Origin of the sequence: Burkholderia sp. HAN2018 (genome assembly GCF_024704855.1) — a bacterium.
Classification (GTDB): domain Bacteria; phylum Pseudomonadota; class Gammaproteobacteria; order Burkholderiales; family Burkholderiaceae; genus Burkholderia; species Burkholderia cepacia.
In genome coordinates this window covers 1-57,671 of sequence record NZ_QOBB01000034.1, presented here as the reverse complement: position 1 = coordinate 57,671, position 57,671 = coordinate 1, and the positions used below count along the sequence as shown (strand labels likewise).

Below are 57,671 nucleotides of genomic sequence, written 5' to 3'. Positions count from 1 at the left end.
GTCTCGATCAGGCCGGCGGGCCGTTGCGGGAACGGAAACAGGTAAGGCCACGCGAACGAGCCCGAAAAGGTGCCCATGTCGGTCAGCCCCAGGCGGCGTGAAGCCCGTGCCGCCAGCTCGAGCCGATCCAGCGCCCATGCGGTGCGCGCGGCCGGGTTGCCGCGCACGGCCTCGGGCGCGAAGTTGTCGCACATGGCGTCGTACGCCGGATGCACGGCAACCAGCTGCCCGAAGATATGCGTGGTCAGTTCGCTGATCTCCAGCCCATGTTCGGCCAGCATGCCCTTCATGTCATCGCAATAGGCCTGACTGTCCGCGGCGGTCTCCACGTCGAACAGCCGACCGTCCCACGCGGGAATCTGCAGCGCCTTGAAGCCGACGCCGGCCGCCCATCGCGCGATATTCGGCAGGCTGTCGAACGGCGCCGCATCGTCGGCGAACTGCGCGAGATGAAGACTGGGGCCCTTGAGAGTACGCATGATCGATTCCAATTGTTTGTCGATTGACAAAGAATAGAGTGCTGGAACGGCGCGTGTCAACACGGCGCGCGATAAAATCCGTGCACGATGTGACGACGGGCGAAAGGGATATGGCGGGACGACCGAGAGAATTTGATCGCGACATGGCGCTGAAACGCGCGATGCTTGCGTTCTGGCGGCGCGGCTACGAAGGCACGTCGATGTCCGACCTGGTCGAAGCGATGGGCATCGCGTCAGCGCGCATCTATGCCGCGTTCGGCAGCAAGGAAGCCCTGTTCCACGAGGCCGTGGCACTCTACGAGCAAGGCGAAGGCGGCTTCGCCGATCGTGCGCTCGGCGAGGAAACCGATGTCCGCGCGGCCGTCGAACGGATGCTGCGCGATGCCGTCGCCGCTTATACCAGGCGCGGCCAGCCGCACGGCTGCATGGTGGTGTCCGCCGCGACCAACTACTCGGCCGAAAACGAAGGTGTCATGGAATGGCTGGCCGCCCACCGGCGCGCACGCACGCAATCGATCGCCGAACGCTTGCAGCTCGCGGCCGAGCAGGGGCAGCTCGCGCGGGGCACCGACATCAAGGCGCTGGCCGATTTCTATGCGACTCAGTTGCACGGCATTTCCGTTCAATCCCGCGACGGGGTATCGAAAGAGCGCCTGCTCGCGTCCATCGGGCCGGCGATGATGCCGCTCGTGACGGCTGTGCGTGACGGCGCGTAACCCGGCCCGGTCAACCGACAGGACGGCTGTTCCAAGCTCGGGCAACGAACCACGAGCTCGTCGTCTTCAGGACAGATCTCCCCGACGATGCACTCCCTGTCGGCAAAGGACAGGTGATGGAGCACACCCTGAAAAACAATCGGGGAAGCGGAAGATATCGCGCCCGGCAAGCGCAAGCGCATGTCATTCAAGCTCACGCCTGGCCACGACGCGCTGATCTGCAACAAGCCGGGCCGCTATGAAGCGGGGATGCATACGGCACTTGTCGTGACGCCGTAGATCGTTCCGCCGGACCGAAATCCGGCCCGAAGCACCCGGGCGTCGTCCACCTCGTTCCGCATTACGCGATAACCCATCCCACGCTCACCCGAGCGAGGCGCAGCGCTTTCCTGGCGCGCCTCGTGCGAGCGGCTACCTGTCACACCCTGGCTACCCGCCGGGAGGGCGTGCGGGACTACACGCGATCGTTCAAATAAATTTTGTAGAAACAGCAACTGAGACGTAGACTTCGCTACATGAAATCTATTTCTACATGGTCGCTGCTTGTTCTGACCCTTCCGACGGAAAACGCGACGGCCCGCATGCGGTTCTGGCGCGCGCTCAAGGCGAAAGGCTGTGCGGTGCTGCGCGACGGCGTTTACCTGCTGCCCCACACCGAAGCGCATGAAGAGACGCTGCGTGAACTCGCGGGCGCGATTGCCGAGAGCGGCGGCGCAGCTCACCTGTTGCGCGCACCGAGTCTCGACCGGTCCCAGGAACAGGAATTCCGGGCGCTGTTCGACCGGGCCGACGATTACGCCACCTTCACGCGCGCGCTCGCCGACGTGCGCAAGACGCTTGACGGGCAATCAGCCGCCGAGCTCACTCGCCTGTTGCGTCGCGCGCGCAAGGATCTCGACGCCATCCGGGCGATCGACTATTTCCCGGGCGATTCGGCCACCCGCGCCGAAGTCGCCCTGCAGGATTTCGGTGCGCTGGTCGACACGGTGCTGTCGCCGGGCGAGCCGCATGCCGCGGACCGCGTCATTCGTCCGCTCGCGATCGGCGAGTACCAGGGCCGCGCCTGGGCGACGCGGCAGCGGATGTGGGTCGATCGCGTCGCCAGTGCGTGGCTGATCCGCCGGTTCATCGACGCGCAAGCGCGCTTCATCTGGCTCGCGTCGCCGGCGGATTGCCCGGCTGACGCGCTGGGCTTCGATTTCGACGGCGCGACTTTTACGCACGTGGGCGAGCGCGTGACATTCGAAGTTCTGCTGGCCAGCTTCGGACTCGACAAGGACCCGGCCCTGATGCGTCTCGGCGAGATCGTGCACGCGCTCGACGTGGGCGGTCCCGCCGCGCCTGAAGCAGCGGGCTTCGAGGCCGTGATGGCCGGCACGCGCCAACGGACGGAGAACGACGATCAGTTGCTCGAGCAGATGGGCGCCGTACTCGACTCCCTGTATGCGCACTTCACATCGGACGGCAAGAGCGAAACCCCGGCCAAATCATGACGACGACCATCGCCACGACCGAACCGACCTACTCGCTTGGCGAGCTGGTCGCCTACATGCTGCGTCTCGGTACGTTCGGTTTCGGCGGACCGGTCGCGCTCGCTGGCTATATGCGTCGCGACCTGGTCGAGCGACGCGGCTGGATAACCGAGGCCGACTACAAGGAAGGGCTCACGCTGGCCCAGCTCGCACCGGGACCGATGGCGGCCCAGCTCGCGATCTATCTCGGGTTCGTCCACTACCGCCTTCTCGGGGCGACACTCGTCGGGATCGCGTTCGTGCTGCCGTCGTTCCTGATGGTGCTCGCGCTCGGGTTCGCGTACGCGCATTTTGGCGGGCTGTCGTGGATGCAGGCCGTCTTCTACGGCGTCGGTGCCGCGGTGGTCGGCATCATCGCGATGAGCGCTTACAAGCTCACGACCAAGACCGTCGGCAACGACAAGCTCCTCTGGGCGATCTTCCTGACGCTGGCTGCCGTGACCTTCGTCACGGAATCGGAAATCGCATGGCTTTTCGTTGCCGCAGGCCTGATCGGCTGGCTGTGGCGCGCGCCGCCCAAGTGGCTGCAGCGGGGCGGGCTGAATGCGGTTGCCGCCGCCAACTTGCCGGCAGCCAGCGGACTATTGAGTGGCATCGACCTGCCGCAGCTCGTCCAGATCGGTGCGTTCTTCATGAAGGCCGGCGCGTTCGTGTTCGGCTCCGGACTCGCGATCGTGCCGTTCCTCTATGGCGGCGTCGTTACCGAACATCACTGGCTGAACGACAAGCAGTTCGTGGATGCCGTTGCAGTCGCGATGATCACGCCCGGTCCGGTCGTGATCACCGTCGGCTTCATCGGGTACCTCGTGGCGGGCCTGCCTGGCGCATGCGTCGCCGCGCTCGGCACATTCCTGCCGTGTTACCTGTTCACGGTCATTCCCGCGCCCTATGTGAAGAAGTATGGGCACCGTCCAGGCGTCAAGGCATTCGTCGATGGCATTACGGCTGCGGCAGTCGGCGCGATCACGGGCTCCGTCCTCGTCATCGCGAAGCGATCGATCGTCGACGTCCCGACCGCCCTGCTCGCCGTCACGACCGTGCTGCTGCTGTGGCGCTTCAAGAAGCTCCAGGAACCGGTGATCGTGACGGCGGCCGCCGTCATCGGACTCGTGGTTTTCCCGCTTCTCCGCCACTGACTCGCGTCACCGGGAAACGAACATGACGTACCAGGCCAGGACGTTGCCGTGCGATCGTCGTTCTCATGTTCGAGAAGACGACGCGAGCGACCGGGCAAGGAGCAGGCGATGCGAACGTGTTGCGTGATTGCGCTGGCGATCGCGCTGTCCGTCGCGCTGCCCGGTTGCGACAAGACTGCGCCCGCTCAGGGGGCCGGCGAGATCGTGACGCTCGAGCACGCGCCGGAAGCGGTGAGAGCAATGATCGAGCGTCAACGGCAAGGCGGCAATGTCGGCGTGATTCAACGGCGTGTGAAGAACGGCAAGGCACGTTATGTCGTCACCATCGTGCAGGGTGGCCAGGAGCAACGCCTGAGCCTGACCGAGGACGGGCGGCTCATCAGCAGCCGCCCCGCTGGCGACGACGAAGAGGACGACGACTGACCTCGACGCGGCCAAGCACCGTACCTTGTTCGCGCATCATGCCCACGATGCTGCGGCTGCCGGCCGGCTTCGGCCTTCAATGAACCACGCGTGCACGCGACCGCGTAGTGCCATCCGCTCACGGTCGACATGCGGTGCATTTCATCGGCGCCCTGCTCACCTTGCGTCGAAGTGAGCGTGCGGGTCAGCGGAAATGGCCTTGTCCGATTCCTCCAACGCCAGTTCGGCCGCAACGGCATTCGCCCCGGCCTTGATGAACACGTCGAGATCGGCCGTGGGCAGGAAGCGCTTCATGATCGCCTCCAGTTCGTCCTTTCCGGCATCGTCCAGACTGCGATTGCCGTTGGCGAGGCGGGCCACCGCCTCGCGATAGCACCCGATATAAGCACGCTGTGCGGCAATCATGTCGAGCGGCTTGCCCGCCTGACCGTGGCCCGTATGGAACAGTGCGATGTCGCCGGACCGACGTTCGAGCGCATCGAGGCTGCGCAGCCAGTCCGCCGTATGGCCGTCGTTCATGAAGGAATGGACGCCGTTGAACACCATGTCACCGACGAAGGCGACACGCTGGTGGTTTCCCACGGCCCAGACCAGATCCCAGTTCGATTCGCCAGGGCCGAACTCTCTTGCCTCGAACGGCACGCCATCGAAATGCAGCACGTCGCCGTCATGCACGAGGCGATTCGGGAAGGTGCGCCGCGCCGGCCAATCGTCGCCGAACACCGACTGCCACTGAACTGCCTTGGCATCGTCGATACGGCGCATCGCCTCGTCGACGCCCCGCGTCGTGATGACCGGCACATCATCAAGATCGCGGATCAGCTCGCCGATGCCGTTGTAGTGATCGGGATGCCCGTGCGTGATCAGCACCGCGAGCAAGGGTTTGCGCAATGCATCCAGCCGGTGACGCACCTCGCGCGCATCCGATACGGTCATCATGGCGTCGATGGCCACGACCCCGTTCGGCAATTCGACCAGAAAGGCGTTGGTGAGAAAGGTGCGTGCACCGGACGTGCACGTCACCACATTGATTTCAGGCCCGTTGAAATCGATCATTTGAAAGTGCTCTCGTCAAGAAGCTGTTGCTTTATATTGGTCGGACGCTCCGGCCCATACCGCGTATGCGGTTCCCAAAGGCAGGATCTTCAATGTGACGCTCATTCGCCACACGCTCGGCACGGCCGCCGCGATGGATATCGCGCCAGACAGTATCTTTGTGTCGCGCCCGGAACACAACTCCCGGTAATCCGGAAGCAAGAGCGATCGATCACGCCGCAAGCGGACTGGAGATGGCAAGCATGCGCGTTGCCTTCATTGGAAGCAGGCTGCAACGCTTAAGCTTCGGTCGATTCGTGAGGATTGGAGCGCATATTCCAGGGTAGTAGCCTGGTGTAACCGTCGACCGTCTGCGCGAGCGGGGGACATTGAAGCAACCGGATCAGATGGTTGCACGGGCCGATCCCGTTCGCCTTGCAGGTCTCGACGAGCGAGCAGAGGTTGGCGCTGGTGTGCCGATGCTGCGCCTGGTCAGAAAGTGGATGCGTGACACACGCGACCGGAGCGGGTCGGGCGTAACGCCGGTCGACCGCGGTGAAGCGCGGAATCCGGATACGCCGTCGTCTCGGCATCGAGCGACGTCGCATCAATTGCCGGAATCCTCGATCGCCTCTTCGAATACTGCCTTGAACCAATCGATGAAAGTACGCAGCTTGTTCGGCATATGGCGACTCGGGTAATACACGATGCTCACCGGCTTCGCTTCCGCAACGCTACCTCGCATGATCTCCGTGAGCGACCCGTCGTCAAGATACGAACGGAGCGCAAAGCGGTAGCCCGAGATGATGCCCAGCCCCGCTAACGCGCATGAAATGACCGCATCCGCGTCGTTCGCCATGACCCGGCTCCTCATCGCGACCGGCGCGGCCTTGCCGCCGACATGGATCTCCCAGGGTTTCAGTCCGGTCCCGTCATCCCATGCGGCTGCCACGGTCACATGGCCTTTCAGTTCTGCGAGCGTATGGGGTTCGCCGTAGCGTGCCAGATAGGCGGGCGACGCAACCATGATTCGATCGATCCATCCCACGCCCTTTGCGATCACGCTGTTCTCCCGCACGGTACCGATGTGGATCGTGCAATCAACCGCGTCCTTTGCGAAATCGAACGGGTTGTTGGAGATCGCCATCTCCACATCGAGTTTCGGGAATGCATCAAGCAACGACGGCAGCGCGGGAATCAGCACGCTCCTCGCAATCGCGGAGGACAGTCCGACCTTGATCCGCCCCTCCGGCGCGCGCCCGGCGCTTGCTGCCTCCGCGTTCATGTTGTCGATCTGTTCCAGCACGCGAACGCAGGCATCGTAGTAGGCACGGCCCTCTTCAGTCGGACTGACGGTGCGTGTGCTTCGATTCAGCAGGCGCACGTTGGCCTGCTTCTCGAGATACTGAACGAGGCGCGACACGGTGGCGGGCGCGAGATGCAGATGCCTGGCCGCTGCGGTGAAGCTCAAACAGTCGACCACGCGAACAAAGGCTTTCATCGCCACCAGGCGGTCCATAACGTCTTCCTTTTACGATTGCATCGCCCGGTGGATGGACGGTACCTTCATCACGTCATGGTCCCGTGCCACGCCTGCTTGTCGTCGATAGCCTGGGCAGACTGTGCGACGTCGGCCCGATAGCCGCGTTCATCGCGGCAAATTGAGGCAAGGCACAGTCGAAGCCAGTGACACGTTCGCTGCCCTGGATTGTCCCGATGCAGTCGCCTTCGTGAATCGAATACGCGATGCCTCCATCGCCTCGACACCTCCCGTGATCTGGCTCGCCAGTTCAGCAAGTGCACGCCGGTGACCGACCACGAGCGCGTCGTAGCCGTCGGCGACCGGTTCGGCGACGCTCGTGCGGCAGGTCATCAGTGCCTGCGTGCCGAGCGCGCGCACGCTCCACACGGCATCGACCGCCGCGCGTTTGCCCGGCCACGACTCGAAGCGCTGCACGTTCACGCTGATGCGATACACGGGCACGCCGGGCGGATAGGCGGAATTCGCGACGTCGATCGTGCCGAGGCGCGCGGCGAGATCGTCGGACAGCGCACGACGGATCTCGTCGGCGGGCGGCGACGCCCAGCGTTCCTGCTCGAGCACGTCGACCTGCGCGGCGTTCTTCTGCACGACGAGCTGGTTCCTCGCGACCTGTTCGGGCACGCCGACGGACGGCACCTCGATCAGGAACGCGGGGTTGGCCGGCGCGGTGCGCAGCGGCGCCGCGGCGTCGGCCGGGCTGAGCGTATAGAACCGCGCGGGCGGCGAGCTGCACGCGGCGAGCGCGAGCGCGGCGAGGGCAGCCGCAGCACCGCTCGCGAAACCGTTCACGCGTGTCGTCATGGTTGATCTCCTGGCTTGCCCTTGAGCAGTGATTCGGGGTGACGCTCGAGATAGTCGGCGAGCATGTTGAGCGACTGCAGCGTGTGCGTCAGCTCCTTCAGCGCGCCGCGCACGTCGGACTGCAGCGGCGAATCCTGCTGCAGCGTCGCCTCGGCGGCGGTGAAGGTCTGCTTCGCCGCCGACAATGTGTCGCGCGCCTGTGGCGCGACCTGCGTGTCGAGCTGCTTGAACAGCTTGTCGGCATTCGACAGCGCGCTGTTCAGGTTCGCGCCGATCTGGTCGAACGGCACCTTGTCGAGCTTCTTCGCGATGTCGGCCACCTGAGACTGCAGCTCGTCGAGCGTGTTCGCCACGGTCGGCAGTTCGACAGTCTCGTGACTGACATCGAGCTTCACGGCCGGCGCCGTCGGGAAGAAATCGAGTGCGACGTAGAGCTGACTCGTCAGCAGGTTTCCGGTGCGCAACTGGCCGCGCAGCCCGTGCTCGACGAGTCGCTGCAGGATCTGTCGACGTTCCGGTTCGCCCTTGCTGCGAATCGCGTCCCGGAAACTCTTGCCGAGCCGTTCCGGATACAGATTCATCGTCACCGGCATCTTGAAGTTCTTCGCCTTCGCGTCGTAGTCGATGCCGATGTTCGTCACTTCGCCGAGCACGATGCCGCGGAAGTCGACCGGCGCACCCACCGCGAGTCCGCGCAGCGACTGATTGAAGTTCATCACGACCGGCACGCGTTCGCCGTCGGGGTCGCGCATCGCCTGCCCCTCGTCCGATGCGAGCTGGAATACCGTGTCGTGCGCAGCCACTTCCCCGGGCGGTTGATCGGCCGGAGACTGGAACGCGATGCCGCCGAGAATCACCGTGGCAAGCGATTGCGTATTGAGCTTGAGCCCGCTCGAATCCAAGCGCAGATCGACGCCGCTCGCCTGCCACCAGCGCGAGTTCTCGTGAACGTACTGGTCGTACGGCGCGTTGACGAACACCGTGAACGTCACGCCCGTGCCGAGCTTGTCCAGCGAGAAGCCGACCACCTGCCCGACCTGCACGCGCCGGTAGTAGACGGGCGAGCCGATATCGACCGAGCCAAGCGAATCGCCGCGCAGCGTGTACTGCGTACCGCGCTGGTCGCCCGTCACGGCAGGCGGCGTATCGAGGCCCGTGAACGCGCGCTCGCGATCCTTCGAACGGCCCGCGTCGACGCCAATGTATGCGCCCGACAGCAGCGTGCCGAGGCCCGATACGCCGGTCGCGCCAATGCGCGGGCGCACGACCCAGAAGCGCGACCCCTTCACTGCGAAGTCTTCCGCTTCCTTCTTGAGCCTGACGTCGACCAGCACATGCGACAGATCCTTCGCAAGACGGATCGCGTCGACCGTGCCGACCTCGACATCCTTGTATTTCACCTGCGTCTTGCCGGGCTCGAGCCCTTCCGCATTGGCAAAGCGAATCGTGATTTCCGGGCCTCGTTCGCGCACCGACTTGACGACGAGACCGATGCCGATCAGCGCCGCAATCAGCGGCACGAGCCACACGAGCGACGGCAGCCAACCGGCGCGCTTCGCGACCGCCGGCTCGGCAATGGTCGGTGGTTGGCCGGCACCTGCATCGGAATCGCGGTGCGGGCCTTGCGGACTATTCATGGTGATTTCCAGAGATTTCAACGGGATCCCAGATCAGACGGGGATCGAACTGCAACGACGCAAGCATCGTCAGGATCACGACCGAGCCGAACGCCAGCGCGCCGGGACCGGCGGTGATGACGGCGAGCGACCGGAAGTGGACGAGCGCGACGGTGAGCGTCACGACGAAGATGTCAAGCATCGACCAGCGGCCGATGTGCTCGACGACCCGATAGAGCGTGGTGCGCTGCATCGGCCGCCAGGTGGAACGACACTGGGCGGTGATGACCAGGATCAGCAGTACGCAGAGCTTGAGCATCGGCACGAGAATGCTGGCGACGAACACGACCACCGCGAGCGGCCAGTCACCCGACACCCAGAAATAGACCACGCCGCTCATGATCGTGTCCGACTGCGAGCCGACGATCGACGACGTACGCATCATCGGGAGCAGATTGGCCGGGATGTACAGGATCACCGCCGCGAGCAGAAACGCCCAGGTGCGAGCGAGACTGTTCGGGAAGCGCGAGTGCAGCGTGCTGCCGCAGCGCGCACAATGGGCCGGCACCTCATGCCGATCGACGGCAAGCGCCTGAACCCGGCCGCAGACGTGGCAGCTCGCCATGCCTTCACGGGCAGCGGTAGTCGTCTTCATTGGATCGTCGCCTCGTCGCTAGCGTGGTTGTCGCCGCGCAGTTCGTCAGCCAGATCCCACAGTGCACGCGGATCGAACATCACGACGACGGTCAACATCAGCGTGAGCGCCGCGAACGCGAACAGCGCCGCTTCGGGCACCACCTGCGCAAGGCTCACCATCTTGACGATCGTGACGAGGATGCCGAGCATGAATACCTCGATCATCCCCCAAGGGCGCACCAACCCGATCGCGCGCAGCACCGTGCCGAAACCACGCGGAATGCGGCCGGCGCGCAGCGGCAGCATCACGTACAGCAGCGCTGCCATCTCGGTGAGCGGAAACAGCAGCGTCGCGCAGAACACCATCACGGCGACGATGCCCATGCCTTGATCCCACAGCGCCCGCACCGCGCCCAACAGCGTCGTCTGCACATGCATGCCGTTCACGTTCATCTCGAGGATCGGAAAACCCTGCGCGATCACGAACGTGATCAGCGCGGCCAGCGTGAGCGCGCACACGCGGTCGAGTCGCGACACGCCGCCTCGATAAAGCAGTTCATTGCAATGCGGGCAGCGCGCCTGCATGTTTCCGGCGAGCGGCCGCTTGTGCAGCAACGTGTCGCAGGTATGGCAAGCGATCAATGCAGTGCGGGACATGCGGCGGCACTCTCTCTACAGGTTGCGGGCCATGGGCCACGGATCGACGACGCGCGCATCGACGTCCGTCGGCATGGCGCAGTCGCGGCGTAACCGTTCATGCGTCGATCTCGCAAATGATTCGCCGGAGAAATCGTCTGAGAAACATCCGTTCCTCCTCCGACAACCGCCCCAGCACGATCCGCTCGGCCTCCTCGACGACGGGCGGAACCCGCTCCGCGATCTCTCGCCCCTTCGACGTAAGCGACAGATTCAGCGTGCGGCGGTCCCGGCCATCCCGACGCCGCACGATCAGCCCGCGACGTTCCAGATCCTGGGCAAGTCGTGTGAGGCGGCTTGTTCCGCAGCCGAGCGACTTCGCAAGCTCCTGGCATGACGTCGCTTCGCTGCGGGCGAGATGGGCAAGCGCGTTGCCCTGCGAGAACTGAACCCCGAGCGCCCTCAGCATCCTCTCGTTCAGCACGTTCCGAATCGAGATCTGAACGGCCATCATCGTGCGAAAGCCGTCGACCTCACGCGGCACGTCACGAACGGGCGATCGTAGTGACTGTTCGAACATGAGCGGCATTACCTCGGGTTGAGGACGACCGGTGCATCCGACCGGTAGCCGCCGCCGAGCGCCTTGGTCAGCGCGATGTCCTGACCGATCCGACGGCCGTCGAGATCGAGCAGCGCGACCCGCTCGAGAAGCACGGCCTGCTTCGCTTCCTCCGCCGTCAGGCGACTGCCCAGCCCACTGCGGTAGTGCGCGTCGGCGCTGTCCTGCGCAAACGTCACGGCCTGGATCTTCTGCGTCTGCAGCTTGGCTTCGGCGTCGAGGTCCTGCAGTTGGCTGCCCGTCGTGGCGACGTCCCGCACGGCGTTCAGGACCGACTGGTTGTATTGCAGGATCAGCAGGTCGCTCGCGTGACGCGCGTTCCCAAGGTTCGCATTGAGCCGGCCCCCGTCGAACACGGGCAGGTACAGCCCGGGCACGAGATTGATCTGCTGGCTCGCATGTGTGAACAGGTCGCCCAGATGCAGCGCGTTGACGCCGAAAAACGCCTTGATGTCGAAACTCGGATAGAACGCGGCCTTCGCCGCGTCGATCTTGTCGAACGACGCTTCGACGTACCAGCGCATCGCCTGCAAATCCGGGCGCCGCGCCAGCAGTTCATACGACAGCGTCGACGGCAGTGCCGACGGCGGCTGCGGCAACGGCACGGGCGAGATCTCCGGCAGATCCGTCGGCCCGGCGCCGAGCAGCGCGCGCAGCGCTTCACGCAACTGCACGATGCGCCCGCGAGCAGCCACCAGCTGCCGCTCCGTCGCCAGCTTCTGCGCGCGGGCGAGCTCCGCCTGCGTCTGCGGCTCGAGCCCGCGTGCGGCGCGCGCGGCGTGCGCCTCCATCGAGAACGCGGCCACGTCGCGCAATTGCTCCAGCAGGCCGACGAGGCGATAGGTCGTCTGAATGCCGTAGTAGAGCTGCGCGACGTCGGCGGAGACCTCCAGCTCGATCGCCGACGTCTCGACCACGCGCGCGTTGTGCATCCCCAGCGCGGCCTCGACCTGCGCACGCTGCTGGCCCCAGATATCGATATCGAGGCTTGCACTCAGGCCGACGATGCCTTCCGTGTACCACGGCCCGGTCGCACCCAGCAGCGGCTGATTGCCGGAATACGCGCCCAGGAAGCCGTTGCCCGACACGCGCTCCCGATCGACCGACCCGAGCGCACTCACCTGCAGGTTGGTCCCCGCCTTCACCAGATCGACGTCGGATTTGGCCTGCGATACGCGGGTGCGCGCGATCGCCATCGTCGGCGAATCGGCCAGCGCCCGACCGACCAGCGCGTCGAGCTGCGGATCGCCGTAGCGCGTCCACCAGCGCGCCGACGGCCAGCCGTCCCGCGCCAGGTGGATGTCGTCGGCGATGCGGATCCGATCCGGATCGAGTGTCGTCGTGGGCTTGGTGTCGTGACGAATCAGCGCACATGCGGACAGCCCGCACAGCAGCACCGCGGCGGTTATGCGGCGCAACGACGAACAGGAAGGTCGAATCAACGAATCGGTCATGCTTGGGAAGCTCGGGAAGTCAATACTGAAGCGACGGGTTCTGGCGCCCAGGCGGGCAGCCCTGCTATCTGGCCGGCGAGATCGCCGGCGCGGGTCAGCAGCCGGTCGTACGCCGTCTGCGACGCGTCGCCCCGTCGGGCGGACAGATCCTCCGTGCAGCGCTCCGACAGCGTTGCGATCGATGCACGTGGTGGCGCGTCGATCGTCAACGGGTGCTCGACCAGCGCGTCGGCATAACTGTCCAGCGCACCGGCCAGCTCGGCCTGGAACGCCGCCGTCGCGACGGCAACCTCGGCCGGCAGGTGCTGTGCGTCCCGCTCCGCGCCGAACGCATCGGTCGCCAACAGGATTTCCCGCGTATGCGCAAGCAGCGTCTGCACGCGCAAGGTCAGGCCTTCGTGCTCGCCGTCCGCCATCTGCCAGCCCGGCTCGAGCGCGACACGCGCCGACATCGCCTCGCTGTCGCCCAGTTCGGCCCACAGCCCGACCGGCACCGGCCCGGTCGTGTCCGGGCGAAGTTGCATGCCGATCCGGCGCAGCAGCTTCGCTGCGCGCTGACGCAGCGCCTCGCCCTCGGCCTCCGGCCATAGAAACGCATGAGCGACCGCGGACACGACGACGCCGAGCACGATGCCGATCATCCGGTCGCGGATTTCAGTGAGATTGGTGGTCGGGCCAAAGTGCTCGAGCACGGCCAGCGAGAACGTAAACATGATTTGCGTACCCGCGTAACTGATACGCTCCGAGCCCGCCGATACCCACGCGGCCAGCGCGATCACCGGCAGCGTCATCATCAGCAAGCCGACGATGCCGTCCAGATGCGGCATGACCCAGACGACCATCGCGAGCGCCAGCATGCTGCCGACCGCCGCGCCGCCGATCCGCAGCACGGCACGCTGCGCGGATGCGCCGAGGCTCGGTTGCGCGACGATCAGGCAGGTCAGCATCATCGTATGGATGCCTTGCCAGTCGGTCGCGACGTAGAAAACGTAGCTGCACATGGCCGCCATAAGCGTCTTCAGTGCGAACTGCGCGTAGACCGGGTTGGTGACGGCATCCGGCACCAGCATGCGCTCCTTCTCGGCCCTGGACTGAGCGTCGGGCGGGGCGGCCGACCGGTCCGAGAACGTCAGCAAGGCGTCGCGCATTTCCGCCAGCGCGCCCGGCAACCCTTCCGCCGCCAGTCCGGCCAGCGCGTCCGGCGCGACAAAACGGGCGTCCGTGCCGGCCGCGTCGGCCAGGCGCCGGACGGCGTCGCGCAGCACCGGAAGCGCATCGGCCGTCGACCCCGTGGCGGAGCCCGGCAGATGGCCCGCCGCCGCGTACAGGCGCGACACCGTCGCCACGCGGGCGAGATGCAATGCCTGGCTCGCGCGATACGCGGGGTCGCGCATCGTCGCAAAGCGGAGCAGTTTCTGCAGCGTCAGCGCACCGGCCTGGATGTCGCGTGCCGTCGGGCCACCCTCCGTCGGTGCGCGCTGCTCGAGCGCGGCCAGGCGTGCGTCGACGGCATTGAGTTGCCCGCACAGGGCCGCATGGAGCTGACGCACCGGTTCCGCCGGCAGGAACAGCGTATTGATCAGGAGCGTAACCGCGATCGCATAGTTGACCGCGACCCATACCCAAAGCACGGCGCGCACCAGCAGTTCGGCCTGGTCGGTCTGGTCGACGAAGGTCTGCGAGTAAATGACCACGATGGCGACGATGAAGAACACCACGCCGATCTTCGCGACCCGCATCATGTAGACGCTGAAGAAAAACAGCGCACCTGCCAGCAGTATCCGCAACAGCGGATAGTCGTAGGTGAACTTGAACACCAGGATCGAACTGCCGACGGCGAGTGTCGAACCGACGACGAACAGGACGCCGATCAGGCGCGTCACCACGACGTTCGCCTGCGTCACGAAGAACACCACGATCAGCGACACCGCCAGCAACGGCACCTCCAGCGCCATCGACGCAACGATGACGATTGCGCTGGCGAGCACGCAGCGCAGCATCACGTTCATGCGCCCCGGGTACGAACGAATCTCTCCGCCGATGAAGCCCGCGAAGCGCTGCAGACGGCTCGGCGAGAATTGCGCGGTGCTCATGCCGCGCTCACCGTGCCGTGTCGTGCGCAGCAGCGTCGCGCCTGAGCGTCGCGACCGCCGAGGTGCCGACCCGGAACAGGTTCGGATCCGGGTCGCGCACCGCGATCTTGACCGGGAAACGCTGCGACACATGCACCCAGTTGATGCTGCGCGCCACGCGCGGCAGCCCGTCCAGCACCACGCCGCCGTCGTCGGGCAGCACGCCGTAGCTGATCGAATCGATCGTGCCGCCGAAGCGCTTGCCGGTGTCGCTGGTCAGATAGACCGTGGCCGGCATTCCTGCGCGCACGCCTTTCAGATCAGTTTCGCGAAAATTCGCCACCACGTACCAATGACGCGTGTCGATCAGCGTAAAGACCGGCTTGAGCGCGGAAGCGAACTGGCCGACCGTCGTGCGCAAAGAAGCCACCCGTCCGTCGAACGGTGCACGAACTTCGGTGTACTCGAGATTCAGTTCGGCGATCGCGATCTGCGCCTCGACTTCCGCACGCTGCGCGACCAGCGCGTCCACGCCGCTCACCGCCGCGGATGCCTGCTGCGCCTGAAGCATCGCCGCGTTCAGTTCCGCCTGCGCCGCGCGCTGCGCGGTTCGCGCCCGGTCGACGTCCTCCGCCGACGTGTAGCCCGGCGCGAGCAGCGGCTCCATCCGGTGCAGCGTGTCGGCTGCCTGCGCAGCCTGCGCGCGCGAGCGTTCGACCGCCGCCTTGACGGAATCCGCGTTGTACTGCTGCGCATTGACCGTGCGTTGCGTCAGCCCGATCTGCTTGTCGAGCGTCACCAGCCGTGCGCGCGCCTGGTTCAGCGCGTCCTGGTACGGCCGGGGATCGATCCGGAACAGCAGGTCGCCCTGCTTCACCGTCTGGTTGTCGCGCACCGGCATCTCGACGATCTTGCCGTTGACTTCCGGCACGACGTTGATCGTGTCCGCGTAGACGTATGCGTCGTCGGTCGTCGGCGACTGGTCGAGACGCCACACGACAACGCCGAGCAGCACCAGCGCGGCAATCACGATGAGCCATGCAGGCAGGGACTTTTTGCGCGATGCGCCGGAAGCGTCGGACATAACGGTACGCGAGATCAGTGGGGAAAGAAAAGCAGCCAGAACGCCATCGCGAGCGCTGCGGCGAGCGCGGGATAGCTGATCGCCAGCGGCGCGAGCAGCGCGCGCTTGCCGCGCTTGCCCAGCACGACGTGAACGACCGTCGTCCCGAGCACGCCGCCGACGATGCAGAACAGCCAGTCCGGAAACGCTGCGCCGAATACGGCGACCGACGGCGCGGCTGCACATCCTTCGAGCAGCAGGCTGGCCGCGATCGAAGCAAAACTCAGGGCGATAGACAGACGCATCGGCAAATGACTCAAGGCAACGGGCGAAAGCGGCATGACGACATGACGCAAGATTGATTCGACGATCGAACGAACGCGGCGGACGGAAGCCCGGACGGACGCGCAATGACCGGAGCCGGATGCCTTTCGTCTGTTTGAGCGGGAGTCCTTACCGGGCCCGGCACGCGCAGTGTGCGATTCGGCTGTTGATGGTAATCGCGGTAATCGGCCGATGAAATGGTGAAACATCATATTGCGATTGTGGTCTTTCACAATACTGTGATTTCACACAAATCCCTTTGTGGATAATCACAACGCCTCGACCATCTCTCATCTGCAAAACTCGCGGCACGCCCTTCACACAAGGATCGACGGGCCTTCACTCGCCCGCCGCGCCGTAGCATATAAATTTTGCAATCCAGATATTTACGTTGACTTTGCGTACCGCTCTTGATTATAAGAACGTCAATTCGAAATTGAGACAACGTGGTGATGGAGATATTCGACGCACTTCATCTCGCGCTGCCGCAGTTCGCGTTCACGGTCTCCATCCACGTCACCTTCCCGGCCAACTGCATCGGCATGGCCGGCTTCACGGCGCACAAACACACTTGCCCTGTTCCCACCCTGTTTCGTAATCCTTTGTTTAGTTGGTTCAGCAGCACGATCGCCCCGCACGTACCGCTCACGCATATCGGAGCACTGCCCGATTGCTCGGGGCCTTCGCCAGGAGTCAAATCGTATGACAATTTCCATCCCCGACATTTCCCCGGCCTTGCGCCGGTGGACCGCCAACGTCGCCGAAAATAACGCCGCATTCGTTGAACGTGTGTACAAGGCGTTGATGAACATCAAGCCCTATGCCGACCTCGATTCGACGACAAAGCTCGATATCCGGGACTCGATCGTCCTGTCGTCGAAACTCTGGCTCGACAGCCTCATGTCGGGCAAGATGCCGTCCGAGGATGCGCTTGAAGGGTTCCGGGCATACGGACGCCGACGCGTCTATCAGGGTGTTCCGCTCGAAGCACTGCTCCGCGCATTCCGGCTCGGATCCCGCGAACTGTGGTGCTTCTATATCGGAGTGGCCGAGAACGACGGCGCGCTTCGCAACGAACTCCTGCTTCGAATCTCCCCTTATCTGCTGGAGTTCTTCGACAACATGTCGCAGGAAATCGCGCAGACCTTTCTGGAGGAGCAGTACAGGCAGGCGCGCTGGCGCGAATCGCTGCGCTATCAGCTGCACGGCATCATCTTCAATTTCCCCGACGATACCGATGCGTTCAATAAAACGGCGGCGGCGCTACGCCTCGACGTGACAATCCCGAGAGTGGCTTTGGCCATCGACGTCGAATCGATCGACAGCAATTCGGCCACCTTCAAGACCGAGATCGACCGCATCGTTGCGGCTGCCGCCCGGCGCCTCAGAGTCCCTGTCGACGATATTTTCGACATCTGGTTTCGCGGGCAGTTGCTCATGTGGATACCGGAGCGCTTCGGAGAGACGACCGGTGCGAACGATAGTCAGATGGCCAGGCAAATCGCATCGATCGCGGACACGTTGCCCGAAGTCAGGGCGATCGGCGTCGGTCTGCCGGGCGAAGGTGCATCGGGCTGGGCCATGTCGGCCGACGAAGCGAGCCGGGCGCTCAGCTTCGGCCGAAGCCATCTCGACGAGGCGCGCGTGCGCCTCTATTCCGAGATCGCGGTCGAGGAGAGCATACGTGGCACGAAACGCACGCTGACTTACCTCACGTCCCTGGTCGAACAACTGGCGGGCGAACCCGATCTGCTCGAAACCCTTCGAACTTACTTCGACCAGCTGCAGCGACGAAAGGCAACCGCGAGCGTGTTGGGCATCCATCCGAACACGCTCAACTATCGCCTCGAACGCATCGAGAACATCGTCGGGGCACGCCTCGACGACGCCGGCTGGATCTCGAAGCTCGATATCGCGATCAAGCTGCGCGGCGCGGCCAGGTGACGAAAGCATCAAGCGATGCGCGACACCATTTTTTCATTCTCCCCCTCCGTACTCGAATATCTCCATGGAAAGCTGGACGATCGGCATTCTTCTCGGCATGGCCAACATTCTGCTTCACGCAGCGGCGATGGTATGGCTCGCTGTCGTCGCGCGTCGACTTCGCGGCGTGCTCGACATGCAGCGCGATACCATTCATGTGCAACTGCGCAAACTCGTCGTCATCGTTGCCTTCATCTGCATCGCGCTCGGCCTGCTTCATACGCTGGAGTCGGCTCTGTGGGCCGTCGTGTTCGTTCAACTCAAGGCACTGAACTCGTTCGGCGACGCACTGTTCTTCTCGATCGACACCATGGCGACACGCGGCGCGTCGGGCCTTTCCTTGACGGAAAACTGGCGGATGCTCGGTGCGATCGAATCGTCTGACGGCGTACTCCTGTTCGGCATGTCCACCGCCTTCATATTCGCCGTGATTCAGGCCGATTTCACAGCGATAGCGCACGCGCTGCATCGCTCCCCCTCTTCCCGATAGTCCCCGCACACCGGATACCGGCCCGCGAGTCGGTATCGACCCTTACGGAGCGCCGTGCGCCGCACGGCCATCCGCCATCTGCGCCACGCTTCGCGCAGTCGCGACATTCTCCTGATTATTCATGCCTGGCGAGCGACCGGCCCTCCGCGGCCGGCATTCGTTCGTCGATCGCATGTGAATTGGAAAAAGAGCTAACTCCGTTGTGAGATCCCACATATGCATCGGATCAGCGTCACCTTAAGATCGATCTTAGTCAGCACCACTTACTTGAATGAACCGCGGTAAGAGGAGTCGCATGGATGGATAGTGGCGTACCCGGTAACGCGATCTGGACACACACGGTTGGCATGCTCGACGGCGGTAACCGGCGTAGCGACCACTCGTCGTCTTCCGCCGCCGTCGGCGGGCGAAGTCGTCATCCGGATGAAGCGACGTCTGCCCCCACCGTCCGCATATTGGGCCGCAAAAGCGACTCGACCATCTACGTATCCTGGCGCGATCCAACCGCGTGCCACTACGGTGACCAGATGTGGAAGCTCCGTATCGCCAAAGTGCCCGGCACTTGTGCGCTGTCGCACTGCACCATCCACGTCGGTGACCTCGTCTATCGGCCGATTCACGCGCGGTTGCAATCGAAACCCGTCAACCGACATTTCATGATCCTGGCCTCCGCGGTCGAGCACACCCGGATCCAGGACCTCTGACCCTCTTCTTCCACCCGTTTCTCGGCGCCGCAAGACGCCACCACGAGACGATTCGTTCGCCTCTTCCGATTACCGCAGGCCAGGAATCATCGCGTGCCTTCTTCTGGAGAAATCCGTTCCATGCCCAATAGCCTGTCACTTCCAATTTTCAGCACACTGCTCTACGAAAAGAAGGCGTCGGTCGCCTATGTGACATTGAACCGTCCCGACGTGATGAACGCGTTGAACCAACGGGCGATCGAGGAACTGCATGCGGCATTCACGGATGCGCGTAACGATGCATCGATTCGCGGCGTCATCCTCACCGGTGCAGGCAACCGTGCCTTCATCGCCGGCGCCGATATCGGCGAACTGGCCAATGCCACGCCTGTCGAGGCCGAGCAGCGCACACGTGCCGGGCAGGCGCTGCTCGACTTCATCGAACGTCTCGGCAAGCCCGTCATCGCCGCGGTGAACGGCCTCGCGCTCGGCGGCGGATGCGAGACCGCGCTGGCTTGCACGATCCGGCTCGCGAGTCCCGGCGCGAAGTTCGGCCAACCCGAGGTCCGGCTCGGGCTCATTCCCGGTTTCGGCGGTACCCAGCGACTGCCGCGCCTCGTCGGCAAGGGTATCGCGCTGCAACTCATCCTCACCGGAGAAATGGTGTCGGCAGAAGAGGCATATCGGATCGGCTTGGTGAATGAAGTCGTGGCAGCCGACCAGCTGATTGCCCGCGCAGAGACGATCCTGGCGCAAATCGCCGCCAATGGGCCACTGGCCGTCGCGTATGCGATGGACGCCGCCCACCTCGGTTTGAATGCGGCGATGCCGGAAGGACTGGCGCTGGAAGGAAAACTGTTTGCGCTGTGCGCCGCGACCGACGACAAAAAAGAGGGCACCACGGCCTTTCTCGAGAAGCGCGCGCCTGTATTTCACGGGCGCTGACCCGCACCGGCACCTTCGCCCGGAGCGGCAATCGGGGCACGCCCCATCGACGCCGCTCCTCTCTCTCAACCTCGAATTCGGAACACTTCCATGTCAGACGGAAAACACGTGTTTTCAGGCCTCAAGGTACTCGACCTCGCGAGCTACATTGCCGGCCCCGCGGCCACGACGATCCTCGCCGACTTCGGCGCGGATGTCATCAAGATCGAACCGCCCGGCACCGGGGACGTCTATCGCTTCTTTTCGATCATTCCCCCGAACCCCGTCGCCGATACGAACTACGCGTGGCAGTTGACGAACCGCAACAAGCGCAGCATCGCGCTCGATCTCAAGTCGGAAGGGGCGCGCGAAGTGCTGACGCGCCTCGTTCGCTGGGCCGACGTCCTGGTCGTCAATTTCCCGCCGCGCGTGCGGGCCGCGCTGGGCGTCACCTACGAAGATCTCGCGCCGCTCAACCCGAAGTTGATCTACGCCGACATTACCGGCTACGGCGCGCAGGGTCCGGAAGCCGATACCCCGGGCTTCGACGTCACCGCGTACTGGGCACGTTCCGGCCTCATGGAAGTCACCCACGACGCCGGTAGCCCGCCGACGCTTCCCATTCCCGGCATCGGCGATCACGCGACAGCGACGACCCTCTACGCCGCGATCGTCACTGCACTTTACGAGCGCACCAAGACCGGCAAGGGCGGCCACGTCACGACTTCCCTGATCGCCAATGGCATCTGGGCCGCGGCGGCATGGGTCGAAGGCGGACTCAACGGCGGCAAGTTCTTCCCGCAGCATGATCGCAAAAGCCCGCCGAATGCGCTGCTCAATCCGTACCAGACGAGTGACGGGCGCTGGATCCTGCTGGTCGCTGCGCAACGCAAGGAGTGGGCGCCCTTCGTCCGTGCAATCAACAGGCCCGAACTTCTGGACGATCCCCGCTTCGCCGACGAGCAATTGCGCGTGAAAAACGCGGCCGCGCTGGTCGACATCCTCGATCCGTTGTTCGCCGGTCAAACGCTGACCGTCTGGAAACAGGCGCTCACCGCCGAGCGCGTGATTTTCGGTGTCGTTCAGATCGCCGAGGAAATCATCAACGATCCGCAACTCGAGATCAACGGGATCGTCGTGCCGCTCGAGGTGCCGGGACAACCTGCCACGAAGACGGTCAGCAATCCGATCCATATCGCGAGTCAGCAGAAGGTCAAGCCCGTCGCGGCGCCGCATCTCGGCGAACACGGCACGGAGATCCTGGCCGAAATGGGCTTCGACGATGCCGAGATCGCCCGTCTGCAGGATGCAGGCGTGGTCGCCCGCTTCGGCGACCAGACCTGACACATCGCGCGGCCACATGGCTTGAATGCCTCCCCTGGCAACCCCCACCGGCTGGCCGATGCCAGCCGCACACACGGAGCCTTTCATGACTGAAGACGAAATCCGCGCTCACGCGTATGCCATGCCGATCGGCAGCCCGGCTTATCCGAAGCCGCCGTTCCGGTTCATCGATCGCGAATTCATCATCATCACCTATCGCACCGATCCCGAAGCGCTGGCTCGTGTGGTACCCGCTCCGCTGCTTCCGACCGAACCGATCGTCAAATACGAGTTCATCAAGATGCCGGACTCGAGCGGCCTCGGTTCCTACACCGAATCGGGCCAGGTCGTCCCCGTATCGTTCAACGGCGCACCCGGTGGCTTCACGCATGCGATGTACCTCGACAGCGAAGCCGGCATCGCTTCCGGCCGCGAATTGCTCGGCTTTCCGAAGGTACTGGCCCAGCCGAAGCTCGAAATCCGCAACGACGCGCTGGTGGGCACGCTCGACTACAACGGCGTGCGGGTCGCGACCGCGACCATGGGATACAAGTACGAGCCGCTGGATCTTGCCGCTGTCAAGAAGACGCTCGAAGCGCCCGGCTTCCTGCTGAAGATCCTGCCGCACGTCGACGGCTCGGCCCGCGTCTGCGAGCTGGTCAAGTATTACGTGAGCGACATCACCGTGAAGGGTGCGTGGACCGGGCCCGCCTCCCTGGAACTGCATCCGCATTGTTTCGCGCCGGTCGCCAAGCTGCCGGTGCTCGAGGTGCTGTCCGCCGTCCACATCCTCACCGATCTGACGATCGCGGGCGCGGAAGTCGTCCACGACTATCTGCAAGCACCCGCGAACGCATCCTGAAACCGTATCAAGGACATCATCATGACCGCCCCCTCGAAGCCCAACCACCCGCTTCCGGCCCCCGATAGCGATTTCTACCTGATTCGCGAGTTCCTGAGCGAGGACGAACGCGCACTGCTGAAGCGCGTGCGCACGTTCATGGAAGAACGCGTTGCGCCGGTAATCAACAAGTTCTGGGCCGCGGATGCGTTCCCGTTCGAGTTGATTCCCGAAATCAGGGACCTCAACATCGTCGGCGTCGGATTCGAAGGCTACGGCTGCGCCGGCGGCAGCACGCTTCTCGACGGCTTCATCGCGATGGAACTCGCGCGTGTCGACTCGTCCATCTCGACTTTCTACGGCGTCCATAGCGGCCTGGCCATGGGGTCGATCTATCTCGGCGGATCGGAGGAGCAGAAACAGAAATGGCTGCCCCCGATGGCACGGCTGGAGAAGATCGGGTGCTTCGGGTTGACCGAGCCGCTGGTCGGATCGGGTGCCGGCGGCGGCCTGCTGACCACGGCCAAGCGCGAAGGCGATACGTGGGTGCTCAACGGCCAGAAGCGGTGGATCGGCAACTCGCCGTGGTGCGACATCTCGATCATCTGGGCACGCGATGTCGACGACAATCAGGTCAAGGGATTCATCGTCGAGAACAAGACGACCCCCGGCTTCTCCGTCGAAAAAATCGAGAACAAGATCGCACTTCGCGTCGTACAGAACGGCGTGATCACGCTCGACAACTGCCGGGTTCCCGAAGAGAACCGCCTCCAGGGCGACGTGTCGTTTCGCGACACCGCACGCGTGCTGCGTCTCACCCGTCAATACGTTGCGTGGGAAGCCGTCGGTTGCAGCATGGGCGCCTATGAGCACGCGCTGCGTTACGCGCAGACCCGCGAGCAGTTCGGCCGCCCGATCGCGTCGTTCCAGATGATCCAGGACCACCTCGCCAAGATGCTCGGCAATATCACTGCGTCGCAATGCATGGTCGTCCGGCTCGCCGAGTTGCAGGACGAAGGCAAGCTGCTCGACCAGCAGTCGTCGCTGGCCAAGGCGTTCTGCACGAGCCGCATGCGCGAAACCGTTGCGTGGGCGCGCGAGATCTTCGGCGGCAACGGCATCGTTCTCGACTACAACGTCGCACGTTTCTTCGCCGACGCGGAAGCACTCTACTCGTACGAAGGCACGCGCGAAATGAATCACCTGATCGTCGGCAAGGCCGTTACCGGCTTCAGCGCGTTCGTCTGAACCCACTCCATTCGAAGGATCAAAATCCATGAGCAAGGAAATCAAACGCGTGGCCATCATCGGCACCGGTGTCATCGGCGCCAGCTGGGCCGCGCTGTTTCTGGCCAAGGGCCTGGATGTCGTGGCGACCGACATCGCCCCGGATGCCGAGCCGAAACTCCGCGCATTCATCGATGCGGCCTGGCCCGCTCTCGAGCAGTTCGGGCTCGCGCCGAATGCATCCCGGGAGCGGCTGCAGTTCACCGCCAATCTCGACGAAGCGGTTACCGGCAGTGATTTCGTGCAGGAAAACGGCCCCGAGCGGATCGACTTCAAGAAGGATCTCTACAAGCATCTCGACGCCATTCTGGCGCCGGACGCAATCATCGCGTCGAGCTCTTCGGGCCTGACGATGAGCGAGATCCAGTCGGCCTGCGAGCGCCATCCCGAGCGCTGCGTGATCGGCCATCCGTTCAATCCGCCGCACCTGATTCCGCTCGTCGAAATCGTCGGCGGCGCGAAGACGTCACGGGAAACGATCGAACGGGCAACCGCGTTCTATACGAGCCTGGGAAAAAAAACCATCCAGCTCAACAAGGAAGTGCCCGGCCACGTCGCCAACCGTCTTCAGGCCGCGCTCTGGCGCGAGATCGTGCATCTGATCTCGGAAGACGTCGTGAGCGTCGAGGACGCGGATACCGCAGTGTGCTGGGGGCCGGGCCTGCGTTGGGGCATCATGGGCCCGAACATGCTGTTCCATCTCGGCGGCGGCCAGGGCGGCATCGAACACTTCTTCGACCAGTTCACCGGCCCGATGACCGCGTGGTGGAACGTGCTCGGTTCGCCGAAGATCACGCCCGAACTTCGTCAGAAGGTGATTGCCGGCGTTCATGAGGAGGTCGCCGGCCAGTCGATCGATCAGCTCGCGGCGCGACGCGACGAAGTGCTGCTCGGTCTCCTTGCCCTGCGGCGAGACGCAAACTAAGGCCGCCGTTGCCGTGACTGCCGGGCCGACCGGCCCGGCAGTCCCTATCCTTTGCCATTCCGACGTATCGAGCGCGGCTGACCACAGGCGTGCTCGCCTCTCCGGACATCGGCACAACAGGTCAATTGCCGCTACGCATTCGCAACGTGTTTCACTTCGACGGCAATCCCGCTCGGAAAACGTCGCGCGTTACCCGTGCCATACGTCGCTTGCGTACGCTGGAACATGAAGTGTTTCGAATCGGCGGAGCCCTCGGTGACTACGCTCGCTTGCCGCGAAACGGACGCAAATGGCTGTGCTAGCGAACCGCCGTGCGCTCACCAAGGTGTGACGTTTCCGCGAGCTTGGATCGCATCGAATCCTGAACGACGGCCGATGTCGTCTGCTCCAGGGTCGCGATGAAGTACCTGGGTGCCACACCCAGCCCGAGGACGATGACGGCCAGCGGAACGAGCAGTGCACGCTCCCTCCGGCCAAGATCCGTGAGTCGCGCAACTCGCTCGTTCTTCACGGCGCCGAATATGACCCGCCTGACACCACGCAGCGTGTAGGCCGCACCGAGAACGAGCGTCAGTGCAGCAGCGCCCCCGATCCAGAAGTTCGCCTTGATCGCGCCCATGATCACAAGAAACTCGCCAACGAATCCCGAGGTGCCCGGCAGCCCGAGATTGGCCATCGAAAACAGCACTGCCAGGGTCGCATAGCGGGGCATGACGTTCGCGACGCCACCGAGCGCATCGAGCGAACGTGTCTGCGTCCGTTCGTACAACATCCCGGGGCAGATCAGCAGCGCTCCCGAAACGAGGCCGTATGAAATCATCTGGACGATCGCACCTTCGACGGCAAGCTGGTTGAACAGGAACAAGCCGAGCGTGACGAGCCCCATGTGCGCAATCGTCGAGTACGCCAGCAAGGCGCTCAGTTCCGTCTGGACCAATGCGATGAGACTCGCATAGATGACGGTAAACAACGATAGCGCGATCATTGCCGGCGCGAGCACGCGGCTCGCGTCCGGGGCAATCGGCAGCATGAACCTCAGGAACCCGTATCCGCCGATCTTGACCATCCCCAGCATGATTGCCGCGCCGATCGGCCCCTCCGCGTAGGCGTCTTTCAGCCAGCCGTGGACCGACCACATCGGCAGCTTCACCGCGAAGGCGGCGAGAAACCCGCAGAAAATCAGCAACTGCGGCACGAGATCGAGCTTCATCTCATGCCAGACGTGCATGTCGAAAGTATGGGAGAGGCTGAATAGATACAGCATCGAGGCCAGCAGCAGGAGCGAGCCTGCGAAGGACATGAAGAAGAACTTCACGGCCGCATACGAACGGCGCTTGCCGCCCCACGCCCCGATCAGGAGATACAGCGGAATCAGCGTCGATTCGAAAAACACGAAGAACAGCATCCCGTCGAGCGACACGAACACGCCGACCATCAATCCGGAGAGGATCAGCACAGCGCCGAAATACTGGGCGACGCGTGTCGTAACGGCCTGCCATGATGCGCCCACGATCAACAGCGTCGTGAGCGCGGTCAATACGACCATCCAGAGCGACACACCATCCACGCCCACTCGCCAGCTTATTCCGAGCGTTGCCAGCCAGGGCCGGTTCTCCACGAACTGCATCGCCGGCGCTTGCGTATCGAATTCAAACAGCAGCGGCATCGTGGCCACAAGCCCGGCCAGTGCGCCCACGAGCGCCAGCATGCGCGTCAGCGTCGGGCGGCCATCCGATCCCGCGCAGCGAACGGCGACGCCGAATAACACTGGCGTCCATACGGATAAAGTAACAAAGGGGATTGAATGCATACGGTACGCGTGTGTGCGAAATCGGTTATTTTTTTGTTCAGATAGTATTCCGAAGTTATCGACCGCCATCACTTCCCGGCGCCCTTGCTTCCAAACCCTATCTCTTCCGGATCATTCTGAATGTCCGGCCGACAGCCGGCGGTCGACCGGGATGCGCCGGATTCCGGGGCCCTGCGGTTCCGGACACGATCATCGCGTCCGGAACCGAATGGAGCGAGCCAATCCCGAAGTGATCAGCCGAGCTCGTTCACGAGCTCCGGCACGAGCGCGAACAAATCGCCGACGAGGCCGTAGTCGGCCACGCTGAAGATCGGCGCTTCCGGATCCTTGTTGATCGCGACGATCACCTTCGAATCCTTCATGCCGGCCAGATGCTGGATCGCACCCGAGATGCCCACCGCGATGTACAGCTGCGGTGCGACGATCTTGCCGGTCTGGCCGACCTGGTAGTCGTTCGGCACGTAGCCGGCGTCGACTGCCGCGCGCGATGCGCCGAGTGCCGCGCTCAACTTGTCCGCCAGCGGCTCCAGCACCTTCGTGTAATTCTCGCCGCTGCCCAGACCGCGGCCGCCCGACACGATGATCTTCGCGCTCGTGAGCTCCGGACGGTCCAGCTTCGTCACTTCACGGCTCACGAACTGCGACTTGCCGACGTCTGCCGCCGCCTCGATCTTCTCGACCGCTGCGCTGCCGCCTTCCGCTGCAACCGGATCGAAACCCGTCGCGCGCACCGTGATGACCTTGATCGGGTCGCTCGACTGCACCGTCGCGATCGCGTTGCCCGCGTAGATCGGGCGCTCGAACGTGTCGGCACTGTCAACCGCCGTGATGTCCGAGATCTGCGCGACGTCCAGCTTCGCGGCGATACGCGGCGCGATGTTCTTGCCGTAAGCCGTTGCCGGCGCGAGGATGTGCGAATAGTCCTTCGCGATGTTCAGCGCGGTCGCTTCGACGTTTTCCGCGAGACCTGCTTCGAGTTGCGGCGCGTCGGCCAGCAGCACCTTCGATACACCCGCGATCTTCGCTGCCGCGTCGGCTGCGCCTTGCGCATTGTGGCCTGCGACCAGCACGTGAATGTCGCCACCGATCTTCGCTGCCGCCGCCACCGTGTTCAGCGTCGCGGCCTTGATCGACGCGTTGTCGTGTTCTGCAATCACCAGAATCGTCATTTCTTTCCGCTCCCTCTTACAGCACCTTGGCTTCGGTCTTCAGCTTCTCGACCAGCGTCTTCACGTCCGGCACCTTCACGCCGGCCGCGCGCTTCGGCGGCTCGGCCACCTTCAGCGTCTTCAGACGCGGCGCGACGTCCACGCCGAGGTCTTCCGGCTTCACCGTTTCCAGCGGCTTCTTCTTCGCCTTCATGATGTTCGGCAGCGTCACGTAGCGCGGCTCGTTCAGGCGCAGGTCGGTCGTCACGACCGCCGGCAGCGTCAGCGACAGCGTTTCCGCGCCGCCGTCGACTTCGCGTGCAACCGTTGCCTTGCCGTCGGCCACCGTCACCTTCGACGCGAACGTCGCTTGCGGCAGGCCGGCCAGCGCGGCCAGCATCTGGCCCGTCTGGTTCGAATCGTCGTCGATCGCCTGCTTGCCGAGGATCACCAACTGCGGCTGTTCCTTGTCGACCAGCGCCTTCAGGATCTTCGCGACGGCCAGCGGCTCGACGCTGTCGTTCGATTCGACGAGGATCGCGCGATCCGCGCCGATCGCCAGCGCCGTGCGCAGCGTTTCCTGCGCTTGCGTCACGCCCACCGACACCGCGATCACTTCGGTCGCGACGCCCGCTTCCTTCAGGCGCACCGCTTCTTCCACCGCGATTTCGTCGAACGGGTTCATCGACATCTTCACGTTCGCGATGTCGACACCCGTGTTGTCCGACTTCACGCCGACTTTGACGTTCGCGTCAACGACTCTCTTTACTGCAACAAAAATCTTCAAGGCATTCTCCTGAATATCAACACCACCACATTCACCAGGGGCATCGGGAAGACAAACCTGGACTACGCGGCCCCCGCCACCTTTTACGATTTCACATGGATGCGTGTTACCGCTCCATGCGGCGCTCGTCTATGCGTGCGCGAAGAACATCGACCAGCACCGGGTAGCCGCTCATGTCATCCAGTCCCACTGGCGCGATGCGTTACATGTTCGGGTAATTCGGCCCGCCACCGCCTTCCGGCGTGACCCACACGATGTTCTGCGTCGGGTCCTTGATGTCGCAGGTCTTGCAGTGCACGCAGTTCTGCGCGTTGATCACGAGGCGATCGCTGCCGTCGTCGTTCTTCACGAACTCGTACACCGCTGCCGGGCAGAAACGCCCTTCCGGCCCCGCATACGTGCGCAGGTTCACGTTCACCGGCACGTTCGCATCCTTCAGGGTCAGGTGCGCCGGCTGGTTCTCTTCATGGTTCGTGTTCGAGATGAACACCGACGACAGCCGGTCGAACGTCAGCTTGCCGTCCGGCTTCGGGTACTCGATCGGCTCGCACTGCGACGCCGGCTTCAGCATCTCGTGGTCCGCGTGCTTGTGATGCAGCGTCCACGGGACGTTGCCGCCCATCACCTTCTGCTCGAGCCCGACCATCAGCGTACCGAGGTACAGGCCCTTCGCCATCCACTGCTTGAAGTTGCGCGCGCGGTACAGCTCCGTGTACAGCCACGATTGCTTGAACGCATCCGGGTACGCATTGAGCTCGTCCGACTGGCGGCCCGCCTGCACCGCGTCGAACGCGGCGTCGGCGGCCAGCATGCCGGTCTTGATCGCCGCGTGGCTGCCCTTGATCCGCGACGCGTTCAGGAAGCCCGCGTCGTCGCCGATCAGCGCGCCGCCCGGGAACACCGTCTTCGGCAGCGACAGCAGCCCGCCCGCCGTGATCGCGCGCGCGCCGTACGACACGCGCTTGCCGCCTTCCAGGAACGCACGGATCGACGGGTGCGTCTTGTAGCGCTGGAATTCCTCGAACGGCGACAGGTACGGGTTCGTGTAGCCCAGGCCCACCACGAAGCCGACCACGACCTGGTTGTTGTCCATGTGATACAGGAACGAGCCGCCGTAGGTGTCCGACTTCAGCGGCCAGCCGGCCGTGTGGATCACGAGGCCCGGCTTGTGCTTCGCGGGGTCGATTTCCCACAGCTCCTTGATGCCGATCCCGTACGCCTGCGGATCGGCATTCGCGTCGAGCTTGAACTTCGAGATCAGCTGGCGGCCGAGGTGGCCGCGGCAGCCTTCGGCGAACAGCGTGTACTTCGCGTGCAGTTCCATGCCGAGCTGGAAGTTCTCGGTCGGCTCGCCGTCCTTGCCCACGCCCATGTTGCCGGTCGCGACGCCTTTCACGGAGCCGTCGTCGTTGTAGAGAATCTCGGCGGCCGGGAAGCCGGGGAAGATCTCGACGCCCAGCGCTTCGGCCTGCTGGCCCAGCCAGCGGGTCACGTTACCCAGCGAAATCACGTAGTTGCCGTGGTTCTGGAAGTTGGCGGGCAGCGCCCAGTTCGGCGTGGTGACCGCGCTTTTCTCGGACAGGAACAGGAAGCGGTCTTCCGTCACCTCGACGTCGAGCGGCGCGCCGCGTTCCTTCCAGTCGGGGAACAGTTCGGTGATCGCGCGCGGGTCCATCACCGCGCCCGACAGGATGTGCGCGCCGATCTCGGAGCCCTTCTCGAGCACGCACACGCCGATTTCGGTGCCTTTCTCGGCGGCCAGCTGCTTGAGCCGGATCGCCGCCGACAGCCCGGCGGGGCCGCCGCCGACGATCACGACGTCGTATTCCATCGATTCGCGCGGGCCGTACTGCTGAACGAGTTCGGCCGTACGGTGCGTACCACGATCTATCGCTTCCATGATGGTGCCCAGTTCAGAACTGGTCTTCCGACAGGGCCAGGATGCCTTCCCCGCCCTTCACGCTGACGATCGATGCGCTCAACCCCAGCGCCTGCGGCAGGATGAATTCCGCGAAGCACTGCGCGGTAGCGATCTTGGCGCCGTAGAACGACGGGTCCTCCGCCTGCTTGTGCGACGCGACCAGCATTGCACGCGCCATCTGCCACCCGCTCAGCACGATGCCGGCCAGCTTCAGATACGACACGCTACCGGCGAACACGCCATTGGGATCGCGCTTCGTATTCGCGACGACATGCTCGACCGCCGTCTTCAGTGCCTGCGCACCCGCCTCGAGCTGTCGACGCATCGATTCGAACGGCGCACCTTGCACGGCCGCAAGCGCGTCGACGGTCTTGCCGATCTCGGCGAGCAGGGCCGAGGCCACCGCGCCGCCGTCGCGCAACGTCTTGCGACCCACGAGGTCGTTCGCCTGGATCGCCGTCGTGCCTTCGTAGATGGTCAGGATGCGCGCGTCGCGGTAGTACTGCGCCGCGCCCGTTTCCTCGATGAACCCCATCCCGCCGTGCACCTGCACGCCCAGGCTCGTCGCTTCCAGCGATGCCTCGGTACTCCAGCCCTTGACGATCGGCACCAGGAATTCGTAAATCTCCTCGTTCCGCGCGCGCGTCGCTTCGTCGGGGTGGCCGTGCGCGAGATCGCTATGTGCGGCCGCCACATACGCCAGTGCCCGTGCGCCTTCCGTCAGCGCACGCATCGTGCCGAGCATGCGGCGCACGTCCGGGTGATGAATGATCGTGACCGACTCCTTGGCCGATCCGTCGACCGGGCGGCTCTGCACGCGCTCCTTCGCATACTCCACTGCCTGCTGATAGGCGCGGTCGGAGATACCGATGCCCTGCATGCCGACCGAGAACCGCGCCGCGTTCATCATGATGAACATGTATTCGAGGCCGCGATTCTCTTCGCCGACCAGGTAGCCGATCGCGCCGCCGTTATCGCCGTACTGCAGCACCGCCGTCGGGCTCGCCTTGATCCCGAGCTTGTGCTCGATCGACACGCAGTGCACGTCGTTGCGTGCGCCCAGCGAGCCGTCCTCGTTGACCAGGAACTTCGGCACGATGAACAGCGAAATGCCCTTCACGCCTTCCGGCGCGTTCGGCGTGCGCGCCAGCACCAGGTGGACGATGTTGTCCGCCATGTCGTGCTCGCCCCACGTGATGAAGATCTTCGTGCCGAACACCTTGTACGTGCCGTCGCCCTGCGGCTCCGCACGCGAACGCACCAGCGCGAGATCCGAGCCCGCTTGCGGCTCGGTCAGGTTCATCGTGCCGGTCCATTCGCCCGAGATCAGCTTCGGCAGATAGCGTTGCTTCTGCTCGTCGGTGCCGGCCGTCAGCAGCGCCTCGATCGCGCCGTCGGTCAGCAGCGGGCACAGAGCAAAGGCGAGGTTCGACGCATCCAGCATCTCGGCACACGGCGTCGCGAGCAGCTTCGGCAGGCCTTGGCCACCGAATTCGACCGGATGCTTCACACCTTGCCAGCCGCCTGCCGTGAATTGGCGGAACGCGTCGGCGAAGCCCGGCGATGCCGTCACGGCGCCGTCCTTCCAGATCGTCCCGTTCCGGTCGCCCGACACGTTGAGCGGCGCCACGACTTCGCCGCAGAATTTCGCGGACTCCTCAATGACGGCTTGCGCAGTTTCAGCGGTTGCATCTTCGAAGCCAGGCAGCGTGGCGATCTGCTCCAGGTTCGCCAGTTCGTTGATCGCAAAGAGGATGTCTTTGACCGGGGCGATATAGCTCATCGCACATCTCCACATTGTGTGATGCGTGCAACAACACGCGGGAAGACGCGCTATGGGTCGAGCGCGTCTGATTGATGCGCTCATCCTAGTCTCGGCCCCGGCTTATCCGGATACCCAAACCTGCCCATTGACTGACAAAACACGCCAAATCAATGCGATTCGTCAAACCTGCGCACAGGTTGACGCGATTTGTCACTTCCGAGACCGATTCAGTCACTGCCGGCGGCCCCTTCCGGATGCGGATACCGGGTGCGGCGAACGCGCTCCGTCGGTCAGCCGCCGCCGACACGTCCGCACGTTGAGCCGATTCGACTGCAATCCGATGGAGAAGGAATGGAGAAACGGGCGCGAGGCAATCGCGGCAAAGCGCGTCGCGCCCGGCGGCCGCGACGCGTTGCCGCGCAGCACGGCAACTGGCGTGGAGTGCTACAAGCCTTGCGGCCGGTGGCCGCACGCGACACGGTCATCCGCGCGCGTTCGTGGCCGGGCCGGCCGCGTGATATGACAATTGATGCCTCGATTTGCCGGCGGTTCGACGAAGACCTCGCCGCGCGTCGAGCCGCTACGCGCGTGCGCCCCGCAGCTTCAGCGCGATCTCGAGCCGAGCGATCCAGGCGGCGTCGTCGAGTTTCGCACCGGTAATGTTTTCCACACGTTCGAGCCGATGGTCGAGCGTGTTCGGGTGGATATCCAGCGCGGCGGCCGTCACCTTGCGGCGTTGCCGGTTCGCAAAGAACGTCTCCAGCGTCGCAATGATTTCCGGCTCCCCCGCCAGTTCATCGATCAACGACAGCAGGTAGTTCAGCGCGCCATCATTGCCGCGCACGCACTCCTCGAGGACGATGTCCGAGTAGCGATGCGCGCGATGCCCTGCATTTGCGCTCCGGCCGAACGCCAGCGCGCGAATCGCCTCCTCCGCGGACGCCGCCCAGCCTTTCGCCCCGGTGCTCGCCAGACCGATGCCGGCCGATGCGTCGGACGACGCGCTGTCGAGCCATGCAGCCACGCTGCCCGCGACCCGCCTGTCGCTCGCGCTGGCGGATTCGTCGTGGAGGCACGGCGCCCATACGATCAGCCGGTCGCGATGCCAGACGTCGAGCAGGCTGTCCCGGGGCGTTTTCAGGTGACGTGCGACGGCGAGCACCAGTCGGTCGGTCTCCTCCTCCGCGTGCAGCGCACTGCGGTCCAGGTGCGCCGATTCGATCGCGATCGCGATTCGGCGCATCGTGGGATCGAGCCCCAGCGCCTTGGTGGCCTTGCGGAATGCGTCGTCGTCGACCGTGGGGTTGAAGATGATTTCATGCAGTTGATAGCGCAGCGACTCCTTCCAGCGCGCCTGCTGATACTGCTCGTCGAGATAGGCACGCGACATCAGCTGCGCCATCTCGTCGAAGAAATCCATCAGGTACGGCGAGATCACGAAGAACAGCTCGTCGCGCAACTCGTCGCACGCGCTGCCGAGTTCGGCGCAACTACGCCACACCTCCCTCACCCCGACGCGAAACGCGCGCAGCAGCGACGGCAGCGGAATACCCTGGTGGACGCGCCGTCGGCCGCATTCCTGGAACACCTCGAGATCCTTGTCCGACGGAAACGCGCCGGTAAATACGGACTCGAACCACAGTCGCTCCGATAACGCAATCGACTCCATGATGTCCTGCCTGACCGCGGCTGACAGATCCTCGTAGCCCTCGATGCGAATCAGGGCCGCATAGGTCCGATCGATCACGTCTGTCGGATTCAGCGTCAATTCCCGAATCTTGTCCCGCATCAGCGCCGACGTTTCCGGAATCTGGACATGTCCTGTATGCATCTTTCCTCTTCTTTCGGTTCGGCGGCGCTCGGCCGCCATCACGCGCATCCAGGGGCAATCGGGTCGGCGCCACGCGCCGAACGACACCCGTCGCCCGACGGGGCGTTGTGAAAAGTTCCATTCGGAACGCCCAGTTCTCCCATTTCACCGCCCGGGGCGACCGGATAACGTTCTCGACAGGTCGATCGGACATCGCGTCCCGATTGACGGATATGTCCCCGTGTCACTCGCCAGAGGCCCCATGCAACCCCCCGAGAGTATATTTTCCGGCCTGAAGGTCGTCGATTTCGCCAGCTACATTGCCGGACCGGCAGCGACGACGATTCTTTCAGATTTCGGCGCCACGGTCATCAAAGTGGAGCCGCCCGGCACGGGCGACCCCTATCGGCATTTCTATGCGATCCCGCCGAACCCGATCAGCGAACACAACTACGCGTGGCAACTGACCAACCGCAACAAGCGCGGCCTCGCCCTCGACCTCAAGTCGCCCGCCGCTCGCGACATCGTCACCCGCCTCGCGCAATGGGCGGACGTCATCGTCGTCAACTTCCCGCCGAAGATCAAGGAAAAGCTCGGCCTCACCTATGAGGCACTCGCGCCGCTCAACGAGCGCCTCGTCTACGCCGACCTCACCGGCTACGGCACGAAAGGCCCGGAAGCCGACAAGCCCGGCTTCGACATCACCGCCTACTGGGCGCGCACCGGCCTGATGCAGGTCACGCGCGACGGCGACAGCCCGCCGACGCTGCCGGTGCCGGGCATCGGCGATCACGCGACGGCGAGCACGCTGTATTCCGCGATCGTGACAGGCCTTTACCGACGTGAAAAAACCGGCAAGGGCAGCCACGTCAGCACCTCGCTGATCGCCGAAGGCGCATGGGCCGCCGCCGCATGGATCGAAGGCGGGCTCAACGGCGCACGCTATCGCGAGCGGCAGGGCCGCAAGTCGCCGCCGAATGCGCTGCTGAACCCGTACCGCACCGCCGACGACCGGTGGCTGCTGGTCGTGCTGCCGGCGAGCAAAGACTGGCCGCTGCTCGTCAACGCAATGCAGTTGCCCGCGCTGCTCGACGATCCGCGCTTCGCCAACGAGGCGGCCCGCGCGGAAAACGCAGCCGCGCTCGTCGCGATTCTCGACGAAGCGTTTGCCCGGCAGCCGCTCGAGTACTGGAAGAAGACCTTCGACGCAGGCCGCGTGATCTACGGCGTCGTCCAGATCGCGGACGAAATCATCAACGACCGGCAAATGTACGAGAACGACATCTTCGTGCCGCTCGCCGAGCCGACCGGCAGCGCGACGCACACGGTGAACAGCCCCGTCCAGGTCGCGGGTGTGCAGAAGGTCTCGCCCGGGCCCGCGCCGCAGCTCGGCGAACACAGCGACAGCGTGCTTGCCGACCTCGGTTACGGCGCCGACGAAATCGCCCGGCTGCTGGCCGAAGGCGTCGTATCGAAGCACGGCACGCGCGCATGACGCGTCAGCCGTCCGATTCCCCCTCGAATTGACAGGACAACAAAGTGACCGAACAGGAATTGCTTGAACAGGCCTATGCGATGCCGCTCGTCGGCCCGGCCTACGCGAAGCCGCCGTATCGCTTCGTCGATCGCGAATTCATCATCATCACGTATCGGACCGATCCCGCCGCGCTCGAGCGGCTCGTTCCCGCGCCGCTGAAGATCGTCGAACCGATCGTGAAATACGAATTCATCAAGATGCCGGACTCGTCGGGGCTCGGCTCCTACACCGAATCGGGCCAGGTCATCCCGGTAACGCTCGACGGCGTCGCGGGCGGCTACACCCACGCGATGTACCTCGACAACCTGCCTGGCATTGCGGCGGGACGCGAGCTCCTCGGTTTTCCGAAGACCCTCGCGCAGCCGAAGCTCGAGGTGCGCAGCGATACGCTCGTCGGCACGCTCGACTACAACGGCGTGCGCGTCGCGACGGCCACGATGGGCTACAAGTATCAGGCGCTCGACACGGAAGAAGTCCGCCGCTCGCTCGACGGCCCCGGCTACCTGCTGAAGATCATTCCGCACGTCGACGGCAAGCCGCGCATCTGCGAGCTGGTCAAGTACCGGCTGAGCGACCTGGTCGTCAAGGGTGCATGGACGGGCCCCGCCACGCTCGAACTGCATCCGCACTGCTTTGCGCCCGTCGCGCAGCTGCCGGTGCTCGAGGTGCTCTCGGCGACGCACATCCTCACGGATCTCACCCTGGGTGCGGGCGAAGTCGTGCACGACTACCTGGCGCCGTCGCGTCATGACCATCGATTCCGTTGATGCCGCGACCCGCGTCATCAAGAACGACTCTGGAGAGTTGAAAATGTCGAAGCAAATCAAGCGTGTTGCCGTGATCGGCACCGGCGTGATCGGCGCGAGCTGGACCGCGCTGTTTCTCGCGAAGGGTCTGGATGTCGTCGCCACCGACATTGCGCCGGATGCCGAAGCCCGGCTCCGTCAGTACGTCGACAACGCATGGCCGGCCCTCGAAAAGTTCGGTCTCGCCCCCGGCGCGTCGCGCGACCGGCTGACGTTCACCGCCGATACGCGGACCGCCATCGCCGGCGCGGACCTCGTCCAGGAAAACGGCCCGGAGCGGATTGCCGTCAAGCAGGCGCTCTATTCGCTGCTGGACGAAACGCTGCCCGCCGACGTGATCATCGCGTCGAGCTCTTCCGGCCTGACGATGAGCGAGATCCAGTCGGCCTGCGAACGCCACCCCGAGCGCTGCGTGATCGGCCATCCGTTCAATCCGCCGCACCTGATCCCGCTCGTCGAGATCGTCGGCGGCAAGCAGACCTCGCAGGACACCATCGAACGCACCATCGCGTTCTATACGAGTCTCGGCAAGAAAACCATCCGGCTCAACAAGGAAGTGCCCGGCCATGTCGCGAACCGCCTGCAGGCCGCGCTCTGGCGCGAGATCGTCCACCTGGTCGCCACGGACGTCGTGAGCGTCGAGGATGCCGATACCGCGGTGTGCTGGGGACCCGGCCTGCGCTGGGGTGTGATGGGCCCGAACATGCTGTTCCATCTCGGCGGCGGCCAGGGCGGCATCGAACACTTCTTCGACCAGTTCACCGGCCCGATGACCGCGTGGTGGGAAGTGCTCGGCTCGCCGCAGATCACGGCGGAAGTACGGCAGAAAATGACCGTCGGCGTTCGGGAAGAAGTTGCCGGCCGGTCGATCGACCAACTGGCCGCCCGCCGCGATGAAGTGCTGCTCGGCCTGCTCGCGCTGCGCTCCGAAGAACGCTGACGCATCCGACGGCCGCCGCGCAGATCGCCGCGGCCTCTTTCCCCCTCGATCATCCCCCCTCATGCAACCTCTTCTGAATCTGTCATACGAAAAGCGCGCGGGCATCGCATACGTCACCGTGAACCGTCCGAAGTCGCTCAACGCGCTGAACCATGCGACGCTCGACGAAATCCGCGCGGTCATGGAAGACGCGCGCGACGATTCCGCCATTCACGGCGTGATCCTGACGGGCGCCGGCGACAAGGCGTTCGTTGCCGGCGCGGACATCAGCGAAATCGCGCCGCTCGGCGCCGTCGATGCCGCGACGTTCACGCGTCAGGGACAAACCACGTTCGATCTGATCGAAAACCTGGGCAAGCCGGTCATCGCGGCGATCAACGGCTTTGCCCTCGGTGGCGGCTGCGAGCTTGCGATGGCCTGCACGATCCGTCTGGCGACGGAACGCGCGCACTTCGGGCAACCTGAAGTGAAGCTCGGTGTCATCCCGGGGTTCGGCGGCACGCAACGCCTGCCGCGTCTGATCGGCAAGGGCCGCGCAATGCAGTTGATCCTCACCGCGACCATGATCGACGCCGCCGAAGCCTACAGGATCGGCCTCGTCAACGAGGTGGTGCCGGCCGATGCGCTCCTCGCGCGCGCCGAAGCGCTGCTCGCGCAGATCGTCGCCAACGCGCCGCTCGCGACCCGATTCGCGATTCAGGCCATCAACCGCGGGCTCGACATGAGCCAGGACCAGGGCATGCTGCTGGAAAGCGCACTGTTCTCGATCTGTGCGGCAACCGACGACAAACGAGAAGGGACGTCGGCGTTCCTCGAAAAGCGGGTCGCCAGCTTCAGCGCCCGCTGACGCTACCCGGGCGGCACGGCGTTCGCGCTCCCGGCGCCTGCGCCGTCACCGGCCGACGGATCGCTCGGTATGGCGATACGCGGCCGGCGTACTGCCCGTCCAGTGACGGAACGCGCGATGAAATGCAGTCGGGTTGTCGAACCCGACGTCGTACGCGATTCCCGCGATCGTCTCGTTGGAGTGCGTCAGCCGCTGGATCGCGATGTCGCGCCGCACTTCGTCCTTGATGGCCTGAAACGTCGTGCCTTCGACTTCCAGACGCCGGCCGAGCGTACGCGTCGAATAATTCAGCGCGTGCGCGACCTGATCGATCGTCGGTGTCGCGGGCAGGCAATCCGCCATGTAACGCCAGACCTGGTGGCACACCATCTGGTCCGCAAACGTGACAAATATCCAGTCTTCGGGCGCCCGCTTCAGGAACGCCTGAAGATCCGGTTTGCGCTGCCTGATGGGCATCGCGAGATAGTTCGCATCGAAGCGAAGACACGTCATGGCTTGATCGAACTTCACCGGGCCGGGAAACAGGTAAAGATGATCGCCCGCCTGTGCCGAGCGCGGAAACTGGAAATTCACCTCGATCAGCGGAATCTTCTGGCGAATCAGCCAGGATGCGATGCCATGAATCAGCTTCAGCACCAGTTCGCATCCGAGCGCGCTCACACCCGGGCCTTGAGGCTCGATGATCAATCGAACCATGCCGACCTTGCCGTCCTGCGTGGATTCGAGTGTGAATTCTTCGAGGAGGATATGAAAGAACTGCGTGAGCCGATATAGCGCGACTTCGAGCCGCGGCGCGTCAAGCAAGCTCAGACAGAGAAATTTGAGCGTGCCCTTTCTCAACCGTCGGCTGAAAATGCCCGGCATTTCGTCGTCCAGTTCACCGGCCAGCAGACGATAGAGCGTGGAGAATTGCTCCTGCGTCACACGGGCCCCTGGCTTGCCGAGCAACTCGTGCGGAATGCCCGACAGCTCGGCCAGTCTGGCAATCGTCTCCCGCTCGGCGCCGGAAAGGAAGCCGTTCACGACGGTAATGGGAACGGTGGCGGTCAGTGGATTCAAGTCGGCTCCCCGCCGTGTCGAAGGAAGGCCATGCTGTCGTACGCGCGGCTCACAGCGCGCCCGCGTACCGCGCATCTGCGCCGGCATCCGCGTCTTCCGCAAGTCTCGCCGGCTCGACGTCGGCACCCGGCCCGGCATACGCTGCAAACGTCTGCTCGTCACGTGCCAGCATCGACGGCAACGTGTCGCGCATCAGATCGACCCACGTCCGGATTTTCGCATCCAGATACTGGCGTGACGAGTACAGCACGTACACATTCATGTCGTGGGTGCGATAGTGCGGCAGCACGCACGTGAGCTGCCCATCGCGCAACCCGTCGACCGCCGAGTAAAGCGGCAGCAGACCGATGCCCATGCCGCCCCGAATGCCTGCCGCCAGCGCGTCGGCGTCGTTGACGCGAAAGGCGGGCGTGACCGGCGCGGTCGCCTGTACACCGTCCGGGCCGATCAGGTTCCATGCGTCGTGCGATGTCGACGTCGTCATCAGGCCGAGACACGCGTGCCGTTCGAGATCCTGAAGCGTGGCCGGCACACCGTGTGTGTCGACATATCCGCGCGACGCGCACAGGATGCCGAAGGTCGCGCCGATTCGCTCGGAAACCTGGCCGGATTCCGGCGGACGGCGTTCGAGTGAGATCGACACGTCCAGGCCCTCCCCGATCAGGTCGGGCCGCCGCCCGGTCGTCAGCAAGTCGATCCTGACCTCCGGAAAACGCTGCCGATAGGCTGCGACGAGCGACATCACATAGCGCCGGTCCAACCCGTTCGCGCAATGCAGCTTCAGCTTTCCGGACGGCCGCGCATGGGCGCCGCACGTCTCCGCCTCCGCCTGTTCGAGGTAGGCAAGAATCTGGTCGCATCGCCGCCAGTATCGTTCGCCTGCGTCGGTCAACGAGACGCGGCGCGTCGTCCGGTTCAACAAACGGACCGTCAGGTGCCGTTCGAGATCCGACACCATGCGGGAAACCCGGGTAGTGCTCACGCCGAGTTGCCGGGCCGCCGCCGAAAATCCGCCGGCGTTGACCACGCCAACGAACAGGCGCATGTGTTGAAGCGTAACCATGGTTTCTTCCGTTTTGGACAAACGGAATTTTTGCACGGGAATCCTGATCGATTGCCCGCGACGTTCGCAAAATTGCGTTACGCAGGGCTTTGTCGTTTTGCACAAATCCGGTTGTGCGAAAGCGCTCGACGCCCGGTACCGCCTTCTCGAACCGCGCCGGCAAATCCGTCCCCGCCGCCCCTTCGGTTAGCGCGCGTCCGACTGCGCCTTGAGAATCGCCTGCGCCCGATTCTTGACGTCCAGTTTCAGATAAAGATTCTTCAGGTGAAACTTCACCGTGTTCTCGGACAGGAACAGCTTCTCGGAGATCTCGCGATTCGACGCTCCGCTGCACAGCAACCGCAGGATTTCATCCTCCCGCTGCGACAACAGGCTCGACCACGCCGCCTTCTGGACGTTCGCCTTCGGAAGCGGCTCGGCCCGCTCCGTGCCATCGAGCATCGCCGCCAGCTCGCCGCCCTCGTCGAGCAACGCACGCGTACAGCCGCCCGCTCGTGCGGCGTCCTGCGCACTCTGCAACGTGCGCAGCGCCAGCCGCGTGTGCCCTTGCCGATGCTGCACCAGCGCCTGCAAGACCTGCAGCTTGACAGACAGCAGCGGTCGCGCCGGCACGATGCCGAGCGCCGCCTTCAGCAACTCGGCGGCCCGGTCGAGCCGCTGCTGCTGCAACGCGAGCCGGATGCGGCCGAGCAAAGGGCCGCTCAGCAGTTCCGTCACCTCGATCCACCCCGGGTCCGGCGCGGCGGTATCGCCCGATACCTGCGACAGCAACGCATCGATGCGTGTCGTCTCGCCGCTGCGCGCCGCCAGATACAGGCGCTCCCACGCAATCATCTCCCGCACGCTCGACCAGCGATTGTGAAAGCTCAGACGCTCGAGCGTGTCGAGCGCGTCGCGCGCCTGGAGCATCCGGCCGCGCGCGACATGCACGCGCGCGATCGACACCATCGACAACGCGATGAATTCAGGCACCGTCGCGAGCGCAATATCCTCGCCGAACTGAGCGGAGAGTCGCTCGACCGTGTCGAACTGGTCTGCCTCGTAACAGGCCCAGATGCGCGACGCCGCCAGCGCCGCGGCCGACATGCCCCGGTTCACGTACGGACTGCCCGCGTCGCGTCGCATGCCGCGAGTCGCATGCGGGGCGTCGGTAGCCAGCCGCGGCTGCGCGCTCATCACCTGCAGGATGCAGCGCAACGCGAGCGTATAGCCATGGCTGAACGCGGCCTGTGCATGGTCGTTGTGGCTGTTCGCCAGCACCAGCAGGTGATGGGCCCGTTCGTCGTCCCACTCGGCCATCGCGCTGAACGCAAGGAGATTGGCCGCCGCGCCGAGCTCGAACGCCTCGAACAGGCCGGACGCCGGCTGACGCAGCGCGGGCACGTCGGCGAGCCGCGCCGCACCGCGCAGGTCGTTCCCGAACAGCAAGGCCATCGCGAGCACGACGTCCGCGCCGTGCCCGTTGCGCGTTTCGGCGAGATACGACAGCAGCGGATGGGTCGGCCCGCCGCGCCGCAGGAACACCAGCGCCCACGCGATCTTCACCGCGAGGCTCCGGCAGCCGAGCACCTCCTGCAACGGCAGCCGGTCGAACCAGTACGCGACCGTCACCAACTCGGCGCCCTCGACGAGTCGGGACGCCCAGTCGTCCAGCGTCGTGATCGCGAGCGAATACTCCCGTGCCTCGACCGCATGGAACATCGCCTCTTCCGGCACGCCATGGCGCACGTACCAGTGCGCGGCGCGGCGGTGCACGTCGATCACGTGCGCCGCATCCTCATGCGCGAGCCGATCGGACAGGAAGCGCGCGAACAGCCCGTGATAGCGATACCATCCCGGGCTGCCGTCGAGCGCCTCCACGAACAACCCGTCGCGTTCGAGCTGCCGCAGCACCGCGTCCGCGTGCTCGAACCCGGTCACTTCCCCGCAGAGCGAGCCGTTCAGGCGCCGCAATTGCGACGTCTTCAGCAGGAACGTCCGCACGGCGGGCGGCTGTAGCGCCAGCGTATTCTCCGACAGGTAGCGAACCAGCTCGAGCGGCGTGCAGTCGCGCATCTCGTCGAGCGCGTCCCGAATCTCGTCGCGCGCGAGCGCGAGCTTGAACAGTTGCAGCCCCGCCGGCCATCCCTCGGTACGCGACTGGATGAACGCCTCCGTTTCCGCATCGATCGTGTCGGCGGCATCCGCGAGGAACACGGCCGCTTCGTCCGTCGAGAAACGCAGATCCTCCATCCGCAGCACGAGCGCCTCTTCGGCAACCTGCAACGCGCTCACGCCGACGTCCGGCAGGTTGCGGGATCCGATGTAGACGCGACAGCGCCCGGGCAGCGCGTCCAGCAGATCGCGAAAGAAATGCAGAATCGCCGGCTCGTGAATCCACTGGAAATCGTCGATGCAGATGCCGATCGGACCGTCGACTCGTGCGAGCTGGCCGAACACCCAGTCGAGCATGTTGTCGGACGGGCGCACCGCCTGCCCGCTCGCGGCCACGCCGGCCTCCTCGACCATCTGTGCGATCAGCGAGATGAAATACGCTTCGAAACGGCGTGGATCGTTGTCGTTCTCGTCGAGCGCGAGCCACGCCATCGTCCAGCGCTTCGCGCGCCCTGCCTCCATGATCTGCTGCAGCAACGTCGATTTGCCGCTGCCGAGCGGGGCCTGCAGGATCACGATGTGCGGCACGCCGAGCCCCGTCACGCGATCGAGCAGCGCACGCCGGACGATCGCGCCGCGACGCGCGACCGGCGGAAAGAACTTGTGTTCGAGCAAGTCCGCGCCGTGGCGGCGTGGCCTGCGTCGCGTCGAATTCTGGGAAGCAGTCACGATCGTCCGGATGGCGTGGAAGAGAAGGCATCGTGCCTCAATCGTAAAGCCGCTTCAAGCATCGCCGGCCGTCGGCTCCGCCGCACGCTCGTCCGGCAGCGGCGGCGTCCAGCCGCCGACGCGCGAAAATGCCGAGAACGCCGCGAACGGATTGCAGCAGAACGGGCGCAGGCAGCCTGCATCGTGCGACGCCCCGTCGTCCAGGCCGTCGGCCCCCGCCGCCCGCGCGCCGGTTACGAGCGACGCCGTCATCGCGGCACCGCGCCGGCAAAAGCCACGTATGCGTCGAGCGCCGCCGGATTGGCCATCGCATCGCGACTCGCCGCGCTTTCGGCGCGCTGCCCCATCAGGATCTTGCGCACCGGCACCTCCATTTTCTTGCCGGTCAGCGTGTACGGAATCTGCTCCATCGCGATCATCACGTCCGGCACGTGGCGCGGGCTGCACAGCGTGCGCAGCCGCTCCGCGATCCGTGCGCGCAGCGTATCGTCGAGCGCCGCGCCATCGCGCAGGCGCAGGAACAGCGGCATGAAGTAGCGGCCGCCGGGCAGTTCGCAGCAGACGACGAGGCTGTCGGCCACCACTTCGATCTCCTCGACGACGCGATAGATCTCCGCCGAACCGATGCGCACGCCGTGTCGATTCAGCGTGGAATCGGCCCGCCCATAGATGTAGCAACCGCCGTGCGGCACGATCTTCATGAAATCGCCGTGTCGCCACACGCCGGGGAAATAGTCGAAATAGGACTCCCGATAACGCGTGCCGCCGTCGTCGTTCCAGAAGCAGATCGGCATGGAGGGCGCCGGCCGAGTGACGACGAGCTCGCCGATTTCGTCGACGACCGGCTCGCCGGCATCGTTCCACACGTCGACCGCCATGCCGAGCATGCGCGCCTGGATCTCTCCCGCCCGCACCGGCAGCAGCGGCACGGCACCGACGAGCCCGCTGCACAGCTCGGTGCCGCCGGATTGAGACGTGACCCACAAATCCGGTTTCACGCAGCGATAGAACCACGAGAAGGTTTCCGGCGTGCTTGGCGCGCCGCTCAGGATCACGCTCCTGACGCGCGACAGGTCGAATTCGCGGCCGGGCTCGAGGCCGGCCTTCTCCATCATCTGCACGAACGTCGGGCTGCCGCCGAAGCAGGTCGCTCCCGCATCGGCGGCGAGCTGCCACAGGCAACCCGGCCCGCCGTGCATCGGGCTGCCGTCGTAGAGCACCGCGGCCGCGCCCGTCATCAGCGACGCGACCAGCAGGTTCCACATCATCCAGCCGGTCGTGCTGTAGAAGAACATCACGTCGCCGGCGCGCAGATCCATGTGCAGGTGCATCAGCTTCAGGTGCTCGACGAGGATACCGACGTGGCTGTGGACGATCGCCTTCGGCAAACCGGTCGTTCCCGACGAGAACACGATCCAGAGCGGATGATCGGGACCAACACGTTCGAAGCGGAATGCGTCGGGCGGCACGTCGGGGCCATCCAGAAGCGCATGCCACGGATGCGTCGCACACGGCAGTGTCGCGGCGCCGTCCGGCAGCGCATCGGCGTCGGACGACAACCACACGAGCGCCTCCAGCGACGGCAGCGCGTGCGCGATCTGCAGCGCTTCCTCCGTGCGCTCGAACACCCGTCCGCCGAAGCTGTAGCGATCGGCCGCGATCAGCACCTTCGGCGCGATCTGCCGGAAGCGGTCGACCACCGTACGCACACCGAAATCGATCGCGGCCGACGACCATACTGCCCCGATGCTGGTGGCTGCGAGCATCGCGATCGCGCATTCGGGCACGTTCGGCAAATACGCGACGACGCGGTCGCCGGGCTGCACGCCCATCTCGCGCAAGCGCGTCGCGACGCGCCGCACCCGGCCGGCGAGCTCGACCAGCGACAACGTGCGCAGCGGTTGCGTTTCGCTCGCGTAGTGGAATGCCGGCTGCGCCGCGTCCGCATGCGCGGCATGCTGCAGCACGTGTTCCGCGTAGTTCACGCGTGCATCGGGAAACCAGCGCGTGTGCGGCATCGGCGCGCCGTCGGTCACGCGACGCGCCGAACCGTCGAACTGCACGTCGAACCACTGCCAGATCGACGCCCAGAACGCGTCCGGTTCATCGGTCGACCATCGCCACAGCGCATCGTAGTCGGCAAACGCCAGGTCTCGATCGGCCGCGAGCCAGTCCATGAAACGCGCCAGATTGGAACCGCGCATGAACGCGTCATCCGGCGTCCACATCAGTTCGCCTTCGTTCGTCATGTCAATGCCTTTCACGTAAGCGCGTAATGCGCGCGAGAACCGTTTCGGGATGCGCCAGGGCGGGAATTTCCGCGACGTCGAACGTGTCGGGCCGCGCCTCCGGCAAATCGTCTTCGCCAAACCAGAACGCTGCGGGCACGACAACGCCGGTCGGCCCCGGGCCGCACGTCGCCGGCGCGATCGCAAAATCCGGCGCCGACGCGCCCGTGAAGGCGACCGACGCCGGAATCCGCAGCCCCCATTCCCAGCCATAATGCCGCGCGACGTTCGCGACCGGCTGAAGCAGCGCCAGCCCGTGCGCGGCACCGTCGGCATCCCATCCGAGCGAATCGCGCATCAGCACGGCGTCCACTCCGGCCGTCGCGAACGTGCGCAGGAAATCCGCCACGCACGCCGCTGCCGCGTCGGCTGCGTCTTCGTCGACTTCGACGCGCTGCGTGCCGCTCGCGAACGCGAATGCGCGCGCCGCCCAGTCGCGCGGCGACGGCAGCTCCAGCACGAAGATCGCGTCGGGCAACGCGGCGCGCAGCGCGACCGCCAGCGCCGTCACGTGCGCACGCACCGGCTCGCTCGAAAGATACGCTTTCAGCGGCAGATGCGCGCGCTTCGTCTTGCCGATCAGCTCGGCGGCAAGCGCCGAGTCGCGCGTGAGCCACGCGTCGGCCACATCCGCGAGCGGCAGCGTGAGCACGTCCGGGCGCAGCAGGCCCTGCGCGTGCCGCGCCCACGCCACGCACGCGGCGCTGTCGAGCCACGGTGGCGCGTCACCCGTGAGCAGCGGCGCGCTATAGCCGGCGTGATCGAGCCACAGCAGCCGACGCGAGCGGCTGGCTTGCGTCAATCCGGGCATGATGACGCCCCCGCGTTCAATGCGTCGAGACGCGCTTCCAGTTCCGCGATTCGCACGTCCTTCGGATCGAGCATGTACGCACCCTGAAGCCGGTCGGCCGGCATCGTGACGCGCTGGCCCAGCGTCGTCGCGTAAATCTCCGCGTTGTCGCTCCAGCTCCCGAAGTACGGCAACGACGCAGGCGGTTCGGGCGTCACCCATTCCGCGCAGAACGCATCGAACGGCCGGGCGCGCGCGATCCGCGCAAGCCGCTCGGCAGCCCGAGCATCGGCGGTCGCCTCGACGTCCACGACCAGCGTCTGCTCGTCGTAGACGACCTTGTAGATGTCGCGTGCATTCTCGTGCGACATCAGTTCCTCGCGCAGATCCTTCATCACGAGCGCCGGATCCCGTTCGAGCACGTCGCCGTAGCCGCCGCCCGAGCCCTGGCAGATCATGTAGATCTCGCCTTCGTTGCAGATCTCGAACGTCATGCCCATGTCGTGGCTGCTGTACTTCGCCCCCGGAATCGGGCGGTTGTTCATCAGGTCGACGATGTCGAACGTTTCGACGGCTTTCGGATTTTCCTCCAGCACCTTGAAGATGTTGATGCCCTTGATCTTCATCAGCTGATAGCTCGGGCACGAATAGCCGCCGAACAGGCCCTGCGCGGACGGGAACTTCGACCCCTCGCATCCGGTCATGAAGCCCCACAGGCCCGACCCGCGCGCGGTCGCGATCTGCTCGTAGCCCATCCCGCCGCGATACTTGCCCCAGCCGATCCGGTCCTTCGCGAGCCGCTGCGCGCCGAGGCGGATGATCGGCGTATCCTCCTCGGCAATCTCGTGCTCGCCGGTGTCGCACATGAAGCCGAACACGGGCGAGATCGAGTGCTCGCCGTCCGCGTGGCTGCGCGCGCCCTGCCCGTTGCCGTTGATGTCCGCGCAGAAGTTGCCGGTCACGTCGCCGTGTTGCGTGAGGCCGCCGTAGATGAACGTCGCCGCCTGATCGTATTGCGACGCGATCACCGCGGAGTAGCGATGCGGCAGGCTGTAGCTGAGCTTGTTCATCGGGATCGTCCAGACCACGCAGCCCTTGAACAGCGGCATCAGGCTCATCGCCTGCGGCATCTCGCCCTCGGCGTCGAGGATCGAGTTGCGATCGGTGATGATCTCGATCGGCGACAGCACGGCCATCGTGTGCGGCAGATCCGGCCAGATGTTCTGCAACAGCCCGGTACACAGCGCCGCCTTGAACGAGGCGATGTTGGTGTTCACCGAGCGGTTCATGAACTGCGGGGCCGAGCCGCGAAAATCCATGATCATCCGGTCGCCCTTCACGGTGATCGCACAGGAGATTTTCTGCAGCGCGTTCTCGCGCAGGCTCGAATCCATGAACTGCAGCACGCGCGTCGTGCCGTCGGGCAGCTCGCGAATACGCCGACGCATCTCCGTCTCGACGTCTTCCAGATGCGAGCGCAGCGTGCCGATCAGCGCATCGCGGCCATACTGGTCGAGCAATGCGATGATCCGGTCGCGCAGCCGCAGCACCGCATGCAGCTTGACCTTCATGTCTTCGAGCTGCAGCCGCGGATCGCGCACCGAGTTCTGCAGGAACGTGACGAGATCGCGCTTCAGCTCGAAGTTCTCGACGATCTTGAACGGCGGCATCTTGATGCCTTCGTCGTACTTGCTCTCCGCCTTTGCCGGCAAGCCGCCCGGCTCGGTCGAGCCGTTTTCGCCCTCGTGGATCGTCGACGACAGCCAGCAGACGAGTTCGCCCTTGTAGAACAGCGGCATCATCATCGACTGGTCGGTGTTGTGAATGCCGCCATAACGCGCGTCGTTGTGGATGAACCCGTCGCCGTCCTTCACGCCGACGGTCGGATCGTCGGTCCAGTTCTTGATGATGAAGCGGATCGGATAGAAGCAGCACGCGGCGAACGCGATGATCCCGTGCGGCGCGATCATCGACAGGTCGCCCTGCGCGGTGTAGATCGCCGTCACGAGGTCGCCCCACTTCGCACCCGGCGCCGCCCCCATCTGGTTCACCATCGTGAACGCCTCGGACAGCGCCGAGTTGATCAAGCCGCGCACATGGTGAACCTGGTGCGGATCGACGCCGCGCTCGAGCACTTCCTGCTCGGCCTTCGAGCGCGGCAGGATGCTGTGGTTGCGCATGATCTCGGGATCCGGCCCGAGGAACAGCGTGTTGTCGGCGATGAACTTGTCGAGCAGCGCCCGGTCTTCCGCATTGATGTCGTTTTGCATGTCGAACTCCTTGCTTACTTGCGCAGGAACCACGCGCCGCCCTGGGCCGTCGCCTGGTAGATCCAGCCCGGTTCGACGAGGAACGTCGTCGCGCGCGTGGTGATGACGGCCGGCCCTTCGATCCGCGTTCGCTCGGCGCGCGCGCGGTCGTCGTAGATCGCGGTGCGCAGCGGCCCGTCGTGCCCGACGAAGTGGCAGTCGCGATGACCGACCGGCTCCGGCGGCGGCAGCGGATCGTCGCTGACCGTCAGCTTCGCGAACTTCACCGACGGCTGTTCGACGTACGCGCACACGCGCAGCGTATTGATCCGCACGCCCGTCTCGGGGCTCTGGGAGCCCTCGCCGAAGCGCGAGCCGTAGCTTTCATGGAACAGCTCCATCAGCGTCAGCACGTCACGCTGGTTCTTCAGCCTCGACAGCGGCGTTACCACCGCCGTCTGCACGCGCTGGTTGCCGTAGCGCATGTCCAGTTCGAGCCGATAGCGGATCTGTGCCGGATCCATGCCCTGCCGTTCGAGATCCTCGCGCCCGCGCCGCTCCAGTTCCTCGACGCCGCGGTTGAACGCGTCGAAATCCGCGAAGAACGCTTTCGTGTTCGGATTGAACAGCACGGTCCACGTATTCATCTCGTGAATGTGCATCTGGTTCACTGTGCCGGCGCCGCACGCGGAGAAGGTCGACGAATACGGCGGCGCGAGGACGCGACCGATGCCGAGCGCGGCCGCGATCCCGCACGCGTGCAGCGGGCCGTTGCCGCCGTATGCGAGCACCGTGAAATCCTTCGGCTCGTAGCCGCGCGTGCGTAGCTCGGTCGCGATGCCGTTCGCCATCGATGCGTCGACCTGCTTCTTGATCAGCTTCGCGGTCTCGATCACGTCGAGGTCCAGCTCGTCGCACAGGTCGTCCTGCATCGCCTGTTTCGCGCGGCGCGGGTTCAACGGAATGCGACCGTTCGCGTAGTTGTTCGGGTCGAGATAGCCGAGCAGCAGATCGGCATCGGTCACGGTCGGATGCTGGCCGCCGCGGTCGTAGCAGGCAGGCCCCGGGTCGGAGCCGGCCGATTGCGGGCCGATCTCGACGGTCTTGTACATACGCTCGTAGCGCGCGATCGAGCCGCCGCCCGCGCCCAGCGCGACGAGATGCACCATCGGCACGCTGACGAGCCAGCGATCGATCACCGGGTTGAAGTCGTAGAATTTCTGCCCGCCCCGCACGACGATGCCGATGTCGAAGCTGGTGCCGCCCATGTCGGTCGCGACCACGTTGCCGAGCTCGGCGGCGGCAGCCAGGTATTCGCTGGCGGCAATCCCCGAAACCGGTCCCGAATGAACCGTCTGCAGCGCATCGGTCGAGTTGAGCTGCGCCATCCCGCCCGAGTTGTGATTGACCAGCATCGGCTTCGCGTAGCCCTGCTGGCGCAGGTTCAGCTCCAGCGTGCCGAGCCCGTGATACATGATCTGATGCAGGAACGCGTCGATGATCGACGACGTCGCTCGCGAGTATTCGCCCTTGCGCCCGACGACCTGATGCGACAACAGCATCGGAATCGCGCCGAGCATGTGCGCCGGATATTCGTCGAGGAAAATTTCACGCACGCGCAGTTCGTGCACCGGATTCACCACGCTGTTCGTGAACATCACGACCAGCGCCTGCGCACCGGCATCGACGAGTTCGCGAATGCGCAACCGCACGTCGTCCTCGTCGAGCGTCCAGAACACCTGCCCCGCATAGTCGATGCGTTCGCGGACTTCACGGATCAGCGGAATCGCGACGAGCGGCTCCGGCCGCGCGGCATTCGGGATATCCATCTGCTCGGACTCGGACAGCCCTTCGCCGTAACCACGCGCACGGGACAACGGAACCGAGTGCTTGAAACCCGTGGTCACGATCAAGCCGACCCGCGGCCCCTTGCGCTCGATCAGCGCATTGGTGCCGAGCGTCGTCGCATAACGCACCGAATCGACTTCGGACAGAAGCTGCGTCGGCGTCAGTTCGAGCTGGCGGCACGCGTCCGCGAGCGAGTCGTTGAAGCCGACCGCGAGATTGTGATGCGTGGTCAGCGACTTGCCCTCGACGCACTGCTCGCCCCACGCGACGAAGCAATCCGTGAAGGTGCCGCCGATGTCGACGGAAACACGTTTCATGAGCGATTCTCCCCGTATCTCAAGTGGACGATTCATCGGCGGCGCCGGCGAGCGCATGCCGATGATGCGCGGCCGCATGCAACGCGCGCTGCAGCTTCACGCGCTCGAGCGCGAGGTCGGGTGCCTGCGCGGGCTCGATCATCTCCGGCCGGTCCTTCCATTGCGCCTTCAACGCGTCGATGTCGAGTTCGATGTCGTGCAGCGGCGGATGGCCCGGCGGCAGATACTCGGCCTCAACCAGAACGCCGCACTCCGGGCAGTAGTACTCGAGAATCCGGCACCAGTCCGGATCGGGTGAATAGGTACGCTCGTATTGCGCCGGATCGAGCAGCGGCTTGTGGATCTCGCGCGGGTCGCGATCGTGGACGAGCAGCCCGCGCTTGTAGTTGTCGCGGGCGCTACCGTGCGCATGACCGCAACGCCGGCATTCCCACTGCTCCGCATCCAGGTCGATGCGCAGCGTTTCGGTAATCAGAACTTTCATTATTTGCTCTCCTTGCCGCTGCTGAGCAGGATGTCTCCGGTGGAGTTGATTTCGAAGTGCCAGCCCGCGTCGATGCGCCCGGTGAAAAAGTCCTCCTCGAGCACGGCCGGGCCGGCCGCATACACCGCGACGCCCTTCGGCTGGTCTTCCACGCGATACAGCGGCAGCTCGGCTTCGCGGCCATCGACAACCACCAGGCGCGTGCCGCGCGCGATCGCTGCCTGCTGGCCACCCTCGCCGAACCGGCCGTCGAGCACCGCCTGCGGCATACGCTTGATCGCGGTCAGCGTCACCGACAGCGTGGCGCCCGGCGCGACGCCCGGCGGCAACGCCGGGCCCGGCAACGCGTGTTCGACCGTCTTGCCGTCGGCGCCGGTAGCCTCGAGCGTGTAGACGAGCCGGCAGTCTTCGATCGCCGCGCCTTCGCCGAACATCGCGCGCGATGCTTGCGTGAGCAGCACGTCCATCGTCGCGGCGAGCGCGTCCCCGGTCGTGTCGGCCAGCGGCGCCGAGAAGCCATGGCCCACATCCGAAAAGCCGATTCCGTATGCGGAGAACACTGCCGCCAGCCCGGGAATCAACACGCGCTTCACGCCGATCGCGTCCGCGACCCGGCACGCGACGAACGCGCCCGCGCCGCCGAATGCGGCGAGCGTCGTATCGGCGCGAATTTCCGTGTACGCAACGAGGCTGTCGGCAACCTTCTTCACCCACGCGGCTTCCATCGCGGCGAGTGCCTCCTTGTCACCCATCTTCATCGGATCGGCGACATGCGCATGAATGGCCTGCCGTGCGCGCGCCTTGTCGAGGTGCAGCTTGCCGCCGAAGAACGACGCCGGATCAAGCAATCCCGCCAGCGCGAACGCATCGGTGATCGTCGCCCGGGTACCCCCCAGGCCGAAGCATGCCGGCCCTGGCGCGCTGCCGACGCTCTCCGGCCCAACCACGATTCTGTCGCCGTCCGCACGAATAATCGAACTGCCGCCGACGCCCGCGCTGACCACGTCGCACAGCGCGAACGATGTCGCCACGCCCTCGACGTTGCCGTACCGGTTCGCGCGCACGCCATGTTCATCGACAACGCCGATGTCAGTCGTCGTGCCGCCGATATCCATCGACAACAGGTGTGTCAGTCCGTAGTGCGCGGCCAGCACGCGCGCGCCTTCCATCCCGCCGCGCGGGCCCGAACTGTAGGTCTTCAACGCGATCGTCTTCGCGACGCGGCCCGCATGGCCGTCGTTGCGGAACACCAGCAATGGACTTTGCGCTCGCGCGTCGCGCAGCTTCTGCTCGGCGCTGTACAGGAAGCGCTCCATCGCCGGATGCAGGAATGCGTTGAACAGCGCGGTCCACGTGCGTCGCACGTCGTCGGCATCGTCGGCGACTTCGTGCGCATACAGGATCGGAAGCGCGCCGAGCAGGTGCGGCGGAAAACTGCGCAGCAGCCGGCTCTTCAGCCGCTGTTCGAGCTCCGCACGCCGCGCGCCGCCGATCGCCACGACCAGCCGGTTCGCGCCCGCCGCCGCGAGCTCGCCGACGATGCGCACGATCTCCGCTTCGGACGGCTCGCTGCCCAGCGAAACCGTACGCTCGCCGATCACCGTGTCGAACAGGCTCGCCGCACCGTCCGCGTCGCGAACCCGATCGGCCGTCAGCGTGCCGCCGACCACCAGGCCGAGCCGCGGCCCCTTGCGTTCGACCAGCGCGTTGGTACCCTGCGTCGTCGAATAGCGGATCGCCGCCGTTGACAGCAGCAGCGCCTCGAGATCCTCGTGTCCGTATATTGCTTCGGATGCCTTACGCAATCCGTCGAACAGACATTGCGACAGATCGTGCGGCGTCGTCAGCGTCTTCGTGCGCACCACCTTGTCGCGGTCCATCACGCAAATGTCGGTCAGCGTACCGCCGTTGTCGATGTTGATCAGGCGATGCCGCCCAGGCCCGGCACTTGCCGAACCCGACCGCACATCGTGCGTGAAATCGGATGAGTGAGTCATGAACTGTCTCGCTGGGTGAAGGGTCGGGTCAGACCTGGCGAATCCGCCGCGACGGCGGGCCGGCGGGAAGGTCTAGCGGCGCGGGCTGTGCGGCCTGGCGACCACGCAGCGGTGAGAGAAATGGGCAATGCATGTCGTCTCCTGTTGTTGTGTCTATCGTGGAATCAGTCTAGGTGCCTGCTTGACGCACCACGCCACCCGTCCGGGTAGTCTCGAGACATGGATTGCCCGTATGCGGTGCACATGTGTATGCGACCTTGTCGGACATGCGTATCGAATCGCGCCCCGGCGCCGTCGTGCGCGATGCGTTGAAGAGAACGGGAGATGCGCGGCGTGCACGCGCCGCGACTATGCCTGGCACACCGTGCCGAGTGGCCGGCCCGGATCAATGGCGACGAACGGGCAAAGCCCGTTCGCCGACATCGCGTCGGCGTGACATAGGGAGAGGGGACGCCGCGCCGAAAGTCGGCGCGGCGATTCGGAAAAAACAGTGCGGTGCGCGGCACATCGCGCGCAGTCCCGATGCGGATGGGCCCCATCGCACCGAACGAGCAGGTACAGCGTCCGCCGAGGTCGACGGCAAGACCCAAACCGGCCCGAACGCTGCGCGCCGCGTTGCGAATGCGGCGCGTGCCGGTCAGAACAAGTGACGGATGCCGACTGCCGAGCCGAACGTCGAACCCGACGCACCGAACAACGCGTCGTTCGTCGACAGACCGGTATTCATCTTCCCGTGGTTGTTGACGAAGCCGAACTGGCCGTACAGCAGGGTCGCCTTCGACAGGCTGTAAGTCACGCCGGTCGCAGCCATGATCGAGTGGTTGCCCGTGTCGTTGCCGTCGCTCGTATACCAGACCCCGGCATCCGCATTCACGGCGGGCGTGATCTGATAGCTCAGGCCGCCGCTGTAGACACGGTTGTCGAACGACCCGGAAATTTTGTAGCCGACGAACGACGCCTTCACCGTCAGGTCGCGATACTGATACGTGGCGCCGATCGTGCGCCCCGTAAACGGCACCGTGCTCGGCACGGGCGTCGACGCGGCGGTGCCGCCCGCGTTGCCGTTGTACATGGCGGCGCTGACCAGCAGCGGTCCATACGTATATTTGAGGCTCGCCGAATACTGCCGCCCCGCCTGGAAGTCGCCCGCGACGCCACCGAGCGCGAGCATCGCGGCGCCCTGGAACCCGCCGATCGTCGGGCTCGTATAGGACACCGCGTTCGAATTGAAGATGCCGGTCACGAACACGCTACCGACGTAGATCGGCACGCCGCTGCCGAAGTAAGACACATCGCGCGCATCGGTCGAGATGAGCGACAACACGAACGGCGAGAACTGCACGCCGGCCTTCACCGTCCCGTATGGACTGGCGAGCCCCACCCACGCCTGCCGGCCGAACATGTTGCCGTTCGAATCCGTGAAGCTGCCTTTCGCGATATCGATCCCGCTTTCGAGCGTGAAAATGGCCTTCACCCCGCCGCCGAGATCCTCGGTGCCTTTCAGGCCGAACAGCGACGGCGTCATGCCGCCCGTCACCATCGAAAACTGATGGCCCGCGTTCTGCCCGGTCGCGGGATTCACGGTCTTGCTCGTATAGAGAATGCCGGCGTCGACGACGCCGTACAGCGTGACACTGCTTTGCGCACGGGCGGCCGGCATGCCGACGGCAAGGCAAATAAGAGGCGTAACGACGAGGTTGACGGGGGAAAGGGCATGCTTCATCTACTACGTCTCCTGGTGTTTTTCGAAGTTGGAAGGCCGTGACTCGCCTGCCTGTGCCGATGGCTCGCTTCAATGCGCGTCGGTCTGTCATCGAATACGCAGACAAGCGATCGCTCGCCGCGAAATCCTCAGGAAAGCAGTTTAGGGATGGGGGGCACGAACGGTCCCTACCCGTTCGGGTAGTTCGACATCGTGGCTTCCCCGGATCGGTTGAGAATCGATCGCACGCCAGTAAGCCGACGGATGTCCATTCTTTCGGATCCGTCGAGTGCCATTTTTTTGGGCGTGCGTGAATTTGAGCGCGCGGGGGGACTCGTTCAGGAGACGGCGTGAAGGCCAGCCTGAGGGTGTCGATCGAATCTCAAGACTGCTCGCAAGCGAGCAATCCGGAGCTTACTGGTAATTCAGCACGGCGCAGGACGAACGCACCACGATTCAATTGACGGCAGCAGGCCGGACGGAACCGGACTTTCGCCGTATAACTGCACGAACCCAACCAGCGATCGCAACAAAAGTCAGACCGGGGGAAAGTATCAATGCAACCAGCACATCGAAGACTTTAGAAAGCTCGGATTCCGTGGCCCCAAATATCCAGTGACTGACAGTTCGGGTCACGGCGAACCATAGAACTGCGCCACCTATCGAACACAATCCGGTCATGAGCCACGGCTTCGTCTCCGCTTCAACTTTGCGCCAAACAAAAATCGCGCTCGCAGCCCAAGCGACATAGATAGGTACCCACAAGGGCCGGGAAATTTGGGAAGCCGATACAAAAGTCGCCAGGATTGTCACCTGGATCATGAGAACAAGCAAACCCATGGCATCCGGGAAATATCGGCTTCGTTGCATGGCGATCAATGACATTGGTTTCTCATTTCTTCATTTCTTGAATGCTGAATTGGGACACGTGCAAGCGTGCTGAGCCTGATCCATTGCGATCTGTACGTATCGACCGGGCTCGCTGCGCCAGCAGTCGCTGACACCGGAAAAGTACTTGCTGTGCGTGGCCAGCGCCTCTGAACGAAAGCGCGCGAGCTGCTCGCCACGGTCATTGTCCGAAAACCCGTGCGCCCCGAGATAGTCGTAGATTTCATAGTCGTCAACGTCACCCTGATTGACGCCGGTGACGCCAGCGGCGAGGCGCTGCGCGCTTGGCGCCTTGTAGTCGTTGGTTTCCAGCGTAGTGCTGCCTGACGTCAGTTCCCGACGGGCGGCAAACGACATGACGACTTGTTCGTCCTGGAATATCTCGTCGGTAGAGTAGCGTATCGTGGCCGGTGTGACGATCATCGGCGGCGCTGCATTCATTGTGGCGGTGCGCTCAACAATGCCATAACCGGCAGCAACTCGCTGAGTCAAGCGAAAGCAAAACCGACGACAGATGCGGCGCCTTGTCCGAACGATCCATGCAAGCAGTTGAACGGCGAAGTGAACCGTGCAAAGGATGTCGTCGGCAAGCTCGGCGGGTGTACACAGGCTATGAGAGGCTACGACGTGACGGTCCGATACAACGCTTGGCTTGGTCTTGCGAAGGCGAGGTCACAACGCGAGCAACGATGTTGGAACGGTGGGGACCAAGGCCACCAACAAGCAATGGCAAACGCATGGGCGATGGTAGGAAAATGCAAACAGCTGATGACGGGCGTTTAGTGATGGGACATATTGGACGGGCTTTTTCCGAGAGGAAGAGACCGATGTCGGTCGTTCCAACAGTCTCCCCCGACACGAATGACTACAACGACGCATTGCACTTCTCAAACTTGCTCTGGGACGAGACGACTGCTTACGACTGGACAAACTACGCAGACGCTGTCTACAGATTTACTCCCGAAGCGTTCTGCTACTTTTTGCCCGGAATCATGCGCGTCTCGATCGAAGACAATCAGGTCGCGTTGACGGTCATCGAGAGCTTGATGGCGTCGCTGGATAGGTCGCCGGTCGTGGAATACTGGGATGACTATTTTTTGCAACGTTGGCCCAAGCTGACAGACGTCGAGTGCGACGCTGTAATCGAATGGCTTCTCTGGCTCAACGAACATCCGCTATCTCTATTCTCGGAAGACACGATTCTTCGAGCGTGCGAGACCTTGGAACTGGTAAAGAAGCATCGGACGGAGTAGCCGCCACATGAAGGCTATTGTTCGCAAGGGCGACTTGACGGTGGAGCAGCCCCCTGAAACGCCGGACACAGTCACCCACTTACAATAACGGGTAGGCATAAGACTGTGTTTTTGACTAACACCAGGCAGGAAGTGATGGAAGTGTTGACGGGCCCGGAGCGCCGGCGGCGCTGGACGGCGGAGCAGAAGCTGGCGATGGTTCGCGAGAGTTTCGAGCCGGGGAAATCGGTTTCGATGGTCGCGCGCCAGCACGGCGTGAATCCGAACCAACTGTTCCACTGGCGCAAGCTGTATCAGGATGGGAGCCTGTCAGCGGTTAAAGCTGGCGAGGAGGTGGTTCCGGCCTCGGAACTGGCCGATGCGCTCAAGCAGATTCGTGAGCTGCAACGGATGCTCGGCAAGAAGACCATGGAGAACGAGATTCTCCGCGAAGCAGTCGAGTACGGTCGGGCAAAAAAATGGATAGCGCACTCGCCCTCGCTGCCGGAGGACGACCAGTGAAACTGGTTTGTGAAGTTCTCGGCGTGTCGCGCTCGAACGTATCGGCACGGCTGTCGCGTCCGGCGACGTGGCGCGATGGCCGTCAATCGAGGCAGACTGACGACGCGGCCGCGGTCGAGGAGATCCGCCGGGTCATTGGCGATTTGCCCAGCTATGGCTATCGCCGGGTTTGGGGCATCTTGCGCAACGAGCGCGTTGCAGTCGGACTGGCGCCGTTTAATGCCAAGCGAATCTATCGCGTCATGCGCACACATGGGCTGCTGATGCAGCGCCGACCGATTCCACCTCGGCCCCAACGTCGACACGACGGCAAGGTAGCCGTAGCGCGCAGCAATCAGCGATGGTGCTCGGACGGCTTCGAGTTCCGCTGCGACAACGGCGAGCCGCTGCGCGTAACGTTCGCGCTGGATTGCTGTGACCGTGAGGCAATGAGCTGGACGGCTACGACGGCAGGCCACAGCGGCGACATCGTGCGCGACGTGATGCTGGCTGCAGTG

General features: G+C 64.4%; 52 protein-coding genes and 3 pseudogenes (1 of these 55 running past the window's edge). 21 read left to right on the top strand and 34 right to left on the bottom strand.

What is annotated here, in order from left to right; genetic code table 11:
- Positions 1-479, bottom strand: partial view of a sugar phosphate isomerase/epimerase gene (locus DPV74_RS11540; protein ID WP_059695217.1) — the start only. The gene continues 577 nt to the left of window position 1, outside the view; the window shows 479 of its 1,056 coding nt (coding positions 1-479); the start codon lies at positions 477-479; its stop codon lies off the left edge, out of view.
- Positions 480-589: 110 nt separating this feature from the next.
- On the opposite strand from DPV74_RS11540, the gene DPV74_RS11535 reads away from it, so the two are divergent.
- The 5 genes and pseudogenes from DPV74_RS11535 to DPV74_RS11515 all read left to right on the top strand — a co-directional run bounded on the left by DPV74_RS11535 (position 590) and on the right by DPV74_RS11515 (position 4,286).
- On the top strand, positions 590-1,195 hold the full coding sequence (locus DPV74_RS11535) for a TetR/AcrR family transcriptional regulator (RefSeq protein ID WP_027790077.1): 606 nt from the start codon (positions 590-592) through the stop codon (positions 1,193-1,195).
- 50 nt (positions 1,196-1,245) lie between these two features.
- Positions 1,246-1,474: pseudogene (locus DPV74_RS11530) on the top strand (hypothetical protein); the annotation flags it as partial.
- A gap of 236 nt (positions 1,475-1,710) precedes the next feature.
- A complete protein-coding gene (locus DPV74_RS11525) occupies positions 1,711-2,688 on the top strand; it encodes a chromate resistance protein ChrB domain-containing protein (protein WP_119337196.1) in 978 nt (325 codons plus the stop codon).
- Positions 2,685-3,863, top strand: coding sequence for a chromate transporter (locus DPV74_RS11520; RefSeq protein ID WP_059695103.1), 1,179 nt, complete (start codon positions 2,685-2,687; stop codon positions 3,861-3,863). Before DPV74_RS11525 ends, DPV74_RS11520 begins: the two co-directional genes overlap by 4 nt.
- A 123-nt stretch (positions 3,864-3,986) precedes the next feature.
- Positions 3,987-4,286, top strand: a complete 300-nt coding sequence (locus DPV74_RS11515; protein ID WP_119337195.1) for a hypothetical protein — start codon at positions 3,987-3,989, stop codon at positions 4,284-4,286.
- Between the two features lie 156 nt (positions 4,287-4,442).
- Here DPV74_RS11515 and DPV74_RS11510 read toward each other — a convergent pair whose 3' ends face one another.
- From DPV74_RS11510 to DPV74_RS11450, 13 genes are all read right to left on the bottom strand, one after another.
- Positions 4,443-5,342: an MBL fold metallo-hydrolase gene (locus DPV74_RS11510; RefSeq protein WP_119337194.1), complete on the bottom strand. Its 900-nt coding sequence runs from the start codon at positions 5,340-5,342 to the stop codon at positions 4,443-4,445.
- A gap of 15 nt (positions 5,343-5,357) precedes the next feature.
- Positions 5,358-5,456: a hypothetical protein gene (locus DPV74_RS11505; RefSeq protein ID WP_226113275.1), complete on the bottom strand. Its 99-nt coding sequence runs from the start codon at positions 5,454-5,456 to the stop codon at positions 5,358-5,360.
- Positions 5,457-5,620: 164 nt separating this feature from the next.
- Positions 5,621-5,914, bottom strand: a complete 294-nt coding sequence (locus DPV74_RS11500) for a transposase domain-containing protein (protein WP_240439961.1) — start codon at positions 5,912-5,914, stop codon at positions 5,621-5,623.
- 14 nt (positions 5,915-5,928) lie between these two features.
- Positions 5,929-6,840 (bottom strand): LysR family transcriptional regulator, encoded by a 912-nt coding sequence (locus tag DPV74_RS11495; RefSeq protein WP_119337192.1) that lies wholly within the window; start codon positions 6,838-6,840, stop codon positions 5,929-5,931.
- A gap of 129 nt (positions 6,841-6,969) precedes the next feature.
- The gene (locus DPV74_RS11490) at positions 6,970-7,665 is read right to left on the bottom strand and encodes a membrane integrity-associated transporter subunit PqiC (RefSeq protein WP_119337191.1); all 696 of its coding nucleotides are present in this window, start codon (positions 7,663-7,665) and stop codon (positions 6,970-6,972) included.
- Positions 7,662-9,302: an intermembrane transport protein PqiB gene (locus DPV74_RS11485; RefSeq protein ID WP_060349448.1), complete on the bottom strand. Its 1,641-nt coding sequence runs from the start codon at positions 9,300-9,302 to the stop codon at positions 7,662-7,664. The genes DPV74_RS11490 and DPV74_RS11485 overlap by 4 nt, the downstream gene beginning before the upstream one ends.
- A complete protein-coding gene (locus DPV74_RS11480; protein ID WP_119337190.1) occupies positions 9,295-9,936 on the bottom strand; it encodes a paraquat-inducible protein A in 642 nt (213 codons plus the stop codon). The genes DPV74_RS11485 and DPV74_RS11480 overlap by 8 nt, the downstream gene beginning before the upstream one ends.
- Positions 9,933-10,574 carry a paraquat-inducible protein A gene (locus DPV74_RS11475; protein ID WP_119337189.1) on the bottom strand — a complete coding sequence of 214 codons (642 nt, stop codon included), beginning with the start codon at positions 10,572-10,574 and terminating at the stop codon, positions 9,933-9,935. The genes DPV74_RS11480 and DPV74_RS11475 overlap by 4 nt, the downstream gene beginning before the upstream one ends.
- A 97-nt stretch (positions 10,575-10,671) precedes the next feature.
- A complete protein-coding gene (locus DPV74_RS11470) occupies positions 10,672-11,133 on the bottom strand; it encodes a MarR family winged helix-turn-helix transcriptional regulator (RefSeq protein ID WP_240439960.1) in 462 nt (153 codons plus the stop codon).
- A gap of 8 nt (positions 11,134-11,141) precedes the next feature.
- The gene (locus tag DPV74_RS11465; protein ID WP_119337187.1) at positions 11,142-12,626 is read right to left on the bottom strand and encodes an MdtP family multidrug efflux transporter outer membrane subunit; all 1,485 of its coding nucleotides are present in this window, start codon (positions 12,624-12,626) and stop codon (positions 11,142-11,144) included.
- Positions 12,623-14,719 (bottom strand): multidrug efflux transporter permease subunit MdtO, encoded by a 2,097-nt coding sequence (gene mdtO / locus DPV74_RS11460; protein ID WP_119337186.1) that lies wholly within the window; start codon positions 14,717-14,719, stop codon positions 12,623-12,625. Before mdtO ends, DPV74_RS11465 begins: the two co-directional genes overlap by 4 nt.
- A 7-nt stretch (positions 14,720-14,726) precedes the next feature.
- On the bottom strand, positions 14,727-15,782 hold the full coding sequence (gene mdtN / locus DPV74_RS11455) for a multidrug transporter subunit MdtN (protein ID WP_059698777.1): 1,056 nt from the start codon (positions 15,780-15,782) through the stop codon (positions 14,727-14,729).
- 14 nt (positions 15,783-15,796) lie between these two features.
- Positions 15,797-16,102: a YtcA family lipoprotein gene (locus DPV74_RS11450; RefSeq protein WP_226254148.1), complete on the bottom strand. Its 306-nt coding sequence runs from the start codon at positions 16,100-16,102 to the stop codon at positions 15,797-15,799.
- A gap of 435 nt (positions 16,103-16,537) precedes the next feature.
- Between DPV74_RS11450 and DPV74_RS11445 the strand changes: the two genes are divergently transcribed.
- The 9 genes from DPV74_RS11445 to DPV74_RS11405 all read left to right on the top strand — a co-directional run bounded on the left by DPV74_RS11445 (position 16,538) and on the right by DPV74_RS11405 (position 24,541).
- Positions 16,538-16,855, top strand: a complete 318-nt coding sequence (locus DPV74_RS11445; RefSeq protein ID WP_119337185.1) for a hypothetical protein — start codon at positions 16,538-16,540, stop codon at positions 16,853-16,855.
- On the top strand, positions 16,788-18,029 hold the full coding sequence (locus tag DPV74_RS11440; protein WP_119337184.1) for a CdaR family transcriptional regulator: 1,242 nt from the start codon (positions 16,788-16,790) through the stop codon (positions 18,027-18,029). The genes DPV74_RS11445 and DPV74_RS11440 overlap by 68 nt, the downstream gene beginning before the upstream one ends.
- A gap of 64 nt (positions 18,030-18,093) precedes the next feature.
- Entirely contained in the window at positions 18,094-18,558 is a 465-nt protein-coding gene (locus tag DPV74_RS11435; protein ID WP_059698783.1) for a hypothetical protein, read from the top strand.
- Between the two features lie 299 nt (positions 18,559-18,857).
- A complete protein-coding gene (locus DPV74_RS11430; RefSeq protein WP_081066274.1) occupies positions 18,858-19,262 on the top strand; it encodes a DUF3331 domain-containing protein in 405 nt (134 codons plus the stop codon).
- Positions 19,263-19,382: 120 nt separating this feature from the next.
- Positions 19,383-20,186: an enoyl-CoA hydratase-related protein gene (locus tag DPV74_RS11425; RefSeq protein WP_119337183.1), complete on the top strand. Its 804-nt coding sequence runs from the start codon at positions 19,383-19,385 to the stop codon at positions 20,184-20,186.
- A 90-nt stretch (positions 20,187-20,276) separates the two neighbouring features.
- Entirely contained in the window at positions 20,277-21,509 is a 1,233-nt protein-coding gene (locus DPV74_RS11420) for a CaiB/BaiF CoA-transferase family protein (RefSeq protein ID WP_119337182.1), read from the top strand.
- 85 nt (positions 21,510-21,594) lie between these two features.
- Positions 21,595-22,350, top strand: a complete 756-nt coding sequence (locus tag DPV74_RS11415; RefSeq protein WP_059698789.1) for an acetoacetate decarboxylase — start codon at positions 21,595-21,597, stop codon at positions 22,348-22,350.
- A 21-nt stretch (positions 22,351-22,371) separates the two neighbouring features.
- The gene (locus DPV74_RS11410) at positions 22,372-23,577 is read left to right on the top strand and encodes an acyl-CoA dehydrogenase family protein (protein ID WP_060172464.1); all 1,206 of its coding nucleotides are present in this window, start codon (positions 22,372-22,374) and stop codon (positions 23,575-23,577) included.
- A 28-nt stretch (positions 23,578-23,605) separates the two neighbouring features.
- The gene (locus DPV74_RS11405) at positions 23,606-24,541 is read left to right on the top strand and encodes a 3-hydroxyacyl-CoA dehydrogenase NAD-binding domain-containing protein (protein ID WP_119337181.1); all 936 of its coding nucleotides are present in this window, start codon (positions 23,606-23,608) and stop codon (positions 24,539-24,541) included.
- A gap of 298 nt (positions 24,542-24,839) precedes the next feature.
- On the opposite strand, the gene DPV74_RS11400 is transcribed toward DPV74_RS11405, so the two are convergent.
- From DPV74_RS11400 to DPV74_RS42120, 7 genes and pseudogenes are all read right to left on the bottom strand, one after another.
- Positions 24,840-26,351, bottom strand: coding sequence for a NuoM family protein (locus DPV74_RS11400; RefSeq protein WP_119337180.1), 1,512 nt, complete (start codon positions 26,349-26,351; stop codon positions 24,840-24,842).
- Between the two features lie 233 nt (positions 26,352-26,584).
- The gene (locus DPV74_RS11395; RefSeq protein ID WP_119337179.1) at positions 26,585-27,520 is read right to left on the bottom strand and encodes an electron transfer flavoprotein subunit alpha/FixB family protein; all 936 of its coding nucleotides are present in this window, start codon (positions 27,518-27,520) and stop codon (positions 26,585-26,587) included.
- A 16-nt stretch (positions 27,521-27,536) separates the two neighbouring features.
- The gene (locus tag DPV74_RS11390) at positions 27,537-28,286 is read right to left on the bottom strand and encodes an electron transfer flavoprotein subunit beta/FixA family protein (protein WP_119337178.1); all 750 of its coding nucleotides are present in this window, start codon (positions 28,284-28,286) and stop codon (positions 27,537-27,539) included.
- Positions 28,287-28,488: 202 nt separating this feature from the next.
- Positions 28,489-30,186, bottom strand: a complete 1,698-nt coding sequence (locus DPV74_RS11385) for an electron transfer flavoprotein-ubiquinone oxidoreductase (RefSeq protein WP_119337177.1) — start codon at positions 30,184-30,186, stop codon at positions 28,489-28,491.
- A 13-nt stretch (positions 30,187-30,199) separates the two neighbouring features.
- Positions 30,200-31,990: an acyl-CoA dehydrogenase gene (locus DPV74_RS11380; RefSeq protein ID WP_119337176.1), complete on the bottom strand. Its 1,791-nt coding sequence runs from the start codon at positions 31,988-31,990 to the stop codon at positions 30,200-30,202.
- Positions 31,991-32,552: 562 nt separating this feature from the next.
- Complete coding sequence (locus DPV74_RS42125; RefSeq protein WP_371141958.1) at positions 32,553-32,699, bottom strand: helix-turn-helix domain-containing protein; 147 nt, start codon at positions 32,697-32,699, stop codon at positions 32,553-32,555.
- Positions 32,700-32,894: 195 nt separating this feature from the next.
- Positions 32,895-33,362 (bottom strand): annotated as a pseudogene (locus DPV74_RS42120) (PucR family transcriptional regulator); the annotation flags it as partial.
- A 682-nt stretch (positions 33,363-34,044) separates the two neighbouring features.
- On the opposite strand from DPV74_RS42120, the gene DPV74_RS11370 reads away from it, so the two are divergent.
- The 4 genes from DPV74_RS11370 (at position 34,045) to DPV74_RS11355 (ending at position 37,912) form a co-directional block, all read left to right on the top strand.
- On the top strand, positions 34,045-35,277 hold the full coding sequence (locus DPV74_RS11370) for a CaiB/BaiF CoA-transferase family protein (protein WP_119337175.1): 1,233 nt from the start codon (positions 34,045-34,047) through the stop codon (positions 35,275-35,277).
- A gap of 44 nt (positions 35,278-35,321) precedes the next feature.
- Positions 35,322-36,086 carry an acetoacetate decarboxylase gene (locus DPV74_RS11365; RefSeq protein WP_059699259.1) on the top strand — a complete coding sequence of 255 codons (765 nt, stop codon included), beginning with the start codon at positions 35,322-35,324 and terminating at the stop codon, positions 36,084-36,086.
- A 43-nt stretch (positions 36,087-36,129) separates the two neighbouring features.
- Positions 36,130-37,065 (top strand): 3-hydroxyacyl-CoA dehydrogenase NAD-binding domain-containing protein, encoded by a 936-nt coding sequence (locus DPV74_RS11360; RefSeq protein WP_119337174.1) that lies wholly within the window; start codon positions 36,130-36,132, stop codon positions 37,063-37,065.
- A gap of 61 nt (positions 37,066-37,126) precedes the next feature.
- Complete coding sequence (locus DPV74_RS11355) at positions 37,127-37,912, top strand: enoyl-CoA hydratase-related protein (protein WP_119337173.1); 786 nt, start codon at positions 37,127-37,129, stop codon at positions 37,910-37,912.
- 45 nt (positions 37,913-37,957) lie between these two features.
- On the opposite strand, the gene DPV74_RS11350 is transcribed toward DPV74_RS11355, so the two are convergent.
- From DPV74_RS11350 to DPV74_RS11290, 13 genes are all read right to left on the bottom strand, one after another.
- Complete coding sequence (locus tag DPV74_RS11350) at positions 37,958-39,058, bottom strand: AraC family transcriptional regulator (protein WP_119337172.1); 1,101 nt, start codon at positions 39,056-39,058, stop codon at positions 37,958-37,960.
- Entirely contained in the window at positions 39,021-40,034 is a 1,014-nt protein-coding gene (locus DPV74_RS11345; protein WP_119337171.1) for a LysR family transcriptional regulator, read from the bottom strand. Before DPV74_RS11345 ends, DPV74_RS11350 begins: the two co-directional genes overlap by 38 nt.
- A 186-nt stretch (positions 40,035-40,220) precedes the next feature.
- Positions 40,221-42,803 (bottom strand): LuxR C-terminal-related transcriptional regulator, encoded by a 2,583-nt coding sequence (locus tag DPV74_RS11340; RefSeq protein ID WP_240439959.1) that lies wholly within the window; start codon positions 42,801-42,803, stop codon positions 40,221-40,223.
- A gap of 108 nt (positions 42,804-42,911) precedes the next feature.
- Positions 42,912-43,109, bottom strand: coding sequence for a hypothetical protein (locus tag DPV74_RS11335; RefSeq protein ID WP_060083193.1), 198 nt, complete (start codon positions 43,107-43,109; stop codon positions 42,912-42,914).
- Positions 43,106-45,106, bottom strand: a complete 2,001-nt coding sequence (locus DPV74_RS11330) for an acetoacetate--CoA ligase (RefSeq protein ID WP_119337169.1) — start codon at positions 45,104-45,106, stop codon at positions 43,106-43,108. Before DPV74_RS11330 ends, DPV74_RS11335 begins: the two co-directional genes overlap by 4 nt.
- 1 nt (position 45,107) lies before the next feature.
- Positions 45,108-45,956, bottom strand: a complete 849-nt coding sequence (locus DPV74_RS11325) for a hypothetical protein (RefSeq protein WP_119337168.1) — start codon at positions 45,954-45,956, stop codon at positions 45,108-45,110.
- The gene (locus DPV74_RS11320) at positions 45,944-48,205 is read right to left on the bottom strand and encodes a hydantoinase B/oxoprolinase family protein (RefSeq protein WP_060193172.1); all 2,262 of its coding nucleotides are present in this window, start codon (positions 48,203-48,205) and stop codon (positions 45,944-45,946) included. Before DPV74_RS11320 ends, DPV74_RS11325 begins: the two co-directional genes overlap by 13 nt.
- Positions 48,206-48,219: 14 nt before the next feature.
- Positions 48,220-50,349: a hydantoinase/oxoprolinase family protein gene (locus tag DPV74_RS11315; protein ID WP_119337167.1), complete on the bottom strand. Its 2,130-nt coding sequence runs from the start codon at positions 50,347-50,349 to the stop codon at positions 48,220-48,222.
- A 19-nt stretch (positions 50,350-50,368) separates the two neighbouring features.
- Positions 50,369-50,833, bottom strand: coding sequence for an acetone carboxylase subunit gamma (locus DPV74_RS11310; RefSeq protein WP_059699243.1), 465 nt, complete (start codon positions 50,831-50,833; stop codon positions 50,369-50,371).
- Positions 50,833-52,830 carry a hydantoinase/oxoprolinase family protein gene (locus tag DPV74_RS11305; RefSeq protein ID WP_119337166.1) on the bottom strand — a complete coding sequence of 666 codons (1,998 nt, stop codon included), beginning with the start codon at positions 52,828-52,830 and terminating at the stop codon, positions 50,833-50,835. The genes DPV74_RS11310 and DPV74_RS11305 overlap by 1 nt, the downstream gene beginning before the upstream one ends.
- A gap of 637 nt (positions 52,831-53,467) precedes the next feature.
- Entirely contained in the window at positions 53,468-54,490 is a 1,023-nt protein-coding gene (locus tag DPV74_RS11300) for a porin (protein WP_119337165.1), read from the bottom strand.
- Between the two features lie 498 nt (positions 54,491-54,988).
- Entirely contained in the window at positions 54,989-55,417 is a 429-nt protein-coding gene (locus tag DPV74_RS11295; RefSeq protein WP_155633694.1) for a hypothetical protein, read from the bottom strand.
- Positions 55,418-55,432: 15 nt separating this feature from the next.
- Positions 55,433-55,912 (bottom strand): contractile injection system protein, VgrG/Pvc8 family, encoded by a 480-nt coding sequence (locus DPV74_RS11290; RefSeq protein ID WP_162923017.1) that lies wholly within the window; start codon positions 55,910-55,912, stop codon positions 55,433-55,435.
- Between DPV74_RS11290 and DPV74_RS42115 the strand changes: the two genes are divergently transcribed.
- The 3 genes and pseudogenes from DPV74_RS42115 to DPV74_RS11280 form a co-directional block, all read left to right on the top strand.
- A complete protein-coding gene (locus DPV74_RS42115) occupies positions 55,793-56,203 on the top strand; it encodes a hypothetical protein (RefSeq protein WP_374708963.1) in 411 nt (136 codons plus the stop codon). The two genes, DPV74_RS11290 and DPV74_RS42115, sit on opposite strands and share 120 nt — an antisense overlap.
- A gap of 44 nt (positions 56,204-56,247) precedes the next feature.
- The gene (locus DPV74_RS11285; RefSeq protein ID WP_060371749.1) at positions 56,248-56,673 is read left to right on the top strand and encodes a hypothetical protein; all 426 of its coding nucleotides are present in this window, start codon (positions 56,248-56,250) and stop codon (positions 56,671-56,673) included.
- Between the two features lie 135 nt (positions 56,674-56,808).
- Positions 56,809-57,671 (top strand): annotated as a pseudogene (locus DPV74_RS11280) (IS3-like element ISBcen6 family transposase); the annotation flags it as partial.

Excerpts from the sequence above, each read along its gene's own strand:
- DPV74_RS11405 (WP_119337181.1), top strand. The coding sequence starts at position 23,606 with ATGAGCAAGGAAATCAAACGCGTGGCCATCATCGGCACCGGTGTCATC.
- DPV74_RS11440 (WP_119337184.1), top strand. The coding sequence starts at position 16,788 with ATGACAATTTCCATCCCCGACATTTCCCCGGCCTTGCGCCGGTGGACC.
- DPV74_RS11450 (WP_226254148.1), bottom strand. The coding sequence starts at position 16,102 with ATGCCGCTTTCGCCCGTTGCCTTGAGTCATTTGCCGATGCGTCTGTCT.
- DPV74_RS11380 (WP_119337176.1), bottom strand. The coding sequence starts at position 31,990 with ATGAGCTATATCGCCCCGGTCAAAGACATCCTCTTTGCGATCAACGAA.
- DPV74_RS11465 (WP_119337187.1), bottom strand. The coding sequence starts at position 12,626 with ATGACCGATTCGTTGATTCGACCTTCCTGTTCGTCGTTGCGCCGCATA.
- DPV74_RS11295 (WP_155633694.1), bottom strand. The coding sequence starts at position 55,417 with ATGTCATTGATCGCCATGCAACGAAGCCGATATTTCCCGGATGCCATG.
- DPV74_RS11510 (WP_119337194.1), bottom strand. The coding sequence starts at position 5,342 with ATGATCGATTTCAACGGGCCTGAAATCAATGTGGTGACGTGCACGTCC.
- DPV74_RS11520 (WP_059695103.1), top strand. The coding sequence starts at position 2,685 with ATGACGACGACCATCGCCACGACCGAACCGACCTACTCGCTTGGCGAG.
- DPV74_RS11495 (WP_119337192.1), bottom strand. The coding sequence starts at position 6,840 with ATGGACCGCCTGGTGGCGATGAAAGCCTTTGTTCGCGTGGTCGACTGT.
- DPV74_RS11480 (WP_119337190.1), bottom strand. The coding sequence starts at position 9,936 with ATGAAGACGACTACCGCTGCCCGTGAAGGCATGGCGAGCTGCCACGTC.
- DPV74_RS11500 (WP_240439961.1), bottom strand. The coding sequence starts at position 5,914 with ATGCCGAGACGACGGCGTATCCGGATTCCGCGCTTCACCGCGGTCGAC.
- DPV74_RS11435 (WP_059698783.1), top strand. The coding sequence starts at position 18,094 with ATGGAAAGCTGGACGATCGGCATTCTTCTCGGCATGGCCAACATTCTG.
- DPV74_RS11315 (WP_119337167.1), bottom strand. The coding sequence starts at position 50,349 with ATGAAACGTGTTTCCGTCGACATCGGCGGCACCTTCACGGATTGCTTC.
- DPV74_RS11345 (WP_119337171.1), bottom strand. The coding sequence starts at position 40,034 with ATGGTTACGCTTCAACACATGCGCCTGTTCGTTGGCGTGGTCAACGCC.
- DPV74_RS11395 (WP_119337179.1), bottom strand. The coding sequence starts at position 27,520 with ATGACGATTCTGGTGATTGCAGAACACGACAACGCGTCGATCAAGGCC.
- DPV74_RS11410 (WP_060172464.1), top strand. The coding sequence starts at position 22,372 with ATGACCGCCCCCTCGAAGCCCAACCACCCGCTTCCGGCCCCCGATAGC.
- DPV74_RS11445 (WP_119337185.1), top strand. The coding sequence starts at position 16,538 with ATGGAGATATTCGACGCACTTCATCTCGCGCTGCCGCAGTTCGCGTTC.
- DPV74_RS11335 (WP_060083193.1), bottom strand. The coding sequence starts at position 43,109 with ATGACGGCGTCGCTCGTAACCGGCGCGCGGGCGGCGGGGGCCGACGGC.
- DPV74_RS11485 (WP_060349448.1), bottom strand. The coding sequence starts at position 9,302 with ATGAATAGTCCGCAAGGCCCGCACCGCGATTCCGATGCAGGTGCCGGC.
- DPV74_RS11305 (WP_119337166.1), bottom strand. The coding sequence starts at position 52,830 with ATGACTCACTCATCCGATTTCACGCACGATGTGCGGTCGGGTTCGGCA.
- mdtN (WP_059698777.1), bottom strand. The coding sequence starts at position 15,782 with ATGTCCGACGCTTCCGGCGCATCGCGCAAAAAGTCCCTGCCTGCATGG.
- DPV74_RS11370 (WP_119337175.1), top strand. The coding sequence starts at position 34,045 with ATGCAACCCCCCGAGAGTATATTTTCCGGCCTGAAGGTCGTCGATTTC.
- DPV74_RS11400 (WP_119337180.1), bottom strand. The coding sequence starts at position 26,351 with ATGCATTCAATCCCCTTTGTTACTTTATCCGTATGGACGCCAGTGTTA.
- DPV74_RS11355 (WP_119337173.1), top strand. The coding sequence starts at position 37,127 with ATGCAACCTCTTCTGAATCTGTCATACGAAAAGCGCGCGGGCATCGCA.
- DPV74_RS11470 (WP_240439960.1), bottom strand. The coding sequence starts at position 11,133 with ATGTTCGAACAGTCACTACGATCGCCCGTTCGTGACGTGCCGCGTGAG.
- DPV74_RS11320 (WP_060193172.1), bottom strand. The coding sequence starts at position 48,205 with ATGCAAAACGACATCAATGCGGAAGACCGGGCGCTGCTCGACAAGTTC.
- mdtO (WP_119337186.1), bottom strand. The coding sequence starts at position 14,719 with ATGAGCACCGCGCAATTCTCGCCGAGCCGTCTGCAGCGCTTCGCGGGC.
- DPV74_RS11420 (WP_119337182.1), top strand. The coding sequence starts at position 20,277 with ATGTCAGACGGAAAACACGTGTTTTCAGGCCTCAAGGTACTCGACCTC.
- DPV74_RS11300 (WP_119337165.1), bottom strand. The coding sequence starts at position 54,490 with ATGCCGGCCGCCCGTGCGCAAAGCAGTGTCACGCTGTACGGCGTCGTC.
- DPV74_RS11525 (WP_119337196.1), top strand. The coding sequence starts at position 1,711 with ATGAAATCTATTTCTACATGGTCGCTGCTTGTTCTGACCCTTCCGACG.
- DPV74_RS11325 (WP_119337168.1), bottom strand. The coding sequence starts at position 45,956 with ATGCCCGGATTGACGCAAGCCAGCCGCTCGCGTCGGCTGCTGTGGCTC.
- DPV74_RS11415 (WP_059698789.1), top strand. The coding sequence starts at position 21,595 with ATGACTGAAGACGAAATCCGCGCTCACGCGTATGCCATGCCGATCGGC.
- DPV74_RS11385 (WP_119337177.1), bottom strand. The coding sequence starts at position 30,186 with ATGGAAGCGATAGATCGTGGTACGCACCGTACGGCCGAACTCGTTCAG.
- DPV74_RS11430 (WP_081066274.1), top strand. The coding sequence starts at position 18,858 with ATGGATAGTGGCGTACCCGGTAACGCGATCTGGACACACACGGTTGGC.
- DPV74_RS11490 (WP_119337191.1), bottom strand. The coding sequence starts at position 7,665 with ATGACGACACGCGTGAACGGTTTCGCGAGCGGTGCTGCGGCTGCCCTC.
- DPV74_RS11535 (WP_027790077.1), top strand. The coding sequence starts at position 590 with ATGGCGGGACGACCGAGAGAATTTGATCGCGACATGGCGCTGAAACGC.
- DPV74_RS11425 (WP_119337183.1), top strand. The coding sequence starts at position 19,383 with ATGCCCAATAGCCTGTCACTTCCAATTTTCAGCACACTGCTCTACGAA.
- DPV74_RS11350 (WP_119337172.1), bottom strand. The coding sequence starts at position 39,058 with ATGCCGGCGCAGATGCGCGGTACGCGGGCGCGCTGTGAGCCGCGCGTA.
- DPV74_RS11330 (WP_119337169.1), bottom strand. The coding sequence starts at position 45,106 with ATGACGAACGAAGGCGAACTGATGTGGACGCCGGATGACGCGTTCATG.
- DPV74_RS11475 (WP_119337189.1), bottom strand. The coding sequence starts at position 10,574 with ATGTCCCGCACTGCATTGATCGCTTGCCATACCTGCGACACGTTGCTG.
- DPV74_RS11285 (WP_060371749.1), top strand. The coding sequence starts at position 56,248 with ATGTCGGTCGTTCCAACAGTCTCCCCCGACACGAATGACTACAACGAC.
- DPV74_RS11360 (WP_119337174.1), top strand. The coding sequence starts at position 36,130 with ATGTCGAAGCAAATCAAGCGTGTTGCCGTGATCGGCACCGGCGTGATC.
- DPV74_RS11310 (WP_059699243.1), bottom strand. The coding sequence starts at position 50,833 with ATGAAAGTTCTGATTACCGAAACGCTGCGCATCGACCTGGATGCGGAG.